The organism is Rhodopseudomonas palustris HaA2, from assembly GCF_000013365.1.
Lineage (GTDB): Bacteria > Pseudomonadota > Alphaproteobacteria > Rhizobiales > Xanthobacteraceae > Rhodopseudomonas > Rhodopseudomonas palustris_J.
In genome coordinates this window covers 3,540,391-3,598,061 of sequence record NC_007778.1, presented here as the reverse complement: position 1 = coordinate 3,598,061, position 57,671 = coordinate 3,540,391, and the positions used below count along the sequence as shown (strand labels likewise).

At 65.6% G+C, this 57,671-nt stretch carries 38 protein-coding genes (2 of these 38 only partly in view); 29 read left to right on the top strand and 9 right to left on the bottom strand.

Features of this window, described 5'->3' with window-relative positions; all coding sequences use genetic code 11:
* The 4 genes in view from RPB_RS15850 to RPB_RS15835 are tightly spaced (at most 17 nt apart) and all read right to left on the bottom strand, a layout consistent with a single transcriptional unit that may run on beyond the window.
* Positions 1-431 carry the beginning of an ABC transporter ATP-binding protein gene (locus RPB_RS15850; RefSeq protein WP_011442024.1) on the bottom strand. 475 nt of this gene lie to the left of the window's left edge, so the window shows 431 of its 906 coding nt (coding positions 1-431); it begins with the start codon at positions 429-431; its stop codon lies off the left edge, out of view.
* Entirely contained in the window at positions 428-1,786 is a 1,359-nt protein-coding gene (locus tag RPB_RS15845; RefSeq protein WP_011442023.1) for a nitrous oxide reductase family maturation protein NosD, read from the bottom strand. The genes RPB_RS15850 and RPB_RS15845 overlap by 4 nt, the downstream gene beginning before the upstream one ends.
* 11 nt (positions 1,787-1,797) lie before the next feature.
* Positions 1,798-3,744: a TAT-dependent nitrous-oxide reductase gene (gene nosZ / locus RPB_RS15840; RefSeq protein WP_011442022.1), complete on the bottom strand. Its 1,947-nt coding sequence runs from the start codon at positions 3,742-3,744 to the stop codon at positions 1,798-1,800.
* A gap of 17 nt (positions 3,745-3,761) precedes the next feature.
* Positions 3,762-6,020 carry a NosR/NirI family protein gene (locus RPB_RS15835; RefSeq protein ID WP_011442021.1) on the bottom strand — a complete coding sequence of 753 codons (2,259 nt, stop codon included), beginning with the start codon at positions 6,018-6,020 and terminating at the stop codon, positions 3,762-3,764.
* Positions 6,021-6,215: 195 nt separating this feature from the next.
* Between RPB_RS15835 and RPB_RS15830 the strand changes: the two genes are divergently transcribed.
* On the top strand, positions 6,216-7,106 hold the full coding sequence (locus RPB_RS15830; RefSeq protein WP_011442020.1) for a ferritin-like domain-containing protein: 891 nt from the start codon (positions 6,216-6,218) through the stop codon (positions 7,104-7,106).
* A gap of 319 nt (positions 7,107-7,425) precedes the next feature.
* Here the strand turns inward: RPB_RS15830 and RPB_RS15825 are convergent, their stop codons facing one another.
* On the bottom strand, positions 7,426-9,795 hold the full coding sequence (locus RPB_RS15825; RefSeq protein ID WP_011442019.1) for a molybdopterin guanine dinucleotide-containing S/N-oxide reductase: 2,370 nt from the start codon (positions 9,793-9,795) through the stop codon (positions 7,426-7,428).
* A 268-nt stretch (positions 9,796-10,063) separates the two neighbouring features.
* On the opposite strand from RPB_RS15825, the gene RPB_RS15820 reads away from it, so the two are divergent.
* From RPB_RS15820 to RPB_RS15755, 14 genes are all read left to right on the top strand, one after another.
* A complete protein-coding gene (locus RPB_RS15820; RefSeq protein ID WP_011442018.1) occupies positions 10,064-10,954 on the top strand; it encodes a LysR substrate-binding domain-containing protein in 891 nt (296 codons plus the stop codon).
* A 184-nt stretch (positions 10,955-11,138) separates the two neighbouring features.
* Positions 11,139-12,413 carry a 4-aminobutyrate--2-oxoglutarate transaminase gene (gabT, locus tag RPB_RS15815; RefSeq protein ID WP_011442017.1) on the top strand — a complete coding sequence of 425 codons (1,275 nt, stop codon included), beginning with the start codon at positions 11,139-11,141 and terminating at the stop codon, positions 12,411-12,413.
* A gap of 37 nt (positions 12,414-12,450) precedes the next feature.
* Positions 12,451-13,902, top strand: coding sequence for an NAD-dependent succinate-semialdehyde dehydrogenase (locus RPB_RS15810; protein ID WP_011442016.1), 1,452 nt, complete (start codon positions 12,451-12,453; stop codon positions 13,900-13,902).
* Positions 13,903-13,951: 49 nt separating this feature from the next.
* The gene (locus RPB_RS15805) at positions 13,952-15,250 is read left to right on the top strand and encodes an ArgE/DapE family deacylase (protein ID WP_011442015.1); all 1,299 of its coding nucleotides are present in this window, start codon (positions 13,952-13,954) and stop codon (positions 15,248-15,250) included.
* Positions 15,250-16,833: an acetolactate synthase large subunit gene (locus RPB_RS15800; protein WP_011442014.1), complete on the top strand. Its 1,584-nt coding sequence runs from the start codon at positions 15,250-15,252 to the stop codon at positions 16,831-16,833. Before RPB_RS15805 ends, RPB_RS15800 begins: the two co-directional genes overlap by 1 nt.
* A 79-nt stretch (positions 16,834-16,912) precedes the next feature.
* Positions 16,913-18,502 carry an ABC transporter substrate-binding protein gene (locus RPB_RS15795; RefSeq protein WP_011442013.1) on the top strand — a complete coding sequence of 530 codons (1,590 nt, stop codon included), beginning with the start codon at positions 16,913-16,915 and terminating at the stop codon, positions 18,500-18,502.
* The gene (locus RPB_RS15790; protein ID WP_011442012.1) at positions 18,499-19,521 is read left to right on the top strand and encodes an ABC transporter permease; all 1,023 of its coding nucleotides are present in this window, start codon (positions 18,499-18,501) and stop codon (positions 19,519-19,521) included. The genes RPB_RS15795 and RPB_RS15790 overlap by 4 nt, the downstream gene beginning before the upstream one ends.
* Before the next feature lie 12 nt (positions 19,522-19,533).
* On the top strand, positions 19,534-20,373 hold the full coding sequence (locus tag RPB_RS15785; protein ID WP_011442011.1) for an ABC transporter permease: 840 nt from the start codon (positions 19,534-19,536) through the stop codon (positions 20,371-20,373).
* Positions 20,370-22,028 (top strand): ABC transporter ATP-binding protein, encoded by a 1,659-nt coding sequence (locus RPB_RS15780; RefSeq protein ID WP_011442010.1) that lies wholly within the window; start codon positions 20,370-20,372, stop codon positions 22,026-22,028. The genes RPB_RS15785 and RPB_RS15780 overlap by 4 nt, the downstream gene beginning before the upstream one ends.
* A gap of 373 nt (positions 22,029-22,401) precedes the next feature.
* A complete protein-coding gene (locus RPB_RS15775) occupies positions 22,402-23,148 on the top strand; it encodes a secretin and TonB N-terminal domain-containing protein (RefSeq protein ID WP_245258241.1) in 747 nt (248 codons plus the stop codon).
* Between the two features lie 41 nt (positions 23,149-23,189).
* Positions 23,190-23,699 (top strand): RNA polymerase sigma factor, encoded by a 510-nt coding sequence (locus tag RPB_RS15770; protein ID WP_011442008.1) that lies wholly within the window; start codon positions 23,190-23,192, stop codon positions 23,697-23,699.
* A gap of 93 nt (positions 23,700-23,792) precedes the next feature.
* Positions 23,793-24,773, top strand: coding sequence for a FecR family protein (locus RPB_RS15765; protein WP_011442007.1), 981 nt, complete (start codon positions 23,793-23,795; stop codon positions 24,771-24,773).
* Between the two features lie 285 nt (positions 24,774-25,058).
* On the top strand, positions 25,059-37,907 hold the full coding sequence (locus RPB_RS15760; protein ID WP_245258240.1) for a filamentous haemagglutinin family protein: 12,849 nt from the start codon (positions 25,059-25,061) through the stop codon (positions 37,905-37,907).
* Between the two features lie 91 nt (positions 37,908-37,998).
* The gene (locus tag RPB_RS15755) at positions 37,999-39,207 is read left to right on the top strand and encodes a site-specific integrase (protein WP_245258239.1); all 1,209 of its coding nucleotides are present in this window, start codon (positions 37,999-38,001) and stop codon (positions 39,205-39,207) included.
* Positions 39,208-39,596: 389 nt separating this feature from the next.
* Here the strand turns inward: RPB_RS15755 and RPB_RS15750 are convergent, their stop codons facing one another.
* Positions 39,597-39,962: a DNA-binding protein gene (locus RPB_RS15750; protein ID WP_011442004.1), complete on the bottom strand. Its 366-nt coding sequence runs from the start codon at positions 39,960-39,962 to the stop codon at positions 39,597-39,599.
* 327 nt (positions 39,963-40,289) lie between these two features.
* Between RPB_RS15750 and RPB_RS15745 the strand changes: the two genes are divergently transcribed.
* Both RPB_RS15745 and RPB_RS25235 read left to right on the top strand, forming a co-directional pair.
* Complete coding sequence (locus RPB_RS15745) at positions 40,290-40,709, top strand: type I restriction-modification enzyme R subunit C-terminal domain-containing protein (protein ID WP_080507793.1); 420 nt, start codon at positions 40,290-40,292, stop codon at positions 40,707-40,709.
* A gap of 6 nt (positions 40,710-40,715) precedes the next feature.
* The gene (locus tag RPB_RS25235) at positions 40,716-41,663 is read left to right on the top strand and encodes an AAA family ATPase (RefSeq protein WP_349644110.1); all 948 of its coding nucleotides are present in this window, start codon (positions 40,716-40,718) and stop codon (positions 41,661-41,663) included.
* Positions 41,664-41,828: 165 nt separating this feature from the next.
* Here RPB_RS25235 and RPB_RS15735 read toward each other — a convergent pair whose 3' ends face one another.
* Positions 41,829-42,632: an SDR family NAD(P)-dependent oxidoreductase gene (locus RPB_RS15735; RefSeq protein ID WP_011442003.1), complete on the bottom strand. Its 804-nt coding sequence runs from the start codon at positions 42,630-42,632 to the stop codon at positions 41,829-41,831.
* Positions 42,633-42,795: 163 nt separating this feature from the next.
* Between RPB_RS15735 and RPB_RS15730 the strand changes: the two genes are divergently transcribed.
* The 11 genes from RPB_RS15730 to RPB_RS23855 all read left to right on the top strand — a co-directional run bounded on the left by RPB_RS15730 (position 42,796) and on the right by RPB_RS23855 (position 54,799).
* Positions 42,796-43,818 (top strand): ABC transporter substrate-binding protein, encoded by a 1,023-nt coding sequence (locus RPB_RS15730; protein ID WP_011442002.1) that lies wholly within the window; start codon positions 42,796-42,798, stop codon positions 43,816-43,818.
* Positions 43,819-43,832: 14 nt separating this feature from the next.
* Positions 43,833-44,636 (top strand): ABC transporter ATP-binding protein, encoded by an 804-nt coding sequence (locus RPB_RS15725; protein ID WP_011442001.1) that lies wholly within the window; start codon positions 43,833-43,835, stop codon positions 44,634-44,636.
* 4 nt (positions 44,637-44,640) lie between these two features.
* Entirely contained in the window at positions 44,641-45,495 is an 855-nt protein-coding gene (locus tag RPB_RS15720) for an ABC transporter permease (RefSeq protein WP_011442000.1), read from the top strand.
* A 125-nt stretch (positions 45,496-45,620) separates the two neighbouring features.
* The gene (locus RPB_RS15715) at positions 45,621-46,367 is read left to right on the top strand and encodes a TetR/AcrR family transcriptional regulator (RefSeq protein ID WP_011441999.1); all 747 of its coding nucleotides are present in this window, start codon (positions 45,621-45,623) and stop codon (positions 46,365-46,367) included.
* 119 nt (positions 46,368-46,486) lie between these two features.
* Positions 46,487-47,161, top strand: coding sequence for a cysteine hydrolase family protein (locus tag RPB_RS15710; RefSeq protein ID WP_011441998.1), 675 nt, complete (start codon positions 46,487-46,489; stop codon positions 47,159-47,161).
* Complete coding sequence (locus RPB_RS15705; protein ID WP_011441997.1) at positions 47,158-48,204, top strand: dihydroorotate oxidase; 1,047 nt, start codon at positions 47,158-47,160, stop codon at positions 48,202-48,204. Before RPB_RS15710 ends, RPB_RS15705 begins: the two co-directional genes overlap by 4 nt.
* Positions 48,201-49,883, top strand: coding sequence for a CocE/NonD family hydrolase (locus tag RPB_RS15700; RefSeq protein WP_011441996.1), 1,683 nt, complete (start codon positions 48,201-48,203; stop codon positions 49,881-49,883). The genes RPB_RS15705 and RPB_RS15700 overlap by 4 nt, the downstream gene beginning before the upstream one ends.
* Positions 49,880-50,752, top strand: coding sequence for an FAD binding domain-containing protein (locus RPB_RS15695; protein ID WP_011441995.1), 873 nt, complete (start codon positions 49,880-49,882; stop codon positions 50,750-50,752). Before RPB_RS15700 ends, RPB_RS15695 begins: the two co-directional genes overlap by 4 nt.
* Complete coding sequence (locus RPB_RS15690) at positions 50,749-51,237, top strand: (2Fe-2S)-binding protein (protein ID WP_011441994.1); 489 nt, start codon at positions 50,749-50,751, stop codon at positions 51,235-51,237. Before RPB_RS15695 ends, RPB_RS15690 begins: the two co-directional genes overlap by 4 nt.
* Positions 51,234-53,519 carry a xanthine dehydrogenase family protein molybdopterin-binding subunit gene (locus RPB_RS15685; RefSeq protein WP_011441993.1) on the top strand — a complete coding sequence of 762 codons (2,286 nt, stop codon included), beginning with the start codon at positions 51,234-51,236 and terminating at the stop codon, positions 53,517-53,519. The genes RPB_RS15690 and RPB_RS15685 overlap by 4 nt, the downstream gene beginning before the upstream one ends.
* Positions 53,520-53,773: 254 nt before the next feature.
* Positions 53,774-54,799, top strand: a complete 1,026-nt coding sequence (locus tag RPB_RS23855; protein ID WP_049824697.1) for an ABC transporter substrate-binding protein — start codon at positions 53,774-53,776, stop codon at positions 54,797-54,799.
* Positions 54,800-54,990: 191 nt separating this feature from the next.
* Here RPB_RS23855 and RPB_RS15675 read toward each other — a convergent pair whose 3' ends face one another.
* Both RPB_RS15675 and RPB_RS15670 read right to left on the bottom strand, forming a co-directional pair.
* A complete protein-coding gene (locus tag RPB_RS15675) occupies positions 54,991-55,518 on the bottom strand; it encodes a cupin domain-containing protein (protein ID WP_011441991.1) in 528 nt (175 codons plus the stop codon).
* 141 nt (positions 55,519-55,659) lie between these two features.
* Positions 55,660-56,433, bottom strand: coding sequence for an aspartate dehydrogenase (locus RPB_RS15670; RefSeq protein WP_011441990.1), 774 nt, complete (start codon positions 56,431-56,433; stop codon positions 55,660-55,662).
* 164 nt (positions 56,434-56,597) lie between these two features.
* On the opposite strand from RPB_RS15670, the gene RPB_RS15665 reads away from it, so the two are divergent.
* Positions 56,598-57,671, top strand: the 5' portion of a protein-coding gene (locus RPB_RS15665; protein WP_011441989.1) for an aldehyde dehydrogenase family protein. It continues 318 nt past the right edge of the window; 1,074 of the gene's 1,392 nt are visible here — the first part of the coding sequence; its start codon is at positions 56,598-56,600; its stop codon lies off the right edge, out of view.

Below are 57,671 nucleotides of genomic sequence, written 5' to 3'. Positions count from 1 at the left end.
TGCGCCAGACCGAGGCGCTGCCGCATCCCCTTGGAATAGGTGCCGACCTTGCGGTCGGCGGCGGCCGCCAGCCCGACGCGCTCGAACAGCGGCCACGCCGTCGCGGGCTTGATGCTCTTCAGCCTGGCGTAGAACGCCAGGGTTTCGCGCCCGGTCAGCGCGGCGTTGAAGGCGACGTTCTCCGGCAGATAACCGAGCAGCCGGCGGCCGGCGAATTCGCCGGCGGCGGGGTCCTCGCCGAGCACGCGGATGTCGCCGCGATCGGCGCGGATCAGCCCCAGCATCAGCTTGATCAGCGTGGTCTTGCCGGCGCCATTGTGGCCGACTAATGCGCTGAGCCGGCCCGGCGCCAACTCGAACGAGACGTCGCGCAGCGCGCGCACCGCGCGATAGCTCTTCTCGACGTCGCTGATGCAGACGGTCGCGCTCATGGTTGGCTCCGCGACGCCGAGGGTTTCGGCGGCGGCGCGATCAGCGGGCGACTGTCGACCACGCCGCCGGGATACAGCGCCGGAAACTGGCTCTGCGCCCAGCGCAGCACCTGGACCGCGGGGCTGTTGATCAGCACCTTGGCCGATGGCGCGGTCCACAGCACCCGGTCGACCAGATCGTTGGGCCGATAGGCGGTGTCGGCGATGCCGTCGCCGTCGAGATCGAATGCGGGGTTATCGCTCCAGTAATTGCCGCGGCCGCCCTTCGACCAGTCGAGGTCTTGGGTGCCGACATATTTCACCTGGGTGCGGTTGCCGACGAAGGCATTGCCGGTGATCTCGTTACCCTCCGAGCCTGCGGTGAAGTGCACGCCGATGCCGCAGCGCTCGAACCAGTTGTCGCGGAATTTGTTGTGGTTGGCGTTGTAGATGAACACGCATTTGCCGGGGCCTTCGTCGCTCGGCTGCGCTCCGCGCGGCTCCGGCAGCATGCCCTTCTCGTCGTCGGCGGCATCCTCGCGATCGATCAGGCCGCGGCGTGGACCGCCGGTGACGCGGTTGCCCTCGATCGCGGCATAATTGGCGTAGTTGAACAGGAATCCGTGATCGCGGTCGCGCTCCGAGACGTTGCCGCGGATGATCAGCCGATTGGAGAACATGATGGCGTAGCCGACGTGGTTGCCGATCGAGACGTTGCCGGAGATCTCGCTGTCGTTGGTGTACATGTAGTGGACGGCGAAGCGGACACCTTCGAAACGATTGTCGATGAAGCGGTCCTTGCGGCTGGTGATGCTGAAGATGCCATCGCGGCCGTAGCGGAAGATGTTCCCGGCGATGACGACGTCCGGTGCATTCCACACCGAGACGCCGTTGCCGGCCTCGTTGAGCCGGACATTGCGCAGGCCCTCGATGACGTTGCGCTGCACCCGCGATCCGGTCGCGCCATGAACGTAAACTCCGAACAGGTTGCCTTCGAGTCGGTTGTTTTCGACCAGCGCGCGGGCCGCGTCCTTGGTGAGGAAAATGCCCGAGTCCATGGTCTGCAGGTCGCGGCCTGAGCCCTTGATGGTGAGGCCGCGGATGGTGACGTCCGGAACCGTGACCGTGACGACGCTGCCGCTGCCGTTGCCGACGAGGTTCGCCCCGGGCCTGCCGCCGATCACGACGCGTCGATCGATCCGGATCGGGCCGTGATGATCGCCCGGTGCGAGTTCGAGGACGTCGCCCTGCTGCGCACGCTCCAGCGCCGCCTGCAGCGACTGCGTCGGCGCGATGCCGATCGTCTCCGCCAGAACGGGGCCGCAGGCTCCGGCGGCGAACATTGCCGCCGGAAACAGACGCAGCAGGAAAGACACCTCGATGCTCCTCAGGCCGTCTTCGGCTCGACGAACATCCGGCCCTTCATCTCCATGTGCATGGCGTGGCAGAACCAGGAGCAGTAGTACCAATACACCCCGGCCTTGTCGGCCGAGAACGACACCGAGGCCGTGGCTTGCGGCGCCACCTCCATGTTGATGCCGTAGTTGATGATCGAGAAGCCGTGGGTGAGATCCTCGACGGAGTCGATGTTGGTGACGTAGACGGTGACCTGATCGCCTTGCTTGACCTGGAAGTGCTCGAGCCCGAACGACGGCGCTTGCGAGGTCATGTAGACCCGCACGATGTTGCCGTCGCGGATCACCTTGGACTCCTCTTCCAGCTTGATGCCGTCGGCCTTGGCCTGCTTGATCGCGTCGGAGAACATCGGATCGGCGCGGTCCCAGATCGAGATCGGGTTGATCTTGGAACGATGCACGATGGTGGCGTCATGCGGCTCGGCGAAGCTCGGGCCGTCGTGCACCAGCTTCATCTTGTCGCCGGAGATGTCGATGAGCTGGTCGTTCTCCGGCTTCAGCGGCCCGACATTGAGGAACCGATCCTTCGAGAACTTGTTCAGCGAGATCAGCCATTTCCCGTCGGCTTCCTTGGTCTGGCCCATCGAGGTGTGGTTGTGGCCGGGCTGATAGTGGACGTCGAGCTTCTGCAGGATCGGACTGACCTTCTCGCCCTTGAAGGCGCGCTTCGCCAGATCGATGTTCCACTTGCAGATCTGGCTGTCGATGAACAGCGTGGTGTAGGCGTTGCCCTTGCCGTCATAGGCGGTGTGCAACGGGCCGAGGCCGAGCTCCGGCTCCGCCACCACGACGTCGCGCGGCTTGATCTTGTCGTCGAACAACTGATCGAACAGCCGCACGTCCATCACCGTCGCGGTCGGCGACAGCTTGCCGTTGGCGACGATGTGGATGCCGTCGGGTGCGGTGTTCATGCCGTGCGGGCTGTTGGAGATCGGGACGTAGCGGGTGTAGGGCGATCCCTTGCGGCCGTCGAGCACCGGAACGCCGCCCATCTCCTTGAAGTCGCCCTTCTTCACGCCCTCTTCGATCCGCTTGAGATTGAAGATGACGACCCAGTCCTGCTCGCTCGCGGTCATTTCCGCGGCGTTGACGCCTTCCTCAGAATTGTAGCAGGTCGCGAATGCGTATTTGCCCTGATAGTCGGCATCGACGTTGTCGAGATTGCCGTCGACCATCACCTGCCAGGCCACCTTCATGGTGTCGCCGTCGACCGCGGTGAAGATCGCGTGGTATTCCTTCGGCTTGTCGAGGATCTTGCCGTCGTTGACCAGCGGCACGCGGTCCTCGCCGTTGCAGAACACGTAGCCGGTGCGCGGATATTTCTGCACGCGCAGGCCGTGCACGGTGTGCTGGTTCGGCAACTGGATGATCTTGTCGCATTTCATCACGTCGAGCCGGACGCGGGCGACGCGGGTGTTGGCCTTGTCGTTCATGAAGGCGTAGCGGCCGTCATAGGTGCCGTCGGTGAACGACAGATGCGGGTGGTGCAGATCGCCGTTCACATAAGTGCCGCCGCGAGTCTTGAGGAATTCGCGGGTCTCCGGCAGCAGGCCCTCGGTCAAAACTTTGAGGCTTTCGTTGGTCTGGCCCCAGCCGGTGGCGCTGCAGCGGTTGAACACCGGCACGCGCATCAGTTCGCGCATCGAGGGCAGCCCGACGATCCGCAATTCGCCGGTCTGGCCGCTCGAGAAGAACACGTAGTATTCGTCGAGCTCGCCGGGGGCGACCTCGGCCTTGTGGATCGCCGGGCGCGCGGGAAGCGTCGGCGCGGCCTTGGTCTGGGCATCGGCGGTCCCGATCAGCTGATTGCCGTCGGTGGTGAATGCGATGCCACCGGCGAGGCCGACGCCGGCCGCCGCGGCAGTGGTTCCGAGCAAGGTGCGTCGGCTGACGCCGTGATCCTTGGTGTTGTCGGTCATCGTTTGCTCCTAGGCTTTCAGGGTGCGGGTGGGGATGTCGTCAGGCCGGCGATCGGTCGGCCGCCGGCGGTGATGAGCGTGTCCGGGCCTTTGCCGCTGCGCATCGCGGGCGACGCCAGCGCCGCGCGCTTCTCGCGCTTCAGCCGGACCTGGATCTGATGCGGGCAGCGATGGTCGTCGAAGTACAATTCCTGGCAGTGCATGCAGTAGATGCATTCGTTGACGTTGATGTGGCCCTCCGGATGGATCGCCTGCACCGGGCATTCGTTGGCGCAGCGCTGGCAGGGCGATCCGCATTCCGGCCAGCGCCGCAGCCACTCGAACATCCGGATCCGGCCGGGGATCGCCAGCGCAGCGCCGAGCGGACAGAGATAGCGGCAGAAGAAGCGTTCGACGAACAGTCCTACGGCCAGCAAGGTGAGCGCGTACACCACGAACGGCCACTCGCGTGCGAATTTCAGCACGATCGAGGTCTTGAACGGTTCGACTTCGGCGATTTGCTCGGCGAGGGCGGTGGAGTACAGCGACAGCCCGAACAGCACGAGGAAGATGATGTATTTGATCGGCCACAGCCGTTCGTGCAGCCCCCACGGCAGCCGATATTGCGGGACTTTGAACGCCTGGGCGATGTTGTTGAGCAGCTCCTGCAGCGCGCCGAACGGGCACAGCCAGCCGCAGAGCGGACCGCGGCCCCAGAACAGCAGGCCGGCGGCGGTGGATGCCCATAGCAGGAAGATCAGCGGCGCCGACAGGAAGTACTCCCAACTGAAGCCGGAGATCAGCGAGTTGGCGAAGGTCAGCACGTTGACGACGGAGAGCTGTGCGTTGGCGTACCAGCCGAGCCAGACCAGGATGAAGGTGAGGTAGGCCCGGCGCACCCAGGTGTAGAGCCTGGGGCGCCGCACCAGCGCGTTCTGGAAGAAGAAGATCACGACCAGCGTGCCGAGCGCGGCGATGGTGATGCCGATCTTGACCAGGTCGCCCTGCCAGATCCGCATCCACAGCGGCTGCTCGCCGTTATCCATCGCGTCGGGCGAACTCGTGGCTGCCGGATTGGAGGAGGGCGCCTTGGCGGGAGCGGGAGCCTTGGCGGGAGCGGCATCGGTGACGGTCGGCGCCTGCTGCTCCCGTTTGGTGAGCACCTCCGGCAGCGTGTAGCCGAGATCGAAGGTCAGAACCGCCTTGTCGCGCACGTTGATGACACGCTGCACCAGAAGTTGCAGTGACCAGGGCGCCGTGGGGTCGAAGCTGAAATCGTTCGGAACGACGAACAAAGCAATCTCCGGAAATTCCGGCGCGCCTTCCGCAGCCAGACTTCCCAGCCGGGTGTGATCGCGGTCGCGGAACCGCATACTGTTGCCGTCCTGGATCAGCTCGATGCGGTCGAAGATGCCGCCGCGGACATAGCCGGAGCCTTTGAACGAGTATTTCCCGGCGCCGGCGACCACAAGCGCCTGCTGCCCGGGCTTCAGCCGTGCGGCGAGGCGGTTGTAGCCATCGTCGCCGAGCAGGCTGCGGCCGATCGTCGGCACCGCGACGTCGGCGGCGTACATGTCGACGAACGGCTCGTCGGGATCGCCTTCCTCGGGATGCGCCGCGGCCGCCGTATTGCCGGACTTTTCGAACGCCTGATTGACCTCGCCGACGGTGACCAGCAGCCGCCGCACCGCGCCGTCGGCGAGCAATCCCTGCCAGTCGCGAACCTCGCTTTTGTCGAGATCGATCGTCCTCGTCACCGGCGGCACCGCGGCGGCCGCGACGACAGCGCCGCCGCCGATGCGGCCGCTGCGGATCAGTTTGGTGGCGGAGCGCACGATGCTGTCGCCCATCACCAGCACGGTGACGGTCGCGCCGCTGACGATATCGACCTGCGGCGCCGGCGCCGTGCCGCGCGCCACGCGCGCCATGTCGGCGCCGATCAGCTTGTTGACCACGTCGAGGATGCGCTGCACCGGAATCCCGACCAGCACGATCGGTTCCTTGTGTTCGACCAGCTTGATTCCCTTGATGACGCCGGCCGGATCGATGCCGGTCAGAATCTGGATCGGCTTTCCGGAATAGCCGGTGGCGTTGGCGAAATCGGAGGAGAGATAGGCGAAACCGAGCAGCCGGTCGTCCTGATACACCGGCGCGATCGCGGGCGTGCCTTGCAGCGGTCCAAATCTGTCGGCGCCCGGCAGCAGCTCGCCCGGCTGAGCCTTGCCGATGAAATCGGCGAGAGACGCGGCGTGCACAGCACTGCCGCCGCACACGATCAGCAGCGTCGCGAGCAACACGGATAGGAAGGCGGATATGGCTTGTAATTCCCGCAAGATAGTTCCATCGTTTTCGATCGGTGGAGTGCGGGAAATTGCGCGATGCCGTTTCAGTGTCGAGACACATCGTTCCCGTAGTTCACCGACGGCATTGTCGAGCGCGCTGAAGTTCTGTTCTCCGCTGCAGCCTAAGTCAACCTCCGTAGGAGCCCTCATATGGCCAGAGCTTCGCTTCTCACCGCGGTTCCAACGGCGGCGATCACCGAACCGTTCGCGCTCTATGCGGTCGCGCTCGATCTCGCCGAGCGCGCTCATCGGCACTACGGCGCGCTCGCCGCTCGGGTCGACGAAAACTTCCGGCCGGTGCGCTGCGTGTTCGAGGTGCTGACGGCGCGCGAACGCGAGCGCGTCGGATCGCTGATCGCGGCTTGTGAGCAGGACTGCGGTCGCGTGCCGACGCCGCGCGATCGGCCCTGGGTGGCGCCGGACCTCGTGCCGGAAAGCGAGCTCTCGGACATCGAACAGTCCAGCCTGTCCACGCCCTACACAGCCTGGGCGATTGCGGTGCAACACCGGCAGCGCGCCTTCGTGTTCTGGACCTACGTGATCGCGGTGGCGATGGACGCCGAGGTCCGATCCGTGGCCGAAGGATTTGCGCGCGAAGCGCTGGCCGACGGCAATCTGCTGCGGCGCGAGCGGCGAGCGGCCTGGCGGGCGATCCGCGGCCCGCGTCAGCCGGACGGGGAATTCGCGACTCGGCCACCGTCGGCTGCGTTGCTCGAGAGCCTGCTGCTCAAGGACATCGCCGCATGGGCGCAGCATTTGACGGCCCGGGAGCGCGAGTTCCTGGCGACGCTTGCGCCATCGCCGCTTCCGCCATCCGGCCAGCCGCACGAGGCGATCGTGGAGGCGTCGCCTCTCGATCAGATCAGCAGCCGTGCCTTGCATCGGGCAGAACAATTGTCGGACCTCTACCTCGACGACGCCGATCGCGCGATCGATCAGTCGAGCCTCGAATTGGCGCAGAAGCTGGCGGCGCAATCGATCGCGCGTCTGGCCGGCCTGCGCCGGGTCGCCGCCGCATCGACGGCCATCGACCGCAGCTGATCGCTGCGGCGTCCCGCCGGACGGCGCTGCATCACCATCTCTGACGAGATCTGATGAGCTCAGCGTGCAACGCACGCGCAGCTATAGGGCCGCGCCATCCGGCGTTGTTGTGCCAGCGCAACTTCGCGGCAAACTCCCGCAGACCGTTGAAGAATCCGCTGGCGACGGCCGTTGCGATGCCCGGACGATGACGTCGCGATGCTGCACGGCTCGATCTCGGACGCACACGTAGACTGGCGCGCCGGCTTCGCGATCGATGCCGGCGGCGGGCGGAGTCGTCGATCCCTGCGACGAGCGGCGCGCAGGCGCCGGCGGCAGCTTATGCCTGGCGGCGCTCCGTCGCGGCGCCGTCGCCGTCGGCCGGAGACGGAGTGACGCGTCGTCGCTTCACCGGCGCCGACGGATCGAAGGCGCGGATCGGTGGAATGGGACCCGCGTATTTCTCACATTCGACGACGGTCACCTGACCGGTGCAGCCTTGCGCCAGCCGCGACGTGCCGATGTCGCGCGTCAGCACGTTCGGATTGCCGTGGACGCAAAGCGGGCGGTCGCCGCCGTCCGGCAGCGGGTCGTACCACGCGCCGGTCGGCAGGTGGATCACGCCGGCCGCGGCGGCGTCCGAGATCGCTGCGGCCGCCAGGCAGGCACCGCGATCGTTGAAGATGCGGACGATGTCGCCGGCGACGATGCCGCGCGATTGCGCATCGGCGGGGTTGAGCCGCACCACCTCACGGCCGGCGATCTTGCTCGACTGGCTGTAGCGACCGAAGTCGAGCTGGCTGTGCAGGCGCGTCGCCGGCTGATTGGCGATCAGCGTCAACGAATGCCGCGGGGTCGGCTGATCGGTCGCCGGCAACCAAGTCGGGTGGCCGGGACAATCCGCGTAGTCGAAGGACGCGATCGTCGACGAGAAGATCTCGATCAGGCCGCTCGGCGTCGGCAATTTGTGCGCATCGGGGTCGTCGCGGAACGCGCGCAAAAGTCCGCCGTCGTCCGGCTCCGACGGCAGCGCCAGTTCGCCACGACGCCAGAATTCGTCGAAGGCCGGCGCGTCCCAGCCCTTGGCTTCGAGCGCGGCGCGCGTGGTCTCGTAGAGATGCTCGAGCCATTGCCGGCTGTCGCGGCCCTCGGTGTAAGCCTGTTCGACGCCGAGGCGCCGTGCCAACGCGGCGAAGATCTCGAAATCGTCCCGCGCTTCGCCGACCGGAGGCGCGACCTTGCGCATCGCGATCAGCCGCGGATCGGTCGCCGCGGCGCCGATGTCGTCGCGCTCGAGTGTCATCGTCGCCGGCAGCACGATGTCGGCAAAGCGTGCGCTCGCCGTCCACGCGGTCTCGTGCACCACGATGGTCTGCGGCACGTTGAAGGCACGGCGCAGCCGGTTGATGTCCTGGTGATGGTGAAACGGATTGCCGCCGGCCCAGTACACCAGCTTGATGTCCGGATAGCGGAGCGTGCGGCCGTTGTACTCGAACGGCTGGCCGGGATGGAGCAGCATGTCGCTGATCCGCGCCACCGGAATGAATTCTTCGACGCCGTTGCGCCCTTGCGGCATGGTGGGAATCGGCACGGCATTGACCTGCCGGCCGGTGTGGCCGAGCGCGCCGAGCGCGTAGTTGTAGCCGCCGCCCGGCAGGCCGATCTGCCCGAGCATCGCGGCGAGGACCGCGCCCATCCAGACCGGCTGCTCGCCGTATTGCGCGCGTTGCAGGGAATGCGACACCGTCACCAGCGTGCGGCCCCGGGCCGCCTGGCGTGCGAGCGCGACGATCTCCGCTGCGGCCATGCCGGTGATACCCGACGCCCAGCCGGCGTGCTTCGGCTGACCGTCGTCGAGGCCTTGCAGATAGCGCTCGAAGATCTCGTAGCCAGTGCAGTAGCGCGCGAGGAAGTCGCGGTCGTGCAGATTCTCCGCGACCAGGCTGTGCGCGAGGCCGAGCATCAATGCCACATCGGTGCCGACCCGGATCGGAAGCCAAGTCGCCGATGCCTGTTCGGGCAGATCGTCGCGCAGCGGGCTGATGCAGTAGAATCGGGTGCCGCGCTGTGCGGCCTTCTGCATCGCATCGCGTTCGACATGCCGGCTGATGCCACCGCTCGCCACCATCGAATTTTTCAGCGCCATGCCGCCGAATGCAAGCACCGTGTCGGTATGCTCGCTGACCTGCTCCCAGGTGACGTTGCGGCGCGACAGCGCTTCGAACGACCCCAGCACATGCGGCAGGATCACCGCGGACGCGCCGGCGCTGTAGCTGTTGACCGAGCGGACGTAACCGCCGAACGCAACATTCAGAAACCGGTGGATCTGGCTCTGCGCGTGATGAAAGCGGCCGGCGCTGGCCCAGCCATAGGAGCCGCCGAAGATCGCGGCGGCGCCGTAGCCGGCGTGAACGCGCGACAGTTCGGCGGCGAGAAGGTCGAGCGCTTCGTCCCACGGCAACTCGACGAACGCGCCGTCGAATGTGCGTTCGGCGCCGGTTTTGTCCAGCCAGCTTTGCCGAACCATCGGCCGTTCGATCCGGGCCTTGTGTCGCAACGCGTCGGTGAAATTTTCCAGGATGGGCGAGGGCGCCGGGTCGCCCGCATCCGGTTCGACCTCGAGGGCTCGTCCGTCCCAGCGCGCGGAGAAGGCGCCCCAATGCGAACTGTGCGTGCTCCAGCCGTCGTTCATGTCGTTGGTCTCCGTCATTCGTGCCCGGCGGTTCTGTCGGACGAAACCGCGCCGACGCCGCCTTGTTTGTAATCGTTCAAAATCGAGGGGATGTCGTGCCGTCGCGCCGGACAGTGCGGCAGGGGTGAACGCCGGTATTTGTGACGGTTGCGTCGACATGCGACAAGAGGGAAGAGTTCGCTCGCCGCTCAAATTTCGCCCGACCCGCGAAACCTGCGAGAGCGCGGAGAAGACAAGGAGATAATGTGCAAGCGTGCCGTTACACCGACCCGTTGATGGAGCGTTCATGACGCGCCGTCGTCTGCCGTCGTTGATTGCCCTGCGTGCCTTCGAGAGCGTCGGCCGGACCGGAAGCGTCCGTGCCGCGGGCGACGAACTCGCCGTCAGCCATACCGTGGTGTCGCGTCATTTGCAGAACCTGCAGAAGTTCCTCGGAGTCGCGCTGGTGCGCGGAGAGGGCCGCGGAGTCATCCTGACGGAAGCCGGTTTGAGTTTTCACCAGCAGATTTCTCAGGCATTCGACATCATCGCGCGTGCCACCATGAACGCCCGCCCGTCGTCGCTGCCGACCTTGAACATCTGGTGCATTCCCGGAATTGCCAATCGCCTGTTGCTGTCGAGACTGCCTGAACTGACCGGCCCACCGCGCAACTGGGAAGTGAATTTGCAGCCGACCTTGACGCATCCGGACTTGGTGCGGGCGGAGGCCGACGCCGAGATCGTCTATGCCGACGTGATCGATTCCCGCGGCTCGCTGATGGCGGAGATCCTGGTCCGGCCGCGCGTGTTTCCGGTCGCCAGCCCCGCTTATCTCGCGCGTTATCCGGCGATCGGCAGCCTCGACGATCTGTCGAAGATCGCATTGATCCACGAGGAGTCCACCGAGCAATGGACGCGCTGGTTCGAACTCGCGGGCCTCGACGATCTGCCGCCGCTGCGCGGTCAACGGCTGTGGCACGCCCATCTGGCGATCGAAGCGGCGCGACTCGGGCAGGGGGTCGCGCTGGGTAACGAAGTCCTGGTCGAAGAGGATCTGCGCTCAGGCGCATTGGTGGAGGTGCTCAATTCGTCGGTCTATATGGAGACTTATCAGCTACTGGCGCTGAAGGAGCGCTGGGACGATCCGGAGATCGTCGCGTTGCGCAATTGGCTGAGACGCGTTCTGGCCGGGCACTAGGCGACGCAGCGATCGGCGCTTCACTGGCTGCGTGTTGAGCAGATCGCCCAATAAACGGACATCATCTGCTCGCGATCGTGCAGCTCCGATCGATTGGTGCATGCAAGTCACCAGAGCGAACGTACAAGCTGATTGATTGCCGTCACGGGCGCTCTAGCTTCGCTATCAGTTCGGGAGAGAGCTGATGACGAATAGTGAGTTGCTGGCACGCAGACACGAGGCCGTGGTGCGAGGCGTCAGCCAGGCCACGCCGATCTTTGCAGAGCGTGCGCTGAACAGCGAAATTTGGGACGTCGAAGGCAAGCGTTACATCGACTTCGCCGGCGGCATCGCCGTGTTAAACACCGGCCACTGCCATCCGCGTGTGGTCGAAGCGGTCCGAGGCCAATTGGATCGGTTCACGCACACCTGCTTCCAGGTTCTTCCCTACGAGTCGTATATTCGGCTCGCCGAGCGGCTGAACGCCCTGGCGCCGATCAACGGTCCGCTGAAATCGATCCTGCTCAGCACCGGGGCGGAGGCCACCGAGAACGCCGTCAAGATCGCGCGTGCCGCGACCGGCCGCAGCGGCGTGATCGCGTTCACCGGCGGCTTCCACGGCCGCACCGCATTTGCATCCGCAATGACCGGCAAGGTCATCCCCTACAAGAAGGCCCTCGGCCCGCCGCTGCCCGGCGTGTGGCATGCGCCGTTTCCCGCCGCCGGCGGTGACGTCACGGTGGAAGACGCGCTGCGCTGCGTGTCCTTCATCTTCAAGGCCGATATCGACGCCTCGCAAGTGGCGGCGATCATCATCGAGCCCGTGCAGGGCGAGGGCGGATTCCATCAGGCGCCACCCGAACTGATGCGCGGCCTGCGCAGGATCTGCGACGAGAGCGGAATCGTGCTGATTGCCGACGAGGTGCAGACCGGTTTCGGTCGCACCGGCAAGATGTTCGCGATGGAGCACTACGACGTGCAGGCCGACATCGTCTGCGTGGCGAAGAGCCTGGCGGGCGGCATGCCGCTGTCGGGCGTGATCGGGCGCGCGGCGATCATGGATGCCGCCGAGCCGGGCGGCCTCGGCGGCACCTATGCGGGTAATCCGCTGGCGTGCGCCGCCGCGCTCGCTGTGCTCGACGTGTTCGAAGACGAGAATCTGATTGCGCGGGCGAACCAGATCGGCGAGCGGCTGCGCAATGCGATCGATCGATTCGCACTGTCGAACACGCTGGTGCCGACCTCGGCCGCGCGCGGGCCCGGCGCGATGGTCGCGTTCGACATTCTGAAACAGCGTGGCAGCAGCGAGCCGGACGCCGAGACGACCAAGCGAGTGACGCGTCTCGCATACGAGAACGGTCTGATCCTGCTGTCGTGCGGCACCGCCGCCAACACCATTCGCATTCTGGTGCCGCTGACCGCCTCCGACGCGATCGTCGACGAGGGGCTGGCGATCCTGGAGCGTTGCCTCGCTGCGTAGCACATGGCGCATCCGCGCCGAGACGGGACTAATCGAGATGCTGATGCCGAGTGATCCTGGCCTGTTGGCCGAGCGCTGCCTGATTGGCGGCAAATGGTGTGGTGAGCCGGTCGATGCTGTGTTCAACCCGGCGACGGGCGAGCGCATCGGCGCGGTGCCGCACTTCGGTGCGGACGAGGCCGACGAGGCGGTTCGCGCCGCCGGGCTTGCATTCCGGCAGTGGTCGAAGCTGCTGGCGAAACAGCGCGCGGCGATGCTGCGCGGCTGGTTCGATCAGATCATCGCCCATCGCGACGATCTCGCACGGCTGCTGACGTCGGAGCAGGGCAAGCCGCTCGCCGAGGCACTGGGTGAAATCGACTATGCGGCATCGTTCGTCGAGTTCTATGCCGAAGAGGCGCGCCGCATTTACGGCGAGACGATTCCGGCGCACCGCGCCGATTCCAGAACCATGGTGATCCGTCAGCCGGTCGGCGTCGTCGCGGCGATCACGCCGTGGAATTTTCCGGCCGCGATGATCACTCGCAAAGTGGCGCCGGCGCTCGCCGCCGGCTGCACGGTGGTGATCAAGCCGGCGCCGGAAACGCCGCTGACGGCGCTTGCACTGGGCGTGCTGGCGCAGCGCGCAGGGTTTCCGGCAGGCGTGCTCAACATCATCACCGGCGACGCGCCTGCGATCGGCAAGGCGTGGACCGAGCATCCGACGGTGCGGGCGATCAGCTTCACCGGCTCCACCGAGGTCGGCAAGATCCTGATGCGGCAGGCCGCGTCGACCGTGAAGAAGGTCGGGCTCGAGCTCGGCGGCAATGCGCCGTTCATCGTGTTCGACGATGCAGATCTCGACGCCGCGGTCGACGGCGTGATCGCCTCGAAGTTTCGCAACATGGGGCAGACCTGCGTCTGTGCCAACCGGATCTACGCGCAGAACGGGATCTACGACGCCTTCGTCGAGAAGCTCGCCGCCAAGGTTGCCACGTTGCGGGTCGGCAACGGACTCGACGACGGCGTCACTCAGGGGCCGCTGATCACCAAGGAGGCGGTGGCCAAGGTCGAGCATCATCTCGCCGACGCCGTCGCCAAGGGGGCCAAGATCGTGCTCGGCGGCAAGCGTCATGCGCTCGGACAAACTTTCTTCGAGCCGACCGTCGTCACCGGCGTCACCGCCGACATGGTCGTCACGCGCGAGGAGACCTTCGGTCCGGTCGCTCCGGTGTATCGCTTCCGCGGCGAAGCCGACGTGATCGCGCAGGCCAACGACTCGCCGTTCGGACTGGCGGCGTATTTTTACGCCCGCGACCTCGGCCGGGTGTTCAGGGTCGCCGAAGCGCTGGAGTCCGGGATGGTCGGCGTCAATTCGGCGCTGCTCGGAGCCGACGTGGTGCCGTTCGGCGGCGTCAAGGAATCCGGCCTCGGCCGCGAAGGCTCGCGCCACGGCATCGAGGAATATGTCGAGACCAAATACATCCTGCTCGGCGGTCTCGATCGCTGACGCTGTCATCTGCATTGCGACGACTATCAGATCCAGGGGAGACCGAGGCGTGACGACTGAGACATTGACGAAATCGGATGCGATCACCGAGAGCCTGCGGGCCGCCGTCGATCGCAATTTCGACGACCAGGTCGCGTTTCTCCAGCGCATGGTGCAGTTCCGCAGCTTGCGCGGCGAGGAGGCGCCGCAGCAGGCATGGCTGGCGCAGCAATTCGCCGCGCGTGGCTACAAGGTCGATACGTTCAGTCTCGCCGACGTCGATATCGCCAGCCATCCCAAGGCGGCGCCGATGGATACGATTGATCCGGCCGGCTCGATGCAGGTCGTCGCCACCGCCGAGAGCGATGGCAAGGGCCGCAGCCTGATCCTGCAGGGCCATATCGACGTGGTGCCGGAAGGCCCGGTCGATCTATGGAGCGATCCACCGTTCGAGGCCACAGTTCGCGACGGCTGGATGATCGGCCGCGGCGCGCAGGACATGAAGGGCGGCGTGTCGGCGATGATCTTCGCGCTGGATGCGATCCGAGCCGCCGGCTACGCGCCCGACGCGCGCGTGCATGTGCAGACGGTGACCGAAGAGGAAAGCACCGGCAACGGCGCGCTCTCGACGCTGATGCGCGGCTATCGGGCCGATGCCTGCCTGATCCCCGAGCCGACCGGCCACACGCTGACGCGCGCTCAGGTCGGTGCGATCTGGTTCCGGCTGCGGGTGCGCGGCACGCCGGTTCACGTCGCCTATTCGGAGACCGGCACCAGCGCCATTCTGTCGGCGATGCATCTGGTGCGCGCGTTCGAGGACTACACCAAGACGCTGAATGCGGCGGCGGTGCGCGATCCGTGGTTCGGGCAGATCAAGAACCCGATCAAGTTCAATGTCGGCATCATCAAGGGTGGCGACTGGGCGAGTTCGACCGCCGCATGGTGCGAAGTCGATTGCCGCCTCGGTCTGCTCACCGGCGATACGCCGGAAGAGGCGATGCGCGGCATCGAGAAATGCCTCGCCGATGCGCAGGCGGCCGACGCCTTCCTGTCGGAAAATCCAGCCGAACTGATCTGGAGCGGCTTCAAGGCCGATCCAGCGGTGTGCGAGCCGGGCGGCGTGGCGGAATCCGTGCTCGCTTCTGCGCATAAAACGGCCTTCAATGCGCCGCTCGACGCCCGGCTGTCTACGGCCGTCAACGACACCCGTTACTACTCGGTCGACTACGGCATTCCGGCGCTGTGCTACGGACCCTACGGCCAGGGGCCGCACGCGTTCGACGAGCGCATCGATCTCGAAAGCCTGCGCAAGACGACGCTGAGCATCGCGCTGTTCGTCGCGGAATGGTGTGGGCTGAGGAAGCTGTGATGGCAGTCGCGGCACCGGCGGCGTCCGCCATGCAATCGATGACGGGAGCAGACCGGCTTTGCGATGCGCTACTGGCGCACGAGGTCGATGTCTGCTTCGCCAATCCTGGCACGTCGGAGATGCATTTCGTGGCGGCGCTCGATCGCCAGCCGCGGATGCGGTGCATCCTGGGTCTGTTCGAGGGCGTCGTCACCGGCGCTGCGGACGGTTACGCCCGGATGCGCGACCGGCCGGCCGCGACGCTGCTGCATCTCGGCCCGGGCCTCGCCAACGGCCTAGCCAACATCCACAACGCCCGCCGCGCGCATTCGCCGATGATCAACGTCGTCGGCGATCACGCGGTCGAGCATCTGCCGCTGGACTCGCCGCTGACCAGCGACATCGACTCGCTGGCGCGCCCGATGTCGCGCTGGGTCAAACGGATCGGCGATCCGACGCGGATCGATCTCGACGTGGCGGAGGCCTGGTCGCAGAGCATGGCGCCCGGGATTTCCACCCTGATCCTGCCGGCGGACATGGCCTGGAACGAGCATGTCTATCGCGCGCCGCCGGCGCGGGGCAGGCGGCTGCCGCAAGCGCCGCTTCAGCAGGAGACGGTGGCGCGGATCGGCGCCGCGATCCGCACCAAGCGGCGTGTCGTGCTGCTGCTGACCGGCGCCGCCTTGCGTGAGCAGGCACTGTCGATTGCGGACGGCATCCGCCGCAGCGCCGGTGTCGAGATCTACGCGCAGGGCGCCAACGGCCGGATCGAACGTGGCCGCGGCCGCGCGCCGATCGCGAAGCTGGCGATGACCCACGAGATCGGCGGCCGGATGCTGCAGGACGTCGACATGGTGGTGCTGATCGGCGCCAAGGAGCCGGTGTCGTTCTTCGCCTATCCGAACAGGCCGGGAAGGCTGGCGCCGGCGAATTGCGAGATCGTCCGGCTGGCGGGGCCGGATCAGGATTTGGTACAGGCGCTCGAATGGCTGGCCGACGAGGTCGATGCCCCGCGCGCGCCGGTCGCGGTCGCGCCGCGCGCCGCTGCGGCGCCGGTCGCCAGCGGGGCGTTGACCGTCGATATGGTGAACCGCCTCGTCGCCGCGCGGCTGCCCGAGCAAGCGATCGTCTGCGACGAGGCACTGACCTCGTCGGGCTTCTTCGACCTGTCTTACGACGCCCCGCCGCACGACTATCTGCAGATCACCGGTGGCGCGATCGGGATCGGCATTCCGATGGCCGCGGGCGCCGCGGTCGCGTGTCCCGACCGCAAGGTGATCAACCTGCAGGCCGACGGCAGCGGCATGTACACGGTGCAGGGTCTGTGGACCCACGCGCGCGAGAATCTCGACGTTCTCACCATCGTATTTTCGAACCGCTCCTACGCCACGCTGTGGGGCGAGATGAGCAAGGTCGGTGCGCAGACGCCGGGACGCAATGCGCAGCGCATGCTGCAGCTCGATCAGCCCGAGCTCGACTGGACCAAGCTGGCTGCGGGGCTCGGCGTCGAATCCCGCCGAGTCACGACGGCGTCGGAGTTCTCGCGCGCGTTCGATGCCGCGCTCGGCCGGCGTGGTCCTGCCGTGATCGAGGCAATGGTGTGATGAGGAGGTCGGTGTCGATGCCATCTTCGACGCCGCCGGCGAACGATCTGGTTCTATTCAACTCAATGCGGGGGATCTCATGAACAGACGCGAATTCACCAAGCTCGGCCTGCTGGCCGGCGCGGCCGGCATCGGCGGCATTCCGCTCGGCATCACCCGGGCGGTGGGGCAAACCCGCGGCGGCACGCTCAACACCATCATTCAGCCGGAGCCGCCGATCCTGGTCACCGCGCTCAACCAGCAGCAGCCGACGCTGACGCTCGGCGGCAAGATCTACGAAAGCCTGCTGCGCTACGATTTCGATCTCAAGCCGCTGCCCGGCCTGGCGCAGTCCTGGGAAGTGTCGCCCGACAAGCTGACCTATACATTCAAGCTGCATCCCAACATCACCTTCCACGACGGCGCGCCGCTGACGTCCGAAGACGTGGTGTTCTCGATCATGAAGGTGCTGATCGAGAACCACGCCCGCGCGCGCAACACGTTCTCGCGCGTCGAGAAGGCCGAGGCGCCGGATCCGCTGACCGTGGTGTTCAAACTGAAGGCGCCGTTCGCGCCGTTCCTCACCGCGTTCGACTGCACCACGGCCCCGATCGTGCCGAAGCATATTTACGAAGGCACGGACTATCGCAAGAACCCGGCCAATGCGAAGGCGATCGGCTCGGGTCCGTTCAAGCTGAAGGAATGGGTGCGCGGTTCGCACGTCCATCTGGTCAAGCACGAAGGCTATTATCGCCCGGGCGAGCCGGTTCTCGACGAGATTATCTATCGGGTCATCCCGGACTCGGCGTCGCGCTCGGTGGCGCTGGAGCAGGGGACCGTGCAGCTCACGCAATGGACCGACGTCGAACTGTTCGAGGTGCCGCGGCTGTCCAAGCTGCCGCATCTGACGATGACCACCAAGGGCTACGAATTCTTCGCCCCCCATACGTGGCTCGAGTTCAACACCCGGATCGCGCCGATGAACGACAAGCGGTTCCGGCAGGCGGTGATGTATGCGATCGACCGCAAGGCGTTGCTGGCCCGCATCTATTTCGGTCTCGGCAAGGTCGCGACCGGCCCGGTGTCGTCGAAGACCAAATTCTACGAGAAGAACGTCAAGGCCTACGACTTCTCGCCCGAGAAGGCGAAGGCTCTGCTCGACGAGATGGGGCTGAAGCCGGGTGCCGACGGCAAGCGCGTGACGATTCCCTATCTCGTGCCGCCCTACGGTGAAACGCATCAACGGACCTCCGAATTCATTCGCCAGTCGCTCGCCCGCGTCGGCATCGACCTGCAACTCCAGGGGATCGATGTCGCCGGATGGGCCGAGAAGTTCAGCAACTGGGACTTCTCGATGACGGCGACCACGGTCTATCAGTTCGGCGATCCGGCGCTCGGCGTGTCACGGAGTTATGTCTCCTCCAACATCCGCAAGGGCATTCTGTTCTCCAACACCTGCGGCTACTCCAATCCGGAGGTCGACCGGCTGTTCGAGGAGGCCGCGGTCGCGACCTCGGACGACAAGCGCCAGGAGTTCTACAGCGAGGTTCAGAAGATCATGGTCGAGGACGTGCCGGTCGCCTGGCTGCTCGAGATCGACTATCCGAACTTCATGGACAAACGTCTGAAGAACGTGGTGACGACGGCGATCGGCGTGCACGACACGTTCGGGACGGTTTCGTTCGGATGAGAGCGCTGGCGCTGTCCATCACCGGCAACCGAGGCGTGGCGATCGCGATCGCGATCGTCCAGTGGGTGGCGCGGTTCGTCGCGGTGGTGCTGGTCATCGCCACCTTCAACTTCGTGCTGGTGCATGCGGCGCCCGGCGATCCCGCGCAGGTGATGGCCGGGCAGAGCGGGGCGGCCGATGAGGAGATGTTGACCCGGCTCCGTGCCGAGTACGGCCTCGACAAGCCGTATCCCGTGCAACTCGCGATCTACCTGAAGCGGATCGTGACGCTGGATCTCGGCTACTCCTATCGGCAGCAGCGCTCCGTGCTGTCGCTGATCGCCGAACGCCTGCCGGCGACGCTGCTGTTGACCTGCTGTGCGTTTCTGCTGTCGCTGTCGGCCGGCGTCTCGCTCGGCACGTTGGCCGGGGTGCGGGCTGGTAAATGGTCGGACACCGCGCTGACCATCGTGTCGCTGTTCCTCTACGCCATGCCGGTGTTCTGGCTCGGGTTGATGCTGGTGCTGCTGTTCTCTGTGCAGCTCGATTGGCTGCCGGCGTTCGGCTACGTCACCATCGGCGTGCAGATGACGCCGTTCGAACGGGCCCGCGACATCGCCGCGCATCTGGTGCTGCCGGTGGTGTCGCTCGGTGCGGTGCATCTGGCGATCTACGCGCGGCTGATGCGCTCGGCGGTGATCGATGTGGCGCATCAGGACTTCATCAAGACCGCGCGCGCCAAGGGGTTGAGGCGCGGCCAGATCATCGTCCACCACATGCTGCGCAACGCCGTGCTGCCGGTGGTCACCGTCGCCGGCATGCAGGCTGGAACGCTGGTCGGCGGCGCGGTGGTGATCGAGACGGTGTTCGCCTGGCCCGGTCTCGGCCGGCTGACCTTCGATGCGGTGCTGCAGCGCGACTATCCGCTGATGCTCGGCATCTTCCTGGTGATGTCGGTGATCGTCATCGGGCTCAATCTGCTGACCGACGCGATCTACCGGATCGTCGATCCGCGCGTGTCGTTGCGTGCTGCATCCTGAGCGGAGGTTGAGATGGATCGGCTGAAGACCTTCCTGAGTCACCCGACCGGCCTGATCGGCCTGGTGATCCTGATCGGCGTCATCGTGCTCGCGGTCTTGGCGCCCGTGATCTTTCCCGAAGACCCTTGGGAGATGGTCGCGGCGCCGTTCCAGCCGCCGGCCAGCGAGGGGCTGCCGCTCGGCTCCGACATGCTCGGCCGGAACGTCGCCGCGGGGATCGCCTACGGCGCCCGGGTATCGCTGACGATCGGCGTCGCCTCGACGCTGGCGGCGCTGTGCATCGGGGTGGTGATCGGGGCGATCGCCGGCTATTTCGGCGGCCGGGTCGACGAGCTGATGATGCGTATCACCGAACTGTTCCAGACCATTCCGGGCTTCATCCTCGCCATCCTGCTGGTGGCCACGATCGGCCCGACGCTGACCAACGTGATCATCTCGATCGGTGCGGTGAGCTGGCCGCCGCTGGCGCGGCTGACGCGGGCGGAGTTCATGCGCCTGCGCGGCCGCGAGTTCGTCCAGGCGGCGGTGTGTCAGGGCCAGGCGCCTCTGGTGGTGGCGCTCCGGCACATCCTACCCAATGCGATCTCGCCGATCATCGTCACCGGCTCGCTGACGATCGCGACCGCGATCCTGATCGAGAGTGCGCTCAGCTTCATGGGGCTCGGCGATCCCAATCTGATGTCGTGGGGGCTGATGATCGGCGCGTCGCGCACCGTGATCCGTCAGGCGTGGTGGATGAGCATGTTTCCCGGCATCGCGATCCTGCTGACCGTGCTGGCGATCAATCTGGTCGGCGAGGGGCTGAACGACACCCTGAACCCGCGCATCTCGCGAAAGGCGCGCAACGCATGAACGACGATATTCTGCTGTCCGTCGAAAACTTGTCGGTGGCACTGCCGAGGGGCGGCGATCGCAGTCACGCTGTCGCGGAGGTGTCGCTCAGCGTACGGCGCAACGAGATCGTCTGCCTGGTCGGAGAATCCGGCTCGGGCAAGTCGATCACCGCGCATGCTGTCCTCGGGCTCCTGCCGCCGAATCTGGCAATCGGCACCGGCACGATCCGGTTTCGCGGCGACGACCTCGCGCATGCGGGGGAAGACACGATGCGCGGCCTGCGCGGTGGCCCGATCTCGATGATCTTTCAGGAGCCGCTGAGCGCGCTCAACCCGCTGGCGCGGGTCGGCGATCAGATATCGGAGGCGATCCTGGTCCACGCCGCACCGCGCCCCACCCGCGCCGATCTCGATGCGCGGGTGCTGGATCTGGTCACGGCGGTGGGCCTGCCCGACCCGGCGACGCTGGTTCGCAGCTATCCGTTTCAGCTCTCCGGCGGCCAGCGGCAGCGGGTGATGATCGCGATGGCGATGGCCAACAACCCGGCGCTGCTGCTCGCCGACGAGCCGACGACCGCGCTCGACGTCACCACGCAGCAGCAGATCCTGGCGCTGATCCGGAAGCTGCAGACCGAACGCGGCATGGGCGTGTTGTTCATCACCCATGATTTCGGCGTGGTTGCCGATATCGCGGACCGCGTCGTGGTGATGCGGAACGGCCGGGTGGTCGAGCAGGGCAGTGTCGACGAGGTGCTGCGACGGCCGAAGGACGACTACACCAAGGCGCTGATCGCTGCGGTGCCGGGTTCGCGGCCGACGTCGGAGATCGACCGCGGAATTCACGGCGAGCCGTTGCTCGATGCGCGCGGTCTAAACAAGACGTTCGTCACCGGGCAGGGCCTGTTTCGGCCGAACCGGACCGTGGCGGCGCTCCGCGACGTCGCGCTCAGCCTGCGCCCGCGCGAGACCGTCGCGGTGGTCGGCGAGTCCGGCTCTGGCAAATCGACCCTCGGCCGCATCATCATGCGCCTGATCGAACCGGATGCCGGCGCCATCGAATTCGCCGGCGTGAACTTCCTCGATCTCCACGGCAGCCAGCTGCGGGCCATGCGCCGGAAAGTGCAGATCGTGTTCCAGGATCCGTTCGCGGCCCTCGATCCGCGGCAGAAAGTCGGCGACGCGATCGCGCGCGGGCCGATGGCCTACGGCGTGCCGCCGGCGGAGGCGATCGCCGATGCCAAGCGTCTGCTGGCCCGTGTCGGCCTCGAAGCCGGCGCGGCTGGGCGCTATCCGCACGAGTTCTCCGGCGGCCAACGTCAGCGCATCTGTATCGCGCGTGCGCTGGCGCTGAAGCCGATGGTGCTGGTCGCCGACGAGGCGGTCTCGGCGCTCGACGTCTCGGTGCAGGCGCAGATTCTCGACCTGTTGGCGGAACTGCGCGAGGAGATGAATTTGGCGATGCTGTTCATCACCCACGATCTGCGCGTTGCCGCGGAAATCGCCGATCGCATCGTGGTGATGCGTCGCGGTGAAATCGTCGAACAGGGGGATACCCGTTCGGTGTTCACCGCGCCGCAGCACACCTACACGCGCGCCTTGCTGGACGCCATCCCGGGCCGCAGCCTGTTTGCCGGCCCGCATGCGCCGGTGGCGCAGGGCGCGATGATCGCATGACCTGAGGCGCCATTCGCGAGCCCGACCACGCGGCGCATCGCAGCAGACGTCTTTGCCGCCGGTCGGACGAACCATCACCGGCCGAAGCGGGCTCCAGCGGACGGATCGTCTCGGCCATCTCGGTCGGAAAGCCGGGCGCGACAGGTGCTCGCCGGCGTGATCCCGACTGCGATGGTCGGGCCTGACAGGGACTTCGCTCGCGTGCGGAATTGATCGCCTGCTGCTAGGTCGATCTCATGGCACCGAACAGCTGTCACACTTTTCCCCTATCGCTGTCGAGTTGTGACAGATCGCCATCGCAGGTCTGATCTGCTCGCGTGCGCGATGAAGCCCTGGCTGACGAGGTGAACAGCGGGCAGCTGCTGTGGTTGTCATGCTTCTGGGCACTGAATCAGAACTGCCGATATTTCCTTGGCCGCGTCAGGCGTCGTGGCTGTGGGCTGCAGTCCTATCGGCGGCATTCGCGATGGCTGGCGCGGTTGCGGCAGAAAAAGCGGGGGAACGGGAAAACGCCGGTTCTTTCTCGTTCGACATCGCCCCGCAGCCTCTGGAGGCGGCGCTCGATGTCTTCAGCTCGACCAGCAATGTGCAGGTTCTATATGAGACGTCGCTGACGTCGGGGCGTCGTTCAGCGAAAGTCCAAGGTGTCTTCACGCCCGAGGCTGCGTTGCAGGCGATGCTTGCCGGATCCGGCTTGACCGCGTGGCATACCACCCAGGACTCATTTTCGCTGGTTCCGCGTCAGGACGTAGCCTCGTTGGGCGACAACGTTCCAGCTCGTTCCCCGCCGGAGATCGCCAGATACGGGCGTTTCTTGGGAGTCGTGCAGGCGGGCCTCCTCGACACGCTCTGCCGAAACGCGCAGACCCGTCCGGGGCAGTACAAGGTTGCCCTCAGATTCACGGTCGGATCTTCCGGTGAGGTTTTGTTGACCTCTTTGGTGAATTCGTCCGGCGACCGCGATCGGGATGCGCAGATCATCGCCGCGGTGGGGCGGCTGACGGTGAGCGAAGCGCCGCCTTCGCAACTACCACAACCTATTACCATGGTGATCGCGCCGCGCCCCCCCGATGTGACCGGCGATTGTGCTTCGGCTGATCGAATGCGGGCCAATCAATAAATGGCAGCGGACATACCAACCGATATACCTGCGGCAGCCGCATGATCGAGTCGGCCTGGGTGACGCTGCGTCGACGCCTCGTCGAGAGCTATGACGAGCTTCGGATCCTATTGACGCGGCGCCTCGGCTCCGAGGACCTCGCGCGCGAGACCTTGCACGAGACATGGCTTCGCCTCGACCGGGTTGACGATGTTTCGGTGTTGCGTAACCCGGACGCCTATCTCGCGCGCGTGGCGCTTAATCTGGCAACCGATCGGCAACGCTTGGAAACCCGCCGGGCGCGCAAGTCCGACGTCAATGCCATCCTCGACGATATCGTCGAGGACGCGCCCGGCCAGGCGGAGAGACTGGAATCACGTCGCGATCTGGCGATCTTCGAAGAGGCGATCGGGGAACTGTCCGAGCGTCGTCGAGACATTTTGATTGCAGCGCGGCTCGATCAGGAGCCGCATCAGAAGATCGCCGACCGGCTCGGCATTTCGAAGCGGATGGTCCAGATCGAGCTGAAATATGCGCTGCAATATTGCAAAAGCCGTCTGGAGCGAAAATAGCGCCATGATGTTTCGCTTCGGGCTTGCGGAAATCGTCATAACGGGTAGGGCAGGCGGCGATCGCGACCTGACGCGGGAGGGCGACGCATTCGCATGACCGAGTCGGACGATCAGAACATGGCAGCCGATACGCGGGAGGATCAAGCCTTCGAGCGGCTGACGCGTTTGACCTCCGGCGAGGTCACCACGGGCGAATTGCAGGCCTTGGCGCTTTGGCGCGCGCAGAGTCCGGAGAACGAGGCGGCTTTCGTGGAAGCCGGCAAGCTGTGGCATTCCGTCAAGCCGGCCGTCGAGAGAGTTGCGCGCCAACGCCGCGGCATGGCCGCGCCGACGTCCGGAATGCCCATGCGGATGGGGCGTCGAGCCATGCTCGGCGGCGCGCTGGCCGCGAGTGCGGCCTATCTGGTCGTGCGGCCACCGCTCGGCCTGTGGTCGTCGCTGTCCGAACTGACATCCGACTATAGGACAGTGACTGGCCAGCAGCGGCGGGTCACGACCGAGGGGGGAGCTACGATCGAGCTCAACACCCGAACAAGCGTCGACATACGGCTGGCCGGCGACACCGAGCGGATCGAGCTGATAGCCGGCGAAGCTGCGATCACGACGGCGGTGCGTGCGGCTCGATCGATCGTGGCGCTGGCGGGCGACGGACAGGCAACCGCGACGGATGCGATGTTCAATATGCGCCGCGATGGGCCTTCAGTCTGCATCACATGCGTGAGTGGGACAGTCCTGGTCGAGCAGCGCGGAGTGCCTGTTACGTTGCGGCAAAAGCAGCAGGTGTCCTACACGGATGCGGGCTTGGGTCCGTTGGTCGAGATCGATCCGGCCGGCGTGACGGCCTGGCAGCAAGGCATCCTCGCCTTTCATGACGAACCGCTCGGCCGGGTCGTCGATGAAGTCAATCGCTACTGGCCCGGCAAGATCATCGTGGCGAACGCCAGCCTCGCGAAACGTCCGGTCACGGCGCGCTTCAAGCTCGACCGGCTGGAGGATGCCATCACCCAGATTCAGCTGGTGTTTCACGCCAGTGTCACAAGGCTGCCGGGAGGTGTCGTGATCTTGAGCTCTTGAACGGCGCGAGGCCTCCGATCGAAAGCGGACGTTCTGAAAAGAATCTTCGGCAAAGCATTTCGTTCGCGGGATGGCTGGTTCGTCATACCGGTGAGAGGCATCCGATCGGTGCTCCGGGCTGCCGGAGGTTCCGGTCGGTCTGCAATGACTACTCGCCGAAAGAGCAAACTGATGTCCGTTCATGCCGGTTCGACGCCTTCTTCGTTCTCCCGTTGGTCTTTCTCCCATCGATATCGTCGTCCGGCATTGTTGGCGGGAGCGAGTGCGCTGGCTTTGATGCTAGCCATGCCTGCTCACGCACGGTCGTTGAACGGCGCCGCCTCCACAGTGTCGGCGCCGAACATCGCCTCGGACGCCGCGGCGCAAGCGGCACAGCAAGCCGCGGCCGCTGCGCGGCAGACCCAGGACTCGCTGACGCGCGCCGCACGTGCCGTGCAGGACATGCAGGTTGTGCAGGCGGCGGCGCGCGCCGCGGCGGCCGCTCGGCAGACATCGGCGACGTCGCCCATCAGTGTGCCGAACGGACTCGCGGTCGGCGGCCTCGATCCGAATCTGGCGGCGGGCTGGAGCGGCGCCAATGTGCCGACCGAGGGCGTCAATGCGTCGGGCCAGACCCAGGTCGGCATTCGCCAGACCTCGGCGCAGGCGATCTTGAACTGGAACACGTTCAACGTCGGCGCCAAGACGACGCTGACCTTCGACCAGCAGGGCAACAGTTCGTGGGTCGCGCTCAACCGCGTCACGGCCGCCACCGCGCCGAGTCAGATCCTCGGCCAGATCAAGGCCGATGGCCAAGTCTATGTCATCAACCAGAGCGGCATCATCTTCGGCGGCAACAGCCAGATCAATGTCGGATCGCTGATCGCCTCGACCGCCAATATCACCGACACCCAGTTCAGCGCCAACGGCATCTATTCGACGCAATCCGGCAGCAGTTACACGCCGAGCTTCACTGCGGCTGGCGGCAAGGTCGTGGTCGAAGCCGGAGCCTCGATCTCCACGTCTGCGCCAGCGTCGGTGACCTCGGGCGGCGGCTTCGTGCTGATGATCGGCAGCGAGGTCAGCAATGCCGGAAGTATCTCCACGCCGAAGGGCCAGACGATGCTGGCGGCGGGCGATAACTTCATTTTGCGCAAGGGCTACGGCACCGACGCCAACCAGTTCTCGACCACCAATGGCAACGAAATCGCGACGGTGATCGCTGCCGGCAGCTCCGCGGGCCGCGTGACCAATAGCGGCATCGTGCTGTCGCAGCAGGGCGATATCACGCTCGCCGGCCGGACCGTGACGCAGGACGGGGTGTTGCTCTCCACGACCTCGGTCAACCAGCGCGGCACCATCCATCTGTTGAACGCGGCCAGCGACGCCAGCGGCAGCGTCACGATGACCGGCAACAGCGTCAGCGCGATCCTGCCCGAGCTGGATTCGGACGACACGGCCTTGAACTCACAGCGCGATGCGCTGATCGCCGCGTCCGGGTTGAATCCGCTGGCCGCGCAGTTCAACAATCTGTCGCCGTTGACCGACCGTCGCGACCAGTCGCGGATCGAGATCGTCACCGGCGGTCTCGTCAATTTCCAGAACGGTTCCTACACCGCGGCGCAAGGCGGCCAGATTGCGGTCAGCGCCGGCACGCGCGTGTTCGCCGAGACCGGCGCAACGCTCGACGTTTCGGGTGTGCGGGACGTATTGCTGCCGATGTCGGCCAACCGGGTGGAGGTCAATGTCCAGGGCAATGAACTCAGGGATTCCCCGGTCAATCGCGACAACGCCGCGCTGATCGGCAAGAACGTCTGGATCGATGTCCGCGATCTCGTTCTGGTGGCGGCGGGCACCGGCGGCTATGCCTCCGACCGATACTACACCAGTGGCGGATTGCTCGAAATCAGCGGCTATCTCGCCAATACCGGCCACACCATCGGCGAATGGGCGGCTGTGGGCGGCACCATCACGCTGTCGGCGCCTCAAGTCATCGCGCAGCAGGGCGCAAAGTTCGATATCTCCGGTGGTTCGGTCAGCTATCAAGGCGGCTGGATCTATTCGACCGTGCTGATCGGGAGCGACGGTCGCAGGTATACGGTCGACACTGCCCCGGCCGATATGACTTTCATTGCGGCCGGCGGCAGCTTCGTGCGTACGCATATTATTCAAGGCGAGGTGGCCGAGTCGCTGACTGAAGTGTGGGCCAGCCCCGCCGGTCGCGACATCATAGCGAGCTATGAGGCCGGCTACACCGTCGGCCGCGACGCCGGCCGGCTCAATCTGTCGACGCCGACGGCGATCTTCGAGGCGGATATCATCGCCGACATCATCACCGGCGAACGCCAGGCCCGCGCGCGCGCCGAGGGCGTCACCGACGGCTACAAGCAGGTGCAGAATGCCGCGCCGCTGGAAGGCACGCTCGGCCTCGCCCGTTATGACGCCACGGCAAATCTGGTTGCCGTCTACGGCTCGGATGTCCGCTTCAGCGATGTCGCCGACATCACCACGGGCTTGTCCGCCACCGCCGTGCTGCCGTCGGTCCGCACCAACACCGCCTGGATCGACGCCGACCGAATCAATGAAGCCCATCTCGGCGGGCTCGATATCGGCACCTCCGGCACCATCACGATCGATCGCGCGATCACGCTCGCCGATGGCGGCAAGATCAATCTCAACGCGGCGGTGGTCGACATCAAGGCCGATGTCACCGCGCGGAGCGGCTCGATCGTGGTCGACAACGTGCTGGCAGGCGCCGCTTCGGGCGGCCGCGGCGCCTATGCGGTGCTGCTGAAGAATGGCCTCTCCTCGATCACGCTCTATGACGGCGCGACGCTCGATCTGCGCGGGCTTTGGGTCAACGCGGCGCAGGCGGATTCGGACGATCCGAAGCAGGCCTTCATCGACGGCGGTTCGGTCACGCTGCGTTCGACACATGACGTGACGTTGCAGGAGGGCAGCGTCATCGACGTCTCGTCGGGCGCGGCGATCCTCGCCACCGGCAAGACCAAAGGCGGCCGCGGCGGCGATGTGACGCTGATTGCGGACCAGCAGAATTCCACCGTGACGGCCAACGGCCTGTTGACCCTCGACGGCACGATCCGCGCCTATGGCGTCAGCGGCGGCGGCACGCTCAAGCTCGAATCCGGCACGGCCATCGCCATCGGCGGCAAGGTGCTGGCGACCGACGGCGTGCTCGGCGCCGGCGAGGCGGCGCCGGCCGATCTGGTGCTGCTGGAGGACTATCAGGTCAAGGCCGGCGAGGTGCTGCCGGCGAGCTACTCCTATCAGGCCACCTGGTTCGAGCCCGGCGATACATTGACCGCGGATGCGCGCATCCAATACGTGACGCTGGCGGCGGACTGGACGCCACCGGCGCCAAATCTAACCTTTTACAGTTACACAATCAAAACGGGCGCGGACCAAAAAGGCCCATCTTACAACATCTACGGTTCCAACGCCGTGACTCTCCCGGCGGGGACGGTCATCAGCATCCATGCAAACTCTATGCAATATTTGGCGGGCTACACCTTGCCGGCTGCGGTGTTCCCGAACGGCCTGCCGTCGGTCGCCCCGTTCACCAAGACAGCGGCGGCCGGGACGCTGGCGCCGTCGGACGGCACGATCGCGGCCGGAACGCTGATCAATGCGGGCTCGGTGCTCCAGCGTGCGGCGGCCGTCAAAGAGATCTTGCAGGTCGACGCGTCGCTGTTGCAGTCGGGGTTCTCCAGCTATGATATCAATGGCCGGCAAGGTGTCGTGGTCGCGGCCGGCGCCCAGCTCGATGTCGCGATGCCGGTCTATCGCTTGACGGACGCGGCCTTCTCGGTCGCCACCGGCGAGGATCCCTCTCGCGCGCTCAGCGTCTGGACGCCGCCCGAATGGACCGAAGACGCCGGCAAAAGCAGCCTCACCCAGCGCGGCGGCGCCAGCCTGACCTTGCGCTCCAATGTCGGCGAGGGGACCCTGACGACGGCGAGCGGCCCGATCAGCATTCAGACCGGCGCGGTGATCCGCGTCGATACCGGCCAGTCGATCAGCCTGCAGGCCAAGGATTTCACCATCGACGGCACGCTGACCGCGCCGGGCGGCACCATCAGCCTGACCCAGGCGTCGGCGAGCCTCAATCAGGGCATCGGCGACAACAAACCCGGGCTGGTCTGGATCGGCGATGACGCCGTGCTCGATGTCGCGGCCCGCGCGGTCACGGCGACCAATGCGCGCGGCGAGACCTATGGCGTGGTCGGCAATGGCGGCTCGATCCTGATCGGCGGCGCGATGGATTGGGAGACGACCGGAGAATCCTCCACGTTGAATGCCTTCGTGGTGATCCGGCCCGGCGCGCTGCTCGATGCCTCCGGCACCAGCGCGGTGCTCGACATCTCAGGAACCGGGCTGGCGGGAACCAGCGCGCCGCTCGAGGTTGCCAGCAATGGCGGCAGCATCGTTATCAAATCGAGCAACGGGATCTATCTCGACGGCACGCTGCGCGCGGCAGCCGGCGGCGCGAACGCCGCCGGCGGGACGCTGGCGCTGGCGCTGGAGGCGCCGAACTATTTGCGCTCGTCGACATCCGGCGATGTGTTGCGGCATCGCGAATTGGTCATCGCCGACATCCAGGGCGACAGCGCCATCGCCGATGCCGACTCGATGGCGGAAGCCAAAGCGGCCCTGGTGACCGGCACCGCGCGGCTCGGCGTCGATCGCATCAAGGCCGGCGGCTTCGGCACGCTGTCGCTGCTGTCGGATGGTCTGATTTCGTTCGATGGCAGCGTCACGCTGGCCATGAGCCAGAGCCTGAGCCTCTATGCCGGCGCCTTCGCGCTTGGCGCCAATGCCGCCGCGGATTCGCGGGTATCGCTGTCGGGGCCTTATGTGCGGCTGGCCGGCGTGACCCGCATCGCCAAAGATCTGTACACGTTGCCTGCCGTGCGGTGGGACGAGGGCTATGGCACACCGTCGCAACAGTCGAGCAGCGCGGTCTTCTCCGTCGCCGCCGATCTGCTCGATATCCGCGACCGCGTGGTGTTCGGCATCCACCAGTCCATCAACACCCAGGCCGAGACCTACACACTCGATCGCCGCGGCTTCGCGCTGGTCGATCTTCTGAGCCGCGGCGATGTCCGCATGCTCGGTGGAACCGGGACGAAGGGTGCCCAGCTGCAGACGCCGGGCAACGTCACCGTGACGGCCGCGCAGATCTATCCGGCGACCAAGACCACCGGGTCGATCACCGCCGGCTACATCCCCGGCAGCGACGCTCTGCTTCTCGCCGGCAGCGTGCTGAATATCCTGCGCTACGGCGACACCGATCCCGACGTGCCCTATTCCGCCTTCGGCGCGCTCACCCTGGCCGCCGATACGATCAACCAGGGCGGCGTGGTGCGCGCGCCGTTCGGGCGAATCGTGCTCGGCAGCCTCTCGAGCGGGAGCGTCCCACAGGCGGATACTGTCCATCTGCTGGCGGGCAGCATCACCTCGGTCAGCGGCGTCGGCCTGGTGATGCCCTATGGCGGCACGGCCGACGGCACCAGCTACACCTATAACGGCGCGACGGTCGCCGCGACCAGTCCGACCATCACCCTCAACGGCCTGCATATCGAGGCCGATGCCGGTTCACTGATCGACCTGTCGGGCGGCGGCGAACTGACCGGCGCCGGCTTCGTCTCGGGGCGTGGAGGCTCGGTGAACATCCTGACCACGCCGCTGGTCAATGCCAATCCGGGCTACAGCTACAGCGCCAAGGGCAATCAGGTCTACGCGATCGTGCCGAGCAGCTCCGTCGCCTATGCGCCGGTGGTGCAGGAAGCGGGCTATGGCCTGCCGGCGGTGGGCCGCCAGATCACCATTCCCGAGGGCGTGCCGGGTCTTGCCGCCGGCACCTACACGCTGATGCCCGCGACCTATGCGCTGCTGCCAGGCGCCTATCGGGTGGAACTGGGCAGTACCGTCAGCCCCGCCGTCACCGGCGTCGCTGCGACCGGCGGCGGCTCGTACATCGTCAGCGCCTATCTCGGCGTCGCCAATACGGCGATCCGCGCGTCGCTGCCGAACCGGGTCATCATCACGGCGGCGGATCAGGTCCGCAAGCATTCGTCCTTCAACGAGACCACCTATAATGCCTACGTGCTGGCTAACGCCGAGACCAACAGCGTCGCGCGCGGCTGGATGACGGTCGATGCCGGCGGGCTGTACATGCAGCTCGCCAAGGCGCGCGTCGCCGATGATCGGATGCAATTGATGTTCGATGGCGCGCTGCGCATCCGGGCCGAGGCCGGCAGCGACGGCTACAGCGGCGCAGTCTCGATCACCGGCATCAGCGAGATCCTCGCGACCGGGCAGGGCGCCACCGCCGGCATGGTGGCGGCCTCGGTCTCCGCCGACGAACTCAGCAAGCTCGACGCGGCGCGTCTGATCCTGAACGCCGGCTATTTCGGCGATATCGTGCTGCGCAGCGGCGCTCGACTGTCGGCGGCTGAGATCGTCTTCTACTCGAGATCAAGGTCGTGGGCACAGGAGAGGGGCGCCATCACGATCGAGGAGGGCGCGACGATCAGCACCATCGGTCGCGGATCGACTGGCACCGACACGAGTGCTCCCTACCTTGTGGATTCCGGCATGCTGATCGTGTCCAATGGCGTGATCACCTTGCTGCAGGGCGAGACAACGGCGGCCGACGTCGATATCACGATCGGCGCCTGCGTCACCGCTGGCTGCAACCTGACCACGACGATCGCCTCCGAAGGCACCATCGGCCTGATGACGTCGGGCAGCGTCAGCTTCGCCGACAACGTCTCATACGGCACCCGCAATCTCGTGCTGGGATTGTCGGCGATCAATCTCGGCTCCGATGCCAGCATCGCTGCAGCTTCGGCCGCCGGCCGGCTGCCGACCGGGCTGACCCTCAACCAGGCCGTGCTGGCGCGATTGCTGGCGGGCAACACCGCGATCGGCGCGCCGGCGCTGGAGACGCTGGCGCTCAGTGCGCGTGACGCGGTCAACGTGTTCGGCGACGTCACGCTCGACGCATCGACATTGGAGCGTCTGGTGCTGGCGACGCCGGCGATCTACGGCTACGGCGCGGCCGGCGACACCGCCACGATCCGGGCCGGCGAATTCGTCTGGACCGGCTCGACCCTGGCGCCGGGTGCGGCGATGGCCGATAGGCTCGGCGACAGCACGCTCGACATCGTGGCGAACCGGGTCGTGCTCGGCTACGGCCTCAACACCCAACCCAGCACCACGACAGTCGACAACCGCATCGCGCTCGGCTTCGCCAATGTCAACATTACGGCCACCGACTATGTGACCTCGACCAACGAGAGCACGCTCGGCGTCTATGCCCGGCAGGGTGCCTATGACGCGACGACCGGCTATCAATACAGCGGCGGCAACCTCACCATCACGGCGCCGCTGTTCACCGGCGCGGCCGGCTCGGTCAACACTATCACGGCCGGCGGCGATATCCGCGTCGTCGGATCGGGCGGCACGGCGGGGAGCGTCGATGAACTCGGCGCGACGCTGAAGCTGACCGGCGCCACCATCACCGTCGATACCAGCGTGGTGCTGCCGTCCGGGCGGCTGGAGCTGACCGCGGCGGGCGATATCGTGCTCGGCGACAATTCTCGGCTCGATCTGTCGGGCCGCGCCGTGGTGTTCTTCGATGTCACCAAATACAGCTGGGGCGGCGATCTGGTCATGACCAGCACCGCCGGCAACATCAGCCAGGCGGCGGGATCGGTGATCGATCTGTCGGCGCAGTACAACAGCGGTGGAACCGCGACGGTCACGGCACTCGGCGCGAGTGCCGGCCATGTCGATCTCGCCGGCACGTTCCGCGGCGGCGCGACGGGCACTTACGACGCCGGCGGCACCTATGTGCCCTACGATGCGGCCGAGCTCAGCGTGTATGCGCAGACGCTCGCCGATTTCGCGGGGCTGAATGCCCGGCTCAACAGCAGCGAGCTGTTCGGCGCCCGCCGCTTCCAGATCAAGCAGGGCAGCCTCGTCGTCGGCAACGAGGTCAAGGCGCGCGAGGTCGAAATCACGCTCGACGGAGGCAGCCTGACCGTCAACGGCACCATCGATGCCAGCGGCTATCAGGTCGGCACGATCCGGCTGGCGGCGATGGGCGATCTGACCATCAACGGCACGCTCGATGCGCACGGCACCGGGATGCGCTTCGACAGCTATGGCAAGATCATCGAATCGCCGAACCGCGCCATTGTCGATCTAACGACGCGCATGGGCACGCTGACGCTGACCGGCAACGCGGCCGTCGACCTGCGCGCCGGCACCAATGTGATGTTCGGTTCAGGCGAATATCTCAATGACGGCGTGGCGCGCGGCACCCTGACGCTCAACGCACCACGCCTCGGCGGCTCGGGCGTTGCCGCCGGCACGCGCGGCAACGACGGCGCCAATGACGTCGCCGTCAATGTGCAGGGCACGCCGCTGATCCGGGGCGCCAAGACCATCGCGGTCAATGCGTTCCGCATCTATGACGACGCGCCGCTGGCCGCTGCGCCCGATGTCACCGGCTACAAGCCGCAGGAGATCACGCAGAGCTATCTCGCTGATCTCGACAACGACAGCGTCGCCTTCATCAATGCCGCACTCGGCAATGCCTCGCTGAGCGCCAGGCTCGCAGGTCTCGGCAGCTATCACCTGCGGCCCGGCGTCGATATCGTCAGCAAGGTCAGCGCCGACAATCCGAACGGCGACCTGACGGTGGCCGGCGATCTCGATCTGTCCGGCTATCGCTACGGGCCGAATGCCGATCGCAACGTGAACTCGGCGACCTACGGCTTCGGCGAGCCCGGCGCCTACAACATCCGCGCCGTCGGCAATCTCAATATCCACGGCAGCATCAATGACGGCTTTGCGCCGCCGCCGTCGACGCCCGACGACGTCAAGGGCTGGCTGCTCGAGGAGGGCGTGGTGCCCTATGGCGGCGATCTGGTGCTGGCCACCGCGGTCACGCTCGAGACCGGAACGGTGTTCAAAAAGGGCGTCACGCTGAATTACGACCTTCCGGCCTCTTTCGGCACCCTGCCGTCCGGCACGGTGCTGCCGGTGCGCGCCACCCTGGCAAGTTCGCTCGCGCTGTCGGCGGGCACCGTGGTGCAGGCGACCATCTACAATGCGGACGGCTCGGTGGCCTACGCGGCCGGCATGGTCCTGCCGAACGCGGTGACGCTCACCGCCGGCATGCAGCTCGGCGCCGGCACGGTCCTGAAGAGCGCCGCCAGCTTTGCGGCGCTGGTCTGGCCGAAGGGCGTGCCGCTGCCGGTGGACATGACCTCCACGGCACAGATGACGCTCGCGGCCGGCTCGCTGATCCCGGCCCAGACCAACGTCAAGCTCGTCGGCGGCACTGCGGTGGATCTGCGCGGGACGACCGGCGGCATCCAGGGCCGCAACTGGGCGCTCGCCTCGATGCTCGCCGCCGGCGCGAAATCGTCGGACCTGACGCTGGTGGCCGGCGCCGATCTCGGCTCGGCCAATGTGCGGGCGCGCAACGCGCTGGGCAAGGGCGACATCATTCTGGCCGACACCCACTATGTCTCGCGGTACGCCTCGGCTGGCGATGTCCTCAATTTGAGCCGGGCGGGAGCGGAGGCTCTCTGCGCGGCAGTCTGTAACGACTACGGTTATACGGTGGACGACTTTATCGGAAAGTCGGAGGCCGAAATCTCTGCGCTCTTGTGGGGTACATGGGAGGAAATCGTTTACTACTACGGGATGCCGGCCAATTTCTGGGATCCTGCGCAGGGCAATATCGAACTGGGCCTGACCCAGAAGGGACTCGATGCCCTGATGGTCGTTCTGGGCGGTTACCTTCCCGAGGGTATAACCAATCCGTCCGCACTGCTCAACAAGACGTGGGTTCAGATCGCCACGATCTACGGCGATCCCAACTACACCATGTTTGATTTCGGCTTGCCCGACGATTTCGCGGATCCTGCTCAAAATTACCTCGGCACCATCAGCCTGCCGGCGACGACCACGGTGGTGGCGCCCTCGTTCAGCGTGGTCCGCACCGGCACCGGCGACCTGTCGCTGGTCGCCGCCGGCAGCATCAAGATGCAGTCGCTCTACGGCGTCTACACCGCCGGCACGGCGAACGCGGTCGATCCGAGCTACAATCTCGCCCGCAGTGTCAATGTCGATGGCACGCTGCTCGGCAGCACCAATGCCGATTACGCGACCGCCGCGCTGGCATCCTATCAGGCGTGGTACCCGGATCACGGCGGCAATGTCCTGATCGCGGCGGGCGGCGATCTGATCGGCGACATCTACGGCCAGTCCGCCCGGCAAAGCCCATCGAGCGTGCTGACCGGCAACTGGCTGTGGCGCCAGGGCAGCGGCACCGCGGCGGTCGACCAGACGATCGCGACCTCGTGGTGGATCAATTTCGGCACCTACGTCGAGAATACAAGCTATAGCAATCCGTCCGACATCCCCGATCTCATCGGCTTCACCGGCATCGGCGCGCTGGGCGGCGGCAATATCACCATCCGGGTCGGCGGCGATGCCGGCGCGATCACGCAGCGCAGCAGCGCGGGCGGCCAGACCAGCGGCGTGGATCGAAGCCAGGGCCTGGTGGTTGCCGTGGGCAGCACCGGACGCGTCGGCGCCGACGGATCGCTCACCTTGACCGGCGGCGGCGACATCGACATGCGGATCGCCGGCGCGCTCAATCCGAATCTCGCAATCACCACCTCGAATGACAAGCAGGCCCTCGGCGGCTCGCTGATCAACCTGCGCGGCACGCTCGCCGTGACCGCGGCGTCGATCGGCGGCATCGAGCTGCTCTACGGATTCAGGGACAGCTACGATACCCGCGGCGCCGATCCGTATGAGGCGACGCGGTCCGAAGCGCGATCGGGGATCACGGTGGTCCCCGGCGATTCCGCGGTCTATCTGCAAACCGCGGGCGATCTCGTGCTCGGCGGCGTCGGCGATGCCGGCCGGTCGGCGACGCCGAGCAGTTCCGCCTTCTCGGTCGATGGCGTCGACTACGCCAGCGGCGGCGGCAGCTGGTTCACGCTGTGGACCGATCACACCGCGATCAACCTGATCTCGGCGGGCGGCAACCTCACGCCCACCACCTCGACGACGGAGACGTGGAGCATCGGCTCTTCGAATTACAACAGCGACCAGAACGCCGCCGACGGATGGTTCACCTATCCATCGATCCTGCGGGCGGCGGCGCTCGGCGGCAGCATCTATTACGGCATCGATGCGCTGTCCTTCATGCGCTACGATGCTTCGGCCGTCTATCCCACCATCACCCTGGCGCCCTCGGCCACCGGCTCGCTGGAGATGCTGGCCGCCGATTCGATCTATGCCGGGCACTATGCGTTCAGCCTGTCCGGCACCGGCACGGCATTGCCGACCCCGTTCAATCCGGCCTTCGCAGGCTACCCATCGGACGGTTCAATCGATGTCATCGTGACCAACGCATCGCCGAACGGCAGCCACAGCTCGGGCAGCAGCAACCCGATCAACGGGTCGCTGTTCGTGTTCGGCCCGAACGATGCGAAAGTCGCGCTCGACCGCGCTGATGATGCCGATCCCGTCCGCTTCTACGCCCGCGAAGGCGACATCGTCGGCCTCATGACCGGTGAGACGGTGACGTTTGGGAGCGGCACGACCTGGCTCAATGCATCGGCTCCGGTCGTCGTGCGCGCCGGCCGCGACATCGTCGCGGCCGGCCTTGCGCCCGGCGTCACGGTGTATGGCACCGCCCTCTACGGCTATTCGGACGGCAACCTGATCGTGCACAGCGATGCCGACGACGTCTCGATCTTTTCCGCCGGACGCGACATCCTCTACGCCAATATCGACATCGCCGGCCCCGGCGCGCTCGAAATCTCGGCGGGGCGCAACCTGTACCAGGCCGACAAGGGCGTGATCACCAGTCTCGGCGCGATCGCGTCGGGCGATACCCGCCCGGGCGCCAGCATCGCGCTGCTCGCCGGCGTCGGCGAGGCGGGACCGGATTACGAGAACCTGGCGGCGCTCTATCTCGATCCGGCCCGGCTGGCGGTGGCAGGGGTGCCGCTGGAGGACCAGTTCGGCAAGGTCGCCAAGACCTATGAGAAGGAGCTCGCGGCCTGGCTGAAGGAGCGCTACGGCTTCACCGGCACCGACGCGGAGGCGCTGGCCTATTTCGGCACCCTGGCGCCCGAGCGGCAGCGCATTTTCCTGCGCCAGGTCTACTTCGCCGAACTCACTGCCGGCGGCCGTGAATACAACGACAGCACCAGCTCGCGTTACGGCAGCTATCTGCGCGGACGCAACGTGATCGCCGCGCTGTTCCCGGACCAGGATGCGAATGGACGGCCTGTCGTGCGGGCGGGCGACATCACCCTGTATGGCGCCTCCGGCGTCCGCACCCAGAAGGGCGGCGACATCCAGACGCTCACACCGGGCGGCCGCACCATCATCGGCATTGAGGGACAAGTGCCGCCGGCATCGGCGGGTCTGGTCACGCAGGGCCAAGGCGATATCCAGCTTTACAGCAAGGGCAGCATCCTGCTCGGCCTGTCGCGCATCATGACCACCTTCGGCGGTGACATCATTGCATGGTCTGCGGAAGGCGACATCAACGCCGGCCGCGGCTCCAAGACCACCGTGGTCTACACCCCGCCGCGGCGCGTCTACGACAACTACGGCAATGTCAGCCTGTCGTCGCAGGTGCCGTCTTCCGGCGCCGGCATCGCGACGCTCAATCCGATCCCGGAAGTGCCAGCCGGCGACGTCGACCTGATCGCGCCGCTCGGCACCATCGACGCCGGCGAGGCGGGTATCCGCGTCTCCGGAAACGTCAACCTGGCGGCGCTGCAGATACTCAATGCCGCAAACATCCAGGTGCAGGGCAGCTCCACGGGCATTCCGACCGTGCAGGCGCCGAACATGAGCGCGGGCCTCGCGGCATCCAACGCGACCGCCGCCACCCAGCAGACGGCCGCGCCGAACACTGGCGCCGGGAACGACCGGCCGTCCGTCATCATCGTCGAATTTCTCGGCTTTGGCGGCGGCGATGGCGAACCTGCGCAGGAGAACAAGCGTCGCAAGGATAGCGAGCGACAGACCTACAATCAGAACAGCGCGGTGCAATTCGTCGAGTTCGGCGCCAAACCATAGGCCGCCAGCGCGCGGTCGCTCATCCCAATTCGCAGATCCTCAAGTCCGTAACGGGAATTGGGGCAGCGGTGGGATCGTCACGAACGTTGCGATGGAGTCAGGCAGCCTACGATTCCGGCGCCGCCGCTCGGTTCCGGCGAAGTCGGTGCCGGGGCAGGTTGAAAGGCGCATTCGCTTTATGGTTGCAGAGCGGACGCCTAACGCCATGTCGACCTTGATCAAGCGCGGAAGAAATTGGACTGCCACGGCGCGCCTGCCGGATACTTTTCAGGGGCCGGCAGCCTCGAAATCGATCAGCAAAACGTTCCAAAAGAAAGATGCCGCAAAGCTCTGGCTGAGTTCGACAGAGACGGCCATGAAGCTTGGCAACTGGCGTGATCCTCGGCTCGAACTCAAGGCCTATGGACCGCTGGGGTGGCCTGAGAAGCGCTTTGCGGAGGCGCTGGATGACTACCGGATCAAGGTGACGCCCGAAAAGAAGGGTGCATCTCAGGAAGTTGCAATGCTTCAGATGTTGGCCCGGGAGGAATTCGCCCAAAAGCGCATCCGGGATCTGATGGTTTCCGACTTTGCTGACTTCCGCGATGCGCGCGACAAGGCAGGGAAGTCAGCGTCAACGATCAGGAACAACCTCAACACGATTTCGGCCGTCTACGAATGGCTGATTCACGAAAAGGCCGTCGACATCGCCAATCCGATCGCTTCGCTTCGGAAGCGCCGACGCGGCGTGCCGCAGCCCACGGGGCACCGTGAACGGCGGCTCCTGGACGGGGAGGAAGAGGCCATTGCGCAGGCAATTGAAGAGCTTCCCGTTGATCCGACGCGTCGGCAATGGCGCGCCCTTTTCCCACTTCTCCTCGACACCGGAATGCGGCTTGGAGAGGCAATCTCTATCGAATGCGCATGGATTCGTCGGGATTATGGATTTGTTTTCATTCCTGACTCAAAGAACGGCAGCGTGCGGCACGTCGCGCTGTCGGACCGCGCTTACGCCGGTTTGCTCGAGCTGACAGACGGAGAGCCCGCCGACAGCAAGGTCTTCCGGTTCACGCCGTGGGTCGCCAAAGATGCCTGGCGGAATGAGATCAGGGTCAGGGCAGGGTGTCAGGACTTGAGAATTCACGATCTCCGGCATGAAGCGTTGTCGAGGATGGCAGCGAGGGGAGCTGAGCTGAAAACACTGATGCGGCAAAGCGGCCACAAGACGGTGGCAGTGCTCATGAGGTATTTGAATCCGACGCCTGCTGAGCAGAGGGCGCGGTTGTTTCCGGCCAAACAGAATGTCGAACTGGGACAATGATTGCGGGCGAACAATCATTGGGCGCAAGTCCAAATCACGGGTGATTTCGTGAAAAAGGCGAAGGGACTCGAGTAAGTGCGCCATTGTAAATCGAAGTGCCGTTCCTTGCCGTCGTCACCAATATTCCCGCCCAGCGCATGTTCGATGATGTCTGTTGCTGCGGAGACGATCGTGAAGGCTCTTGAGTCGGTTAGTGATGAGGAAGACATAGTGAGGTTGCGGAGGTCAGGCTCATAACCTGAAGGTCATAGGTTAAAATCCCTCTCCCGCTAGCACATTCCCCGTAAATTCCCGAAATTGCAGGCCTTGGCTGATCTATATTGCGCCAGAGGGATGTATCATTGATACATCAGTACACGTTTTTCCGCAACCTCCGAGGAGCGGCAGGCCTAGCTGGCGGTCGTGGCGTTTGTCGGCTCGGTGGCCGGCTTGGGGACCGCCCTGCGGATGAAGTTCTGCAGCGGCTTGGACGGTGCGGTCGGCTCAGCCCTTGCGTCGGCTTGCTTGCGCGGCCGGCCGCGCTGTCGCTGCTGCGAGCGCTCCTTGTCCGCAGCGGCTTGCAGTTGCTTGATGAAGGCGCTGTCTTTGACCTGTTGATCGAGATGCTCGATCAGCGCCTCTACGTCGAACCGATCTCTCAGCACATCGCTCCAATCCCGGGTCGCCACTGCGGCCGCGACATCGCGTGGCAGCGCTTGTTTGGCGCTGTCGAGTTGCTGCTGCAGCGTGGCCACAGCTTCCTTGTAGTCTGGCATGACGAGATCCTTTCCTGCTCCGTACGCGGGCGGGCTGCCCGCACAGGAAATGTCGGGTCTCGGGCTGCATGAATCAACACTTGCGACTTGCTGACTGCCGAGTGAGCGTTGGTCGATGCATCGACCAACGTCAGGAGATGGGGGCATGGCTGAGCGACCTTCACGCAGTATTCAAACAATGGCCACGTAAGAGGCTGAGGCGAGGTCATTTGTTCGGCGCCATTGCGCTGATATCGGTCTGGACGGGGCTGGCGTGCCGTACGAAGTCCAGCTCGCCGCAGCCGTCGCGGCTTCGTTGAGAGCCACGACCGGTGGTCCCCGGTCCACATCCGTCGTCTTGCTGCAGCTCTCTTGCAGGAGATCGAGCGCCTGATTGCATGCGAGCTACTCTCCGAACAGGCGGCTTGGTACGCCGGCATCGGTGAAGCCGGCGACATCGTCCGCGCTCGCGACCTCAGCCAAGGCTTTGGCCGCTTCGTCCGCTCGCTGGTCGGACTCGACCGCACCGCCGTCAACGAAGCTTTCGGCGATTTCCTCAACAGCGGCACCGCATCGGCCGCGCAAATCGAGTTCATCAACATGGTCGTCGAACGCCTGACCGACCAGGGCATCATGGACCCGGCGCTGCTCTACGAGGCCCCGTTCACCGACGTCGCGCCGACCGGACCGGACGATCTGTTCGGGGAGGAGCGGGTGACGACGCTGTTTTCGAAGATCGAGATGTTGAACGAGAGCGCGGTGGCGTAATCGCCCTTGCTGCAGCCATTCTTTGATAGCGGATGCTATTCAGGCCTCGCTCGACCACAAAAGAGGTGGTACAGCGCCGAGCCGTGCTACAGCTTCCTCGCGATCGCGCAAGGCAAGATCGCCAATCCGATCGTGTTACTCGACGAACTTGAAAAGGCCGCGACCCGCTCGGACTACGGTCGGCTCTGGGATTCGCTGCTCGGCTTCCTCGAGCCGGAAACCGCCGCCCGCTACCCCGATCCCGCGCTTCAGACCACGCTGGACCTGTCCATGGTCAGCTATATCGCCACCGCGAACTCGCTGGATCCGTTGCCGTCGCCGATCCGCGACAGGTTCAGGGTGGTCCACTTCCCCAAGCCGCGCACCTCAGATCTCGACGCGTTGCTGCCGGCCGTCGTTGCCGACATCGCCGCCGAGCGCGGTCTCGACGCGCGTTGGATTGCGCCGCTCGGCCAGGATGACATCGAGGCGGCCCGACGGCAGTGGCGCGGTGGGTCGGTCAGGAGGCTGCGGCGTGTCATTGAGGCGATCATTAATGCAAGGGAGAGTGGGACGGTGAGGCAGTTTGGCAATGCGCCTCCCCACCAGGAAGCGGGGATCGACGACAGGGCTCTCACGACGGTGCCATCGCCGAAGAAAGTCATGCTCTTCGACGTGATAACGAGAACGTTCTGTTCTCCGGGACCTCCGTATTCAGGCATCAGGAAATCGACCGCGGCGCTGGAAGCGGGAGCCACAGTTTCGATGAGCCGGAGCGGTCCGACCATGCGTCCATTCGCAACAGCGCGACGCGCCTCCTGCTCGATCTCCTCGCTTATCCCCTGTGCCGCCCGGTCAGCGTCCCGAATGGAACGAATGTCGCTCGGGCTCGCCCCGAACTCGCGCAAAGCGGCAGCGTGCCCCTTGTCATTGGCGACGACCATGTCGCGCCAGCGCGTCCAGTTCACAGGGTGAGTGTTCTGGATGAGACGATAGATTTGCTCGACTGATCGAGCTCGCAGAGCGGACGAAGACAGTTGGCCATGCAAAGCGCAACAAGTTTGCTAATTGCACAAGGGTGTCATCGCGCTCGACAACTGCCATAAATTTGGAATGGGCGCCGCGTAAGACATCGTTAGATCACGCAGTCAGGCCGCCGTCCATGATCAGTTCGGTGCCGGTCATGAAATTCGAGTCGTCGCTGGCCAGAAACAGAACGCCCCCGGCGATGTCGATCGGGCGGGCCATGCGGTTGACCGGATAACGGCTGGTCCACATCCGCTCGGCTTCTTCGAGGTCGGCGCAGGCGCCGGATGCGACGCTGCCCTCGAACAGCACGGTCGAGGACGCGCCCTCGGTCAGTCCCGGATGAATCGTATTGACGCGGATGCGATATCCGGCCCTGGCGAATTCCAGCGCCGCGCTCTTGCTGAAGTAACGAAGGCCGCCCTTGGTCGCTGCGTAGCACGACAGATTCGCCGTGCCGACGATGCCGGAGATCGAACTGACATTGACGATCGAGCCGCCGAACGGTGTCTGGAGCGCGGTCGTTTTCATCAGCGGCAGGACCGCTTTGGTCCCCACGAACGGGCCTTCCAGGTTGATCCGCATCAGCATGCGCCAATCGTCGACCGTGGTGTCTTCGACGGATTTGGAGACCGCAAGACCGGCATTGTTGACGAGGATGTCGAGGCGGCCGGTGCTTCGTTCGATGTCCGCGACGACGGCCTGCCAGCGATCGGCGTCGCAGACATCGAGCATTGCGGAGCGTGCTTTGCCGCCGCGTGCGCTGATTTCGGCGGTCTGAGTTTCTGCACGCGCGAGATCCTTGTCGGCGAGATACACCAGCGCGCCAGCATCCGCGAGCCGGCTCGCGATGGCTGCGCCGATGCCGCGTCCCGCCCCGGTGACGAGAGCGACTCGTCCGTCCAGCGAAATATCCATCCCCATCCTACCTGACAAGTCCTGCGTGCATCATCGCTCGGCAAGCCGCCGCACAATTGAGCAGGCTATGCAGGACGAATGTGCACTGACTAGTTAGTTAATATTGACATTAATTGGCGATGGAGTGACATTTTGCAAATGTTTTGTCGAGGGAGGGATGTTGATGCCGATGGATCCTACGCGCCGCGGCTTTTTGACGCTTGCTGCAGGTGCGACGATGGCCGCGCCCGGCATTCTTCGCGCACAGACGCTGCGCCCGGTAACGTGTCTGACCGACTGGTTGCATCAGGGGCCGAATTGCGGTTTCGCAGTCGCGAAAGAAAAGGGCTTCTACGCCGAGGCGGGTCTCGACGTCGCGCTGAGTCAAGGCAAGGGCTCGGGCGGAACCGCGCAGATCGTGGCGAACAAGGCGTCGATGTTCGGCTTCGCGGACGGATTTGTCGTCGGTAATAGCGTCTCCAAGGGCATGCGCCTGACGATGGTCGGCGCGGTGTTCCGTCGCACGCCGACGGCCGTGATCGTGCTCGACGAATCCTCGATCCAACAGCCGAAAGATCTGATCGGCAAGACCATCGGCATTCCGACCGGCTCCGCACAATTTCAGCAATGGCCGGCCTTCGTCAACGGCGCGGGGCTGCAGCTGTCACAGATCAAGGTCATCAATGTCGATGCTGCGGGCGCAGTGCCGGCGCTGATCTCGGGAAAGGTCAACGCAATCGCCGGCTTCGCCCAAGGCTGGGTTCCGAGCATCGAGATCCGCGGCAACAAGAAGGCGCGAACGTTCTGGTACGCCGATCACGGCGTCAACGCGGTGAGTAACGGCATTATCGTCCATCGGGACACGCTGTCCGACAAGCCGCTGGTCGCCGCCTTCGTCCGGGCGACCTTGAAGGGCTTTCTGTATGGCCGTCAGAATCCCGACGAGACGGCGCAGATCATCAAGAAGTATCAGGAAGCCAGCGATCCGGCGATCACCAAGCGGGAAGCCGAACTGTCCTGGCGGACCTGGGTGACGCCGACGACGAAAGACAAGCCGCTGGGATGGATTGCGCCGGAGGATTGGAAGGCGACGGTGGAGACGCTCAAGGCCTATGGCGGGGTGACCATCGATCTCGATCCGTCGCAGCTCTACACCAACGAGTTCGTGCCGACGGAGCCCGAATTCGTGCCCCCCCAGAACGCCTGACGGAGACGGGTTTCGTGAACATCGCTGTCGCACCGCCACCGCACACCACTCCCTATCTCGAGGTCGACAACCTCAGCAAAGTCTATGCAAGCGACGACGGCCCGGTACGGGCGCTCGATCGGGTCTCGCTGCAGCAACGTCGCGGCGAGTTCGTCTCGATCGTGGGGCCGAGCGGCTGCGGCAAAAGCACCTTGCTGATGATCGCCGCCGGTCTCGCGTCGCGTTCGGAGGGGCGGGTGCTGGTCGACGACAAGCTGGTCGATGGGCCGCGCACCGACCTCGGCATCGTGTTTCAGAACCACGTGCTGCTGGAATGGCGGACCGCGCTGCAGAACGTGATGTTGCAGGCGGTCGCGCGCAAGATGGACATGAAGGTCGCGGAGAAGCGCGCGCGGGAGCTGCTCGCCGCCGTCGGCCTCGGCGGCTTCGAGAACAAATATCCGGGCTCGCTGTCGGGGGGCATGAAGCAGCGCGTTTCGATCTGCCGCGCGCTGATCCACGATCCGCCGCATCTGTTGATGGACGAGCCGTTCGGCGCGCTCGACTCGCTGACCCGCGATCAACTTGTGCTCGACCTGCAGCGGATCTGCAGCGAGCGCTCGACGGCGGTGCTGTTCATCACCCACAGCATCGCCGAAGCGGTGTTTCTGTCGGATCGCGTCGTGGTGATGACGCCGCGCCCGGGAAAGATCGACCGCATCATCGATATCGACCTGCCGCGGCCGCGAACCCTCGCGATGCGGGAATCCGCCGAATTCGCGCGCTACAGCCACGAGATTCTCAAGGTGTTTCTCGCGCGCGGCGTCATCAAGGAGTAGGGGCATGGTCGACATGGCGACTGGGGGCCGCACGCTCTCCATCGAGCAGATCGAGCAGCGCGTTCAGGAACAGACGCGGGCCAGGCGCAAGCGTGACCGCCGCGCCGAGTTGATCTACCCGGTCCTGACCGGGGTTTCGCTGCTGGTGTTCTGGGAGGTCGCGACGCGGGTGTTCGGCGTCCCGGTCTATCTGTTTCCGCCGCCGAGCGTCGTGCTGCAGGCCACGATCGCGAACTGGGATCTGCTGTTGCGCGAAAGCTGGATCACCTCGGTCGAGATTTTGGCCGGCTACGCGGTCAGCATCATCGTCGGCATTCCGCTGGCCTTCGCGATCTTTCGCTGGCCGGTGTTCTCCAAGTCGATCTATCCGCTCCTGATCTCGTCGCAGGCGATGCCGAAGGTCGCGGTGGCGCCGCTGTTCGTGATCTGGTTCGGCTTTGGCCTAGTGCCGAAGGTGCTGATCGCGTTCCTGATCGCGTTCTTCCCGATCGTGATCAACACCGTGATGGGCCTGGCCGCGATCGAGCGCGAGAAGATCTATCTGGCGCAGTCGATGGGGCTGTCGTCGTTCGACACCTTCCGGCTGATCCGGCTGCCGAACGCGCTGCCGTCGATCTTCGCCGGGTTGAAGATCTCGATCACGCTGGCGGTGGTCGGCGCAGTGGTCGGTGAATTCGTCGGCGGCGACGGCGGCCTCGGCTATCAACTGATGGTCGCCAACGGCAGCATGAACACGCCCCTGTTGTTCGCCGGACTGGTGGCGCTGACGGTGCTCGGGGTGTTCTTCTTCTGGATCGTCGAAGTCGTCGAGCGCCTGTGCATGCCGCATCAGGAGAAGATCTCGCCGCCGACCGTGTGATCCCGAACCCGGAGATGTGGAAGAGCGAGCCGATCACGAGCCCCGCTTGCATATCGGCTCTGGTTCCGGCTCGATTTCGGCGCTAATGCTACACGCTTCCTACTCCGCATCTGAAAGTTTGCCGCATGGCCAATGCCTCGACCTCCGCTCGGACGACCAAGGTCCGTAAATCCGCGGTATCTGCCGCGCCGGCCAAGGCCTCTCGCGCGCGCGTGAAGCCGGTCAACGGCGCCGGTCATGGCCAGATCGCGACCCGGCAGCGCATTCTCGACGTCGCCACCAAGGAATTCTCGGCGAAGGGCTATGACGGCGCGCGGGTCGACGACATCATGCGCATCGCGCAGGTCAGCAAGAATCTCATCTATCATTATTTCGGCAGCAAAGAAGGGCTGTTCATCGCGGTGCTCGAGGCTGCCTATGAGGGCATGCATGCCTATCAGACGGCGTGGCCGCTGGACGTCGCGTCGCCGATCGACGGCGTCCGCAAGCTGGTGCAGTCGACCTTCAAATACTGGCACGGTTCACCCGAGTTCATCGGTCTTCTGAATTCCGAGAACTTCCACAAGGGGCGTCACCTGCGCAAATCGAAGCTGACCAAGGCCGGCTATTCGGGGCTGATGGCGAATATCGGCGAGTTGCTGAAGCAGGGCGAGCGCTCCGGCGACTTCCGCCGCAACGTCGATCCGGTCGAACTCTACATCTCGATCTCGGCGCTGGCCTACCACTTCCTCTCCAATCGCTACACGCTCGCCTATCTGCTGGATCGCAAATTGTCGACCGAAGAAGACATGAAGGTGCGCACCGCGCATATCGAGGACCTAATTCTCAGCTATCTCCGCTACGGCGCGCCGAACACCGCGGGTCGGAAGTAACAACCGCGTAGGTCGTCGCCAAAACGTCTTGACTAACTGGTCAGTATCTTGAATGTTTCGCGGCGGGTGAGTGGACCGGCGGTCGTGCCGGTCGATGCCCTCGCATTCCGGAGCCCTGCTTGCCGTCGTCCACAGCGCTTCTTCGCAATCTCGCCGACAAGACCGATCCGCGGCATGCGGCGCTGCTGGTGATCGACGTGCAGAACCATTTCGCCGCGCCCGGCGGTTTCTTCGACCGGATCGGCGCCGACCTCGGCGTCGTGCAGCGGGAGCGGGTCCCCAATCTGTTGCGGCTGATCTACGCCGCGCGCCGGGCCGGCGTTCTGGTGATCTTCGTCCAGGCGATCTACGATCCCGAGCATCTGTCGGATGCGATGCGCGAACGCAACGCGCGGATCGGCAGCGAGTTGCCGCGCTGCCGCAGCGGCACATGGGGCGCCGAGTTCTACCGCGTCGCACCGGAGCCGGGCGAGCCGGTCGTGATCAAGCATCGCTACAGCGCGATGGTCGGGCCGCAATTGCCCGAGCTGTTGCGCGATCGCGGCATCCGGAGCCTGCTGCTCACGGGCATCGCGACCGACACGTGTGTCGAATCCGCCGGGCGCGACGCGTATTTCCGCGACTACTACGTGACGCTGGTCGGCGATTGCTGCGGCGCCGCCAGCGACGAGGATCATCGCGGTGCGCTGAAGCGGTTCCATCGCGACTACGGAGCGGTGGTCGATGCCGACGACGTGATCGCCACCTGGCAAGGCGTCGGGGCGACCGCTGCCGTGGCGAATTCGGCCTTATGAATCTGTATCGTGACCTTCTCGCGCCCGGCCTGTTCCGGATGTCGCCGGATCGCAGCCACGCGATGGCGCATGCGGCGCTGCGCCGCGCCGTGCCGTGGCGACTGCTCGCCGCGGCTGCCACGCTGCGCGTCGACGACCCGCGTCTGGTCACGCGTTTTGCCGGCGTCGAGCTGCCCAATCCGGTCGGTCTCGCCGCGGGATTCGACAAGGATGCCGAACTGATCGCGGCGCTGTCCTGCCTCGGCTTCGGATTCGTCTGCGTCGGCTCCATCATGCCGGAGCCGCGGGTCGGCAATCCATTCCCGCGGCTGGTGCGACGCCGCGGCACCGAGTCGATCGCCGACTCGATGGGCGTGCCGAGCAAGGGCAGGGCGTACGCGACCGAGCGATTGCGCCGTCTCGGCCCTCGTGCCGTGCCGGTGATCGCCAATATCGGCGGCTTCTCGGCGGACACGATCGCGGCCGGCGTGATCGAAGTGGCGCCGCACGTCGATCTGGTTGAGCTCAGCCTGATGTGTCCCAACGTGCTGGCCGACGGCGAAGTGTTCGACGAGATCGGCATGCTGCGCGGCGTGCTCGCGCGGCTCGACGGCCGCGCCGGATCGATCGTTGTGCGCGTGCCCAACGATACGACGCGGCTGCATGATCGGTTCGCGGAACTCATCGAGGTGTGTATTGCGGCCGGTGTCGGCGGCATCAAGGTCGGAGGTGGACGGCGGATCGCCGAGCCGGGGCTCGGCACTGGCGCCGGCACTCTGCACGGACGCGAGATCTTCGACACGGCGCTGATGAATGTCGAGCGGGCCGCCGGCTTTGCGCGTGGCCGTCTGGCGATCAAAGGCAATGGCGGCATCAGCTCCGCCGCCGATGTGTTGGCGATGCGCCGCGCCGGCGCAAGCTGCGTCGATCTGTATTCGGCCTTCATCTATCAGGGATGGACGATCGCGCGCGACATCAATCGTGCGCTGGCTCCGATGTGGGGAGCCGCGCAAGTCGCGGCGGGTTCGCCGGCAGGCGAACCAAAACGGCAAGGTTGCGCATGATCGTTGAGAAGAACGTCGTCATTCCGGTCAGCGACGGACATTGGCTCCGTGCCAATATCTATCGTCCCGCCCAGGACGGTCCGTATCCGGTGCTGATGTCGCTCGGCATCTACGGCAAGGACATCCACTTCGCCGACGGCTACGAACTGCCGTGGAAGAAGTTGCAGACGCTCAATCCCGCGATCATCGACGACGGATCGAGCGGACGCTATTTGCGCTGGGAAATGATCGACCCCGAGCGCTGGGTGCCGGACGGCTATGTGGTGATCGCGGTCGATGGCCGCGGCAGCGGACAGTCGCCCGGCTATCTCGACCCGTTCTCGCCGCGCGAGACGCAGGACTATTACGACGCGATCGAATGGGCCGCGACGCAGCCGTGGTCGTGCGGCAAGGTCGGCCTGATCGGTATTTCGTATCTGTCGATCAAGCAGTGGCAGGTTGCCGCGCTGCAGCCGCCCCATCTCGCGGCGATCTGCCCGTGGGAGGGCGGTAGCGACCTGTATCGCGACTGGAGTCACCACGGCGGCATCTTCAGCAATTCGTTCCCGACCGCGTGGTGGCCACGCCAGGTGCTGCCCAATCAGCACGGCAACGCGGCGACGCACCATCGCGATCGCGACACCGGCAAGACCACCACCGGCGCGGCGCTGAGCGACTATCTGCTGCGCGCCAACCGCGCCGATCATGCCGGCGATCTGTTGCAGCATCCGCTCGACGATGCCTGGTTCCGGCAGCGTTCGCCGGATCTCGGCCGCGTTCAGGTGCCGCTGTTCTCCGCCGGCAATTGGGGGGGCTGCGGCCTGCATTTGCGCGGCAACGTCGAAGGCTTCTGTCGCGCCGGCTCGGGGTTGAAATGGCTCGATATGCATATTGGCACGCATTTCGAGAGCTTCTATCTGCCGGCCTATATCGACCGCCAGAAGCGGTTTTTCGCGTATTTTCTCAAGGGTGAGGCTAACGGTTGGGATGGCGAGCCGACGATCCGGCTGGAGATCCGCAGCCCCGACGGCGCGGTTGCGCGAAACGAGGCGGAGTGGCCGCTGGCGCGCACCGACTGGCAGCTGCACTATCTCGACGCAGCGGCGCAGAGCTTGTCGATCGATTCGCCGGCCGCGGCAGCATCGAGCACCTTCGTCGCGATGGGCGACGGCGTCACCTTCCTCACGCGGCCGTTCGATCAGGCCACTGAGTTCACGGGGCCGGTGACGGCGCGGCTGTGGATCGCGTCGTCGACGCCGGACGCGGACATCTTCGCGACGCTGCGGCTGTTTCGGCCGGACGGCCGCGAAGTGGTGTTCGCCGGCGCCAGCGACACCGAGCCGGTGGCGCGCGGCTGGCTGCGCGCGTCGCATCGCAAGCTCGATCCGGCGATGTCAACGCCGGTGCGGCCGTATCACAGCCACGACGAGATCCAGAAGCTCGAGCCGGGCCAGCCGTATCTGCTCGACGTCGAGATCTGGCCGACCAGCATCGTTTGCCCGCCGGGCTATCGGTTGGCGCTGACGCTGCAGGGGCGGGACTACGAGGCGCCCGGCGTCTCCGGCCGCATCCTGCACAATCACGAACGCGATCGCCCGCGCACCGAGTTCGACGGCCGCACCACGATCCTCACGGGACCCGGCCACGTGTCCTATCTGCTGCTGCCGCACATCCCGTCGCAGTCCGGAGCCACGCCATGAAGATGCCGCCGTTCGACTATGCGTGCCCGGCGACGCTGGACGAGGCGGTGCGGCTGCTCGCCGCCAACGACGGCGCCAAGGTGCTGTCCGGCGGCCAGAGCCTGCTGCCGCTGCTGGCGTTCCGGATGGCGTATCCGCCGCTCTTGGTCGACATCCAGAAGTTGCCTGGCCTTGAAACCATCGACGTGACGGCCAATGGCCTGCGCGTCGGGGCGCGCGTTCGCTGGTGCCAGATCGAACAGGATGCGCGGCTCGCGACCGCGCATCCGCTGTTCCAGGCGATGATCGATCACGTCGCGCACTACCAGATCCGCAACCGCGGCACCGTCGGCGGCAGTCTGGCGCATGCCGATCCCTCCGCCGAGATGCCCGGCGTGGCGCTGGTCTGCGATTGCGAGATCGTCGCGATCGGACAGGCCGGCACGCGCGTGATCGAGGCCGCCGACTTCTTCGTCGCGGCGCTGGAGACGGCGCTCGCGTCGGACGAGATCATCACCGAGGTCCGGTTCCCGCGGTGGCAGCCGGGGCGACGCTGGGCGTTTCATGAATTTGCCCGGCGCAAGGGCGATTTCGCCATGGCCGGCGTTGCGGTGTTCTTCGATCTCGACGGCGACGGCCGGATCGTCGATCCGCATGTCGGGGTGATCGGCGCCGGCGAAACGCCGCTGCGGCTCACCGCTGTGGAACAGCTACTTGCTGGCTGCAAGCTCGACGATGGCCTGATCGCGCGCGCGAAAACGCTGGCGTCGGATTCGGTGGCGCCGTCGTCCGACATCCATGCGTCCGGCGACTATCGCAAATCCCTGGTCGGGACGCTGACTGCGCGTGCGCTGCGCGACGCCGGCGCGCGTAAAGGAGAGCTTCGTTGAAAACGCGGGTTGAATTCGAGCTGAACGGCGCGCCGGTCGCCGCCGAAATCGAGCCGAGGCTGACGCTCGGCGACTGCATCCGCCACGAACTCGGCAAGACCGGGACGCATATCGGCTGCGAGCACGGCGTCTGCGGCGCCTGCACCATCATCATCGACGGCGAAGCGGTGCGGTCGTGCTTGACACTCGGCGTGCAGGTCGCTGGCAAATCGGTGATGACGATCGAAGGCCTTGCCGACGGCGACAATCTCGGACCGTTACAGGCCTCGTTCCAGAAGCACCACGGCCTGCAATGCGGCTTCTGCACGCCGGGCTTTCTGATGACCGCGCATGCGCTGCTGACGCGCGAGCCCGACGCCGATGAAGAGCGCATCCGCGATGTGCTGTCCGGCAATGTCTGCCGCTGCACCGGCTATCTGTCGATTGTGAAAGCCGTGATGGAAGCGCGACCGGCCTATCAGCGTGAGCAGGGAGTGGGGGCGTGAACGAGCGCGTGCCGCTGGTTGGACAGCCGATCGAGCGTGTCGAGGATCCAAAGCTGCTGCGCGGACTCGGCAGCTTCGTCGACGACGTGCATCGCGACGGCATGCTGCATGCCGCGATTCTGCGCAGCTCGGTCGCGCACGGCGTGATCCGGCGCATCGACGTCACCGCGGCGCGGGCGATGCCGGGCGTGCATGCGGTCTATACCGCCGAGGATATCGGCGCGGTGCCGCGGATTCCGGTGCGGCTGTTTCCCAACGAGGCGATGGAGCCGTTCCGGCAGCCGGTGATCGCCGACGGCAAGGTCCGCTTCGTCGGCGAGCCGATGGCGATCGTGATCGCCGACACACCGGCGCTGGCGGAGGACGCGCTCGAATTGATCGAGGCGGATATCGACCCCCTGCCGGCGGTCACGAGGTTCGAGGACGAGGTCGCGCACGACGCGCTGCTGTTCGAGGCACACGGCTCCAACCGGGTGTTCGACTACGAGGTCAGCCGCGGCGAGATCGACGATACCTTCGAGACCGCGCCCTACACCCGCCGCGAGCGGCTGTACGTGCACCGCCATACCGGTATCACGATGGAGACGCGTGGCGTGGTGTCCGAATGGGACGCCGCCGCAGGCCGGATGACGTCGTGGGGCGCCACCAAGGTCCCGTTCGCCAACCGCAAGATTCTGGCCGGGATGCTCGATCTGCCCGAAGAGCAGGTGGTGATGATCGAGGGTAATGCCGGCGGCAGCTTCGGCGTGCGCGGCGAATTCTTCCCGGAGGATTTCCTGGTCCCGTTCGCCGCGCGCAAAATCGGCAGGCCGGTCAAATGGATCGAGGACCGCCGGGAGCATTTGCTCGCGGTGACCCATTCGCGCGACGTCGCCGCCGACCTCGAAATCGCCTGCAATCGCGACGGCCGCATTCTCGCGATCCGCGCCCGGATGCAGATGAACATCGGCGCGTATTTCCGCACCTCGACAACGATCGCGCCGCGCAATGTCGGGCAGTTCATGCCCGGCGCCTATCGCGTGCCGCGCTATCGCGCCGACGTCGCGGTGATCGCGTCGAACAAATCGCCGGCCGGCACCTATCGCGGTCCGGGGCGATTCGAGTCGGATTTCTTCCGCGAGCGAATGTTCGATCTCACCGCCGATGACCTCGGCATCGATCGCGTCGAATTCCGCCGCCGCAATCTGCTAACGCCGGAGGAACTGCCGCTGGCGTTTCCGGCGATTGCTCCGAACCCGGTCGTCACCGAACTCGACAGCGGTGCCTATGAAAAGGTGCTCGATCTCTGCCTCGCCAAAGCGGGCTGGGCCGACAAGCAGCATCTGCAGGGGAAGCTCGTCGACGGCCGCTATCACGGCCTCGCGGTCGGCTGTTTCGTCGAGGGCGGCGCCGCCGGTCCGCGCGAAAGTGCGCGCATGGTGCTGGAAAGCGACGGCACGATCTCGCTCTATGTCGGCTCTTCGGCGGTCGGGCAGGGCGTCGAGACCATCCTGATGCAGATCGCCGCCGATGCGATGGACCTGCCGCTCAAGGCGATCCGCGTCTTTCACGGCTCGACGACTTATGTGAAGGAAGGCTGGGGATCCTATCACTCGCGTTCCACGGTGATGGGCGGCAACGCCGTGCTGCTCGCCGCAGCGGAGATCAAGGCACAGCTGCTGACGGCCGGCGCCGGCCTGCTGCAATGCGCCGAGCAGGAGGTCAGCTATCAGGCCGGGCGCGTCGCCGCGCAGCACGGCGGGTCGGTCGGGCTGAAGGAACTGGCGGCGAAGGGCATCGCCTTCGAGGCGACGTTTCACAACACCAAGCACACCTACACCTATGGCAGCCACGTCGCGCATGTCGCGGTCGATGCCGAGACCGGACATATCGAGATCGTCGACTACGTCGCCATCGAGGATGCCGGCCGCATCATCAATCCGCTGACGCTGCACGGCCAGGCGATCGGCTCGATCGTGCAGGGGCTCGGCGGCACGCTGCTCGAGCACTTCGTGTACGACGACGAGGGGCAGATGCTGTCGGGCTCGCTGGCCGACTATCTGGTTCCGCTCGCGACCGACTATCCCAACATCCGCTCGTCGTCGATCGAGATGTGTCCGTCGCCGAACCATCCGCTTGGTGCCAAGGGCGCCGGCGAAGGCGGGACGATTCCGGTCGGCGGGATTCTGGCGAATGCGGTCGCGGCGGCGCTGCGCGATTTTGACGTGCAGCCGAAGGCGCTGCCGCTATCTCCGGACCGGATCTGGCGGCTTGTGCAAGCTGCCGCAGCGCGCCCTGCTTAGCGAGGCGGCTAGCCGGATACTTCCGCTCTGCGGGGCCCGGTGCCCTGCTTGCGGCAGGATGACGCCCGTCTACTGATCGAGCGGCCTCATTCTTCGTACCGAGTGCTGTTCCGGTACGCAGTTTGCTGCGCAAACCGCCCAACACTGCCGTCAAGTTAGACAGACCAGTTAGTCAATTCAGTTTGACTTTGCGTATCACTCGTCAATAATCGGTGACTAATCACGGGTGGGAGCGCACAATGCCGAGAGGGAAGATGACACGGCGCGATTGGCTGAAGACCGGGGCCGCGACCATGGCCGTCGTGTCGTTTCCGGCGATCGTGCGGGCGCAATCGCTGAAGTCTCTGCGTGCGGTCTCTCTGCAGACCGACTGGATCTACGGCGGACCGAACGCCGGCTTCCTGGTCGCGAAGGAGAAGGGCTACTTCGCCGATGAAGGCCTCGACGTCTCCATCAACCAGGGCAAGGGCTCCGGCAACACCGCGCAGATCGTCGCGTCGAAGGCTGCGCAGTTCGGCTTCGCCGACGGCTACGTCGTCGGCAACACGGTGTCGAAGGGCGCCAAGCTGAAGATGGTCGCCGGGATCTATCGGCGGAACCCATGCGCCGTGCTCGTGCTCGAGGGCTCGGATGTCAGGGAGCCGAAGGATCTGGTCGGCAAGACCGTCGGCATCACCACCGGCTCGGCGCAGTTCCAGCAATTTCCGGCGTTCCTCAAGAGTTCGGGGGTCGATCCCGCGTCGGTCCGCGTCGTCAATGTCGACGGCGCCGGCGCCGGCCCGGCGCTGATCAACGGCCAGGTCGCGGCGATCGCCGGCTTCGCCCAAGGCTACATCCCGTCGATCGAGATCCGCGGCAAGAAGAACGTGCGGCCTTTCTGGTACTCCGACGCCGGGGTGGTCTGCATGAGCAACGGCCTGATCGTGCACGACGACATGCTGTCCGAGCCGAATGTCATACGCGGCATGGTGCTGGCCAGCGTGAAGGGGTTCCTCTACGGCCGCGCCCATCCCGACGAACTGACGCAGGTCGTGAAGAAGTATCTCGAGTCGACCGACCCGGCGATCACCTTGCGCGAGGCGCAGCTGTCGTGGAGCACCTGGGTCACCCCGACGTCGGCCAACAAGCCGCTCGGCTGGATGCCGCCCGAGGATTGGGCCTCGACCGTGGCGGTGCTGAAGGCGAATGCCGGAGTCACCACAGCGCTCGAGCCGGCGGCGCTCTACACCAACGATTTCGTGCCCACGGGCCGGGAGTTCGTCCCGCCGCAGAGCGTGTGACTCCGGCCGGGGACGGTGATCGTGCGCCGCCGCGCCCGATCACCGTGCCGATGGAGCGCCGCTGCGGCGCACCCCGCGGCCGGCGGTCCGGCCTGAAGTGGCGCCAAAGACGAAAAGGCCGGCGCGATCGCGTGATCGCACCGGCCTCGATGGCTGGTCCCGGTGTCGTCGCGGCCGGCGCCGCGCGGAGCTCAGGCCTTGAGATGCGCGTCGCGGCGCTTGTACAGCTCGTCGTCGGCGTAGCCCATCGTTTCCGGCTTGCCGCGGCCGATCATCACCTGGAAGTACACCGGCTCCAGGCTGTCGTTCTGATAGCCGTGGATCACGCCCGCGGGGCAAGAGATGCACTCCCACGGTCCGAGGCGACGAGTGATGCGGCGGCCGCTCTCGTCCTCGACGAACACGTCGAGATGGCCCTGCAGCACGAAGAACACCTCTTCGGCCTCGTGGGTGTGGGGTGCGTTGCCCTGGCCGGGCGGCACGAACATGATCGACAGCGTGAAGTTGCCGGCCGGGATCACGGTGGAGTCGTTGTACTTGCCGGAGCCGCCGGCGCCGATGAAGCGGTGCTGGGCGCGCTTGTAGCCTTCGATCTTGGCGTCTTCGAAGGCTGCCCAGTCGGCCCTGCGATCTGCGTAGCGCGCGACGTAACGTTCGATGATTTCGTCGATCGAGACGCCTTCGAGCTCCTTCGGGCGTGCGTGTCTCGCCGTGGCCATGTCAAATTCCTCCAGAACCGTTCCACAAGGAGTGTCAGTACATCATGGGTATTTCGTGTTGACTAACTAGTCAACTAATTTTGCCAGCAGCGGTGCTGGCGGTCTGTTTGCATGGCAGATGCGCTAAACGGCCTCGCTGCGTCAAACGATGATCAAACCGGCGTGCTTCTTGATGGTCTGCACGAGACTGTAGGGCGCCAGCATGGATGTCTTGGGATTGGCAGGCAGGGTGGCCGAGCGCGTCGTCATGGCGATCTCGCCGAATGCGCCGCGGGCTACGAAGGAGTGATTGTTGCCGTTCGACGCCGGATCGACGACGAGGCTCACCTGCGTGCGCTCGAAGCCGAGCCCGGCCAGTGCGATGGCCGCGACCACGTTGGCGTTCTGTGGGAAGCGGAGCGCGGCTGTACGCGCGTCGCATTCGAGGAATGTCACGGCCGACGTGATCGATGTCAGGTCCACCATGTCTTCCGCGGGCGTGTTGGTCCAAGCCGCTGGCGCCTTCTTGCCGACATAGGACACCGAATCCAGGCCGGCCTCGCGCGCCGTGCTGAGTGCGTCGAGGCCGCTCAAGGCGCCCGCGGCGATCAGCAGGCGGCCCCCGTGCCGGGCGGCTGTCCGTAATTGCTGCTCGAGCGCGGGATCGGCGAGGGCGCCGACCGAGACCACCAACAGATCGACGCCGCTGCGAAGAACGGCCTCGCCGCATTCCGACAGGGCGCGATGGCCGGCGCATTCGACCACCAGGTCGGGCCGGGTCGCAAGCAGCGCGTCGAGATCGTCGACCACGCGCTCGGCGCGATCGGGTGGCGCCGGCACGGAATAGACCGCTGCGATCTCGAAATCCGGAACGGCATCGAGCTGCTCGATCAAGAACCTTCCGATGGCTCCGTAGCCGATCACGGCGATCTTCAATGGCGACCTCGATCCGGGTAAATGCACCACGACTTTCGTGCTACGACTAATGTTGACTGAATGGTCAACATGATGTCAAGTCGCCCCGGCCGAAGCTTGGGGCGGCGGTATTCGCGACTGCACGGCATCGGCGTTCATCACCGCACGTTGAGCAATGGGGACCTATGCAGGCTGACAAGGACGGTCGTTTCGTCGTTTACAATCCCTGGACGGCCCAGGAAGCCTTTACGACGCCGGGCACCAGCGAGCAGCGTGTCGATGAGATCGCGCGCGAAGCGAAGGCCGCGTTCTATCAGCATCTCAAGACGCCGGGACACGTTCGGGCGGAATGGATCCATGGCGCCGCCGCCGCGCTGGAACGGGCGCGGAGCGAGATCGTCGAGGCGATGATCGCGCATATCGGCAAGCCGCGCAAAACTGCCGAGATGGAGGTCAGGCGCAGCGTCGCTTTCATCGCGGCCTGCGCACAGCATCTGCATGCGCTGGGCGGACATTTGCTGCCTCTGGACATGGTGCCGGCGGGTGTCGGCTCTGTCGGATTTGCGCGGCGGATGCCGTATGGTGTCGTCGCTGCGGTCACCCCGTTCAATGCACCGTCCAACCTGCTGGTGCAGAAATTGGCGCCGGCGCTCGCCACCGGCAACGCCGTCGTGATCAAGCCGTCTCTCGAGGGCACGCGGATCGCAGAGATGATTGCACGGGCCTTCGTCACGGGCGGCGTTCCCGAGGGGCTGGTGTGGGTGGTTCCTGGCGATCGCGCAGAGGCGCTGGGCTTGGCTGGGCACCGCGACGTCGATCTTGTAACCCTAACCGGAGGCACTGCGGCCGGCGACGCACTGGCGCGGGCTGCCGGCGCAAAGCGATTTCTCGGCGAACTCGGCGGCAATTCGCCGAACATCGTTGCGGCGGACGCAGACATCGAGGACGCGGTGAAACGCATCGTGCCGTCGTCGTTCGAAGCGAGTGGCCAGCAATGCATTTCAACGCAAAGGATCATTGTTGAAGCGCCGGTGTTCGATCGGTTCCTTGCTCTCTTCGTCGAGGAAACGAAGCGTCTCAAGGTCGGCGATCCGGCCGCGGCGGATACCGACCTCGGTCCCGTGGTGTCGCGAGTCTCTGCCGAGCGGATTGCGGCGATGATCGAAGACGCGCGCGCCCTCGGCGCCCGCGTGATCAGCTGCGGCGAAATCCGGGATTGCGTGATCCCGCCGACCATCGTGGTCGAGCCGCCGGCGGCG

Bases quoted from the DNA above. Each gene is read 5' to 3' on its own strand.
- nosZ (WP_011442022.1), bottom strand. From the start codon at position 3,744: ATGACCGACAACACCAAGGATCACGGCGTCAGCCGACGCACCTTGCTC.
- RPB_RS15750 (WP_011442004.1), bottom strand. From the start codon at position 39,962: ATGCCAGACTACAAGGAAGCTGTGGCCACGCTGCAGCAGCAACTCGAC.
- RPB_RS15760 (WP_245258240.1), top strand. From the start codon at position 25,059: ATGCCTGCTCACGCACGGTCGTTGAACGGCGCCGCCTCCACAGTGTCG.
- RPB_RS15800 (WP_011442014.1), top strand. From the start codon at position 15,250: ATGGCAGTCGCGGCACCGGCGGCGTCCGCCATGCAATCGATGACGGGA.
- gabT (WP_011442017.1), top strand. From the start codon at position 11,139: ATGACGAATAGTGAGTTGCTGGCACGCAGACACGAGGCCGTGGTGCGA.
- RPB_RS15755 (WP_245258239.1), top strand. From the start codon at position 37,999: ATGGAGTCAGGCAGCCTACGATTCCGGCGCCGCCGCTCGGTTCCGGCG.
- RPB_RS15790 (WP_011442012.1), top strand. From the start codon at position 18,499: ATGAGAGCGCTGGCGCTGTCCATCACCGGCAACCGAGGCGTGGCGATC.
- RPB_RS15795 (WP_011442013.1), top strand. From the start codon at position 16,913: ATGAACAGACGCGAATTCACCAAGCTCGGCCTGCTGGCCGGCGCGGCC.
- RPB_RS15730 (WP_011442002.1), top strand. From the start codon at position 42,796: ATGCCGATGGATCCTACGCGCCGCGGCTTTTTGACGCTTGCTGCAGGT.
- RPB_RS15695 (WP_011441995.1), top strand. From the start codon at position 49,880: ATGAAGATGCCGCCGTTCGACTATGCGTGCCCGGCGACGCTGGACGAG.
- RPB_RS23855 (WP_049824697.1), top strand. From the start codon at position 53,774: ATGACACGGCGCGATTGGCTGAAGACCGGGGCCGCGACCATGGCCGTC.
- RPB_RS15700 (WP_011441996.1), top strand. From the start codon at position 48,201: ATGATCGTTGAGAAGAACGTCGTCATTCCGGTCAGCGACGGACATTGG.
- RPB_RS15715 (WP_011441999.1), top strand. From the start codon at position 45,621: ATGGCCAATGCCTCGACCTCCGCTCGGACGACCAAGGTCCGTAAATCC.
- RPB_RS15705 (WP_011441997.1), top strand. From the start codon at position 47,158: ATGAATCTGTATCGTGACCTTCTCGCGCCCGGCCTGTTCCGGATGTCG.
- RPB_RS15825 (WP_011442019.1), bottom strand. From the start codon at position 9,795: ATGACGGAGACCAACGACATGAACGACGGCTGGAGCACGCACAGTTCG.
- RPB_RS15735 (WP_011442003.1), bottom strand. From the start codon at position 42,632: ATGGATATTTCGCTGGACGGACGAGTCGCTCTCGTCACCGGGGCGGGA.
- RPB_RS15720 (WP_011442000.1), top strand. From the start codon at position 44,641: ATGGTCGACATGGCGACTGGGGGCCGCACGCTCTCCATCGAGCAGATC.
- RPB_RS15765 (WP_011442007.1), top strand. From the start codon at position 23,793: ATGACCGAGTCGGACGATCAGAACATGGCAGCCGATACGCGGGAGGAT.
- RPB_RS15785 (WP_011442011.1), top strand. From the start codon at position 19,534: ATGGATCGGCTGAAGACCTTCCTGAGTCACCCGACCGGCCTGATCGGC.
- RPB_RS15780 (WP_011442010.1), top strand. From the start codon at position 20,370: ATGAACGACGATATTCTGCTGTCCGTCGAAAACTTGTCGGTGGCACTG.
- RPB_RS15775 (WP_245258241.1), top strand. From the start codon at position 22,402: ATGCTTCTGGGCACTGAATCAGAACTGCCGATATTTCCTTGGCCGCGT.
- RPB_RS15810 (WP_011442016.1), top strand. From the start codon at position 12,451: ATGCTGATGCCGAGTGATCCTGGCCTGTTGGCCGAGCGCTGCCTGATT.
- RPB_RS15675 (WP_011441991.1), bottom strand. From the start codon at position 55,518: ATGGCCACGGCGAGACACGCACGCCCGAAGGAGCTCGAAGGCGTCTCG.
- RPB_RS15770 (WP_011442008.1), top strand. From the start codon at position 23,190: ATGATCGAGTCGGCCTGGGTGACGCTGCGTCGACGCCTCGTCGAGAGC.
- RPB_RS15820 (WP_011442018.1), top strand. From the start codon at position 10,064: ATGACGCGCCGTCGTCTGCCGTCGTTGATTGCCCTGCGTGCCTTCGAG.
- RPB_RS15830 (WP_011442020.1), top strand. From the start codon at position 6,216: ATGGCCAGAGCTTCGCTTCTCACCGCGGTTCCAACGGCGGCGATCACC.